Genomic DNA, 56,993 nt, shown 5'->3' with positions numbered 1-56,993 from the left:
TACCGGCGTTGACCAGCGAGGGCGTGTTAGGCATCGCACGGACGATCTTACGGTCGTGGCCCAGCGCTCGCGCCAGCTGATCGAGCGTCACACCGGCAGCAATAGAGATAATCAGCGAGTCTTTATTGAGGCTTGAGGCGACCTCGCTCAGTACTTTAACCATGATCCCCGGTTTTACTGCACCGAAGACAATATCCGCCACCTGGGCCACTTCCTGGGCACTCTGAGCAGCATTGATGCCGTACTGGTCGTGCAGGGCCGCCACTTTGTCCGGCGATGGGGTATAGACCCAAATTTGCCCCGGCTGTACCTGCCCGCTTGCGATCAAACCGCCCAGAATGGCTTTACCCATATTCCCGCAGCCGATAAAGCCAATTTTCTTCTCCATCACCATTCCTCTTTGCTTAGTTTATCGTTCGCCACTAGCTTATCACTCTGGCGCTTTTCTGGGAGACAAAAGCAGGTGACAATGATCACTCACTTTTTCATCGACAGGAGCCGACATGGCTATTTGGGTTGATGCGGACGCGTGTCCGAACGTCATTAAAGAAATATTGTTCCGCGCGGCGGAGCGTACACAAACCCCGATGACGCTGGTCGCTAACCAGGCGCTACGGGTGCCGCCATCACGGGTGATCCGCACGATGCGCGTGCCGCAGGGATTTGATGTGGCCGATAACGAAATCGTTCGGCTGTGTGAACCGGGTGATTTGGTGATTACTGCGGATATTCCACTGGCGGCGGAAGTGCTGGCCAAAGGGGGAGCCGCGCTGAATCCGCGTGGTGAGCGCTACAGTGAAGCGACAATTCGTGAACGCCTGACAATGCGTGATTTTATGGAAACGATGCGGGCCAGCGGCGTGCAAACCGGCGGCCCGGATAGTTTATCGCAGCGCGACCGGCAACAATTTGCCGCCGCGCTGGAAAAGTGGCTGCTAGAGACGAAACGCGATCAGGGTTAGACCCAGCTGTCGTCATCGCCGCTGAAATCGTTGTCGTTGCCGAAACCCGCGTCGAAATCGTCGTCGTAGGTGTTGTTATCCGCGAGGAACTGATTATCCTCCTGGCGGAATGGATCGGCCGCGTCCTGGGTCTGGCTGAGATCGGGCTGCGGATTCTCTTCGATAATATTGACGATCTCCTGCGGATGGGAGCCGCTGAACATATTGGTCAGCATATTACCCAGCACTACGCCGCCTGCCACACCCGCTGCCGTTTGTAGCGCGCCGGCCATAAAGCCGCCGCCGCTACGTGCCGCCTGCGCCGCGACGTTTTGCTGTGGCATCTGTGGGGCATATTGCGCCTGCGGGCGGCCATATTGTTCCGCGCCGGGAATCGGGTCCGCGCCGCGGCTCTGGCTGCCGCCAAACAGGCCGGCGAGGAAGCCGCCGCTGCTCGGTTTAGCCGCCTGCAGCTGGCTGACCTGGCTTTCCAGCGCCTGGATACGGTCGTTGAGCTGCTTAATCGCGGCTTCCTGAATCAGGATGGTTTGCGCCATGTAATAGGGGGCAGCAGGCTGCTCTTTCAGATGTTGCGCAATCCGCTCCTCGGCACTGGCATCGCGCGCTGCGCTCTGCGTTCCGGCCTCTTTGAGGCGGGAAAACAGTCCATCGATAAGGCGTTGCTCTTCAGATTGCATGGTACTTTCCTCTGTCATACTGGTCGTTTAGCGTCAGAGTGCGTCCGATTGACCCATGCTGTAAATATGTTGTTGCGTAAAGCTGTGCATAAATGTGTTACCGTTTACGCCAGCTCGTGGTGGAAAAATAATCCGCAACAGCAAGTAAATATGGAATAACACATAATGCAATGATAGGTTTACACATCAAATCCTTTAGCCATAAGAGCTGAGGGGAGTGTGTTATTTTAACGTAACGTTTATTTTACGGTTATGGTTGGGCGATTTTGCAGGTATCATGGCTGACTTTTCGCATTCATTTTCCCGCCAAAACGCGGAACCAGGGGGTCTTCGGTAATGACACTGCCAATCTTTCTCATCGGGCCACGCGGCTGCGGTAAAACGACGGTCGGCCATGCGCTGGCGCGGGCGTGTAATTACCCATTTACCGATACCGATCATGCGCTGCAGGAGCGTGAGCAGCGCACGGTCGCGGCTATCGTTGAACAAGAAGGTTGGGCGCGTTTTCGTGAGCTGGAGTCCGAGGCACTGAAAGCGGTCACCCGGCCACAAACGGTGGTGGCGACCGGTGGCGGTATTGTGCTGGCTGAAGGCAACCGGCAGTTTATGCGGGAAAACGGCGTGGTGATTTATCTCCAGGCCTCGGTGTCGGCGCTGATCGACAGGCTGGAAGCATACCCCAAAGCGGAACAGCGGCCTACGCTGACCGGTAAGCCGGTGCGTGATGAAGTCGGTGAAGTGCTGGCGCAACGAGAAGCGCTGTACCGCGCAACCGCGCATCATATTATCGATGCCACCGCGACGCCGGATGAGGTCGTCAGGCAAATTCTGGCAACTCTGCACCCACTCTCTGCTCTCCCACAGACCCCGTGCGTCGAGGCGGCACGCGAGCAATAAGCCATTCGAGCCGCAGGCGCTCGCTGTGGCGACTCCGCTTCCCTCTGCTTTGTTATCTCCAGACCCGGGATCCTTTCTGACAACAAGAATACCGGGCATCTGTCACATTTTTCATTCATCAGTAGGGTTAATGAATACCTAAGACGCGGATTTTTCAGCAACGCGCTGAAGGCGTCTCAATCTTTACACTCCGCATGGGGAGTAAGCTGCTACGCTTCTGAACGGTTGTTTTTTAGCCAACAAGGGGGCGAATGTGGTTTGCGGTAAGCCTGTGCTGAAGCAGTGGTGGTGAAAAGGTATGTGATATGAGTACAACGATGGCAATTTTAAGCGTTGGCGTGGTTCCGGTAGGGGAAGTCCTGCCGCTATTAACCGAACATATCAGGGAAGATCAGATCACACATATTAGTCTGTTAGGCAAAATGACGCGTGAAGATGTGATGGAAGATTACGCCGTGGATTCCGGCGATGAGTGTCTGCTGACGCTGTTGAATGATAACCAACTGGCGGAGGTTTCCCGCCAGAAGGTCGAGCGGGATTTACAGCATGTGATCGCCATGCTCGACCGGCAAGAATATGACGTTATTTTGTTTTTGAGTTCAGAAATGCTCAGCGGCCTGACGGCGAGCAACGCCATTTTACTGGAGCCGCAGCGGATTATTCCGCCGCTGGTGGCATCGATCGTTGAGGGCCATCAGGTGGGGGTGATTGTGCCCGTCGAGGAGGTGTTGCCCATGCAGCAGCAAAAATGGCTGGCGTTGGAGAACGCGCCATACTACGCCTTAGCCAACCCGATCGACGGCAGCGATAGCGATTTGCTGATGGCCGGGCGGGAATTGCTGGAGCAGGGGGCTGATGTGCTGGTGCTGGATTGCCTGGGCTACCATCAGCATCATCGGGACGTATTGCAAAAAGCGCTGAATGTCCCGGTTTTGCTGTCAAATGTGCTGGTTTCGCGGCTGGCGGCAGAACTATTAATTTAACATGCTGCACGCACGTAATTTTGCGTGACAGGGGCAAGGAGCGCCCCCTATATTGAGACTTCAACAAAAGATCATAAGGGCTTGTTTATGCTTCAAAGTAATGAATACTTCGACGGAAAAGTGAAATCTATTGGCTTCACCAGCAGCAGCACCGGTCGCGCAAGCGTCGGGGTGATGGCGGAAGGGGAATATACCTTCGGAACCGCACAGCCGGAAGAGATGACGGTCGTGAGCGGTGCGCTGAATGTGCTGCTGCCAGGGGAAACCGAGTGGAAAGTCTATTCTGCGGGTGAAGTATTCAACGTTCCGGGCAGCAGCGAGTTCCATCTGCAGGTGGCTGAAGCAACCTCTTATCTGTGCCGCTATCTGTGATGACTCACCTTCCTGCCATCGCAGGAAGGTGTTTTAGCCGATCTTTCGGGTTTGCTCAGGGCTAATTAGCGCTGCGCTTCGCCGCCCAGACCTTCCACCAGATTTTGAATCAAGGCCGCCAGTTCGCCGGTCATCAGAATAAAGTCAGCATCGAAGCGCTGGGCAAAATCTTCCCGGTCGATGTCTTCATTTTGATCGCGCAGTTCATCGCAGAACTTCAGGCGCTTGATCGACGCATCGTCACACATCAGGAACTGGATCCGCTGCTGCCAGTCGAGCGCCAGTTTGGTCACGACCTTCCCGGCTTCAATATGCACCGCGATCTCGTCGCTGACCAGATCCTGCTTCTTGGCGCGGATCACGCCGCCATCTTCGAGCATCGCTTTCAGTTCGGCTTCGTCCAGCAGCTGGAAACCTTGCGCGACGGTACCGGAACGGACCCATTCGGTCAGCGTCAGCTCGATCGGGTTTTCCAGCGTCAGCGGAACCACCGGCAGCGAGCCTAACGTTTTACGCAGCAGCGCCAGCGTATCTTCCGCTTTCTTCGCGCTGGCACAATCCACCATGATCAGCCCGTTGACGGTATCGATCCACATCATGGTCTGGCTGAAGCGGCTAAAAGCACGGGGCAGCAGAGAATGCAGCACTTCGTCTTTCAGCGAATCTTTTTCCGTTTTTTTCAGCTTACGGCCCTGATCGGCTTCCAGCTTGAGGATCTTGGCTTCCAGCGCCTGTTTGATTACCGGCGATGGCAGGATCTTCTCTTCCTTGCGCGCGCAGATCAGGATCTGTCCGTTGTTCGTATGCGTCAGCGCGTCGCTGTGCGATCCCATCGGCGATACCCAGCCGGTTTTCGCCATATCCTGGCTACCACAAGGGGTAAATGTCAGCTCGGCCAGCTGTTTTTCCATCTCTTCGGCCTGCAATGAAATGTCGCGGCTGAGACGGTAAACCATTAAATTTTTGAACCACAGCATGATAATTTCCACGGCGTTGTCGTTAAATCCAGCGGGCATGATAGCGAATTGTCGCTATGCTTGCATTGTTAATCGGGGAGAGGAGCCTACTGTGCGTATTGGTATTGATCTGGGTGGAACAAAAACAGAAGTCATTGCCCTGAGTGACCGGGGAGAACAGCTATTTCGCCACCGCCTGCCCACGCCGCGGGAGGATTATCGTCAGACCATTGAGAATATCGCCACGCTGGTTGAGATGGCGGAGCAGGCTACCGGGGAACGCGGCAGCGTCGGGGTCGGGATCCCCGGGTCGATTTCGCCCTATACCGGGGTGGTGAAAAACGCCAACTCGACGTGGCTCAACGGTCAGCCGTTTGACCGCGATCTGAGTCAGCGGCTGAACCGCGAAGTGCGGTTGGCCAATGATGCCAACTGCCTGGCGGTCTCGGAAGCGGTGGACGGCGCCGCTGCCGGGGCGCAGACCGTGTTTGCGGTGATTATCGGGACCGGCTGCGGCGCGGGCGTGGCGATCAATGGACGCGCCCACATCGGCGGCAACGGTACTGCAGGGGAGTGGGGGCATAACCCGCTGCCGTGGATGGATGAAGATGAACTGCGTTATCGCGCCGAGGTGCCGTGCTACTGCGGTAAACAAGGGTGCATTGAAACCTTTATTTCCGGCACTGGTTTTGCCACCGATTATCAGCGTCTGAGCGGTCAGGGGCTTCCGGGCAGTGCGATTATGCAGCGGGTGGACGAGCAGGATCCGCTGGCGGAGCTGGCGCTCACGCGCTACGAGATGCGGCTGGCGAAGTCGCTGGCCCATATCGTCAATATTCTTGACCCGGATGTGATCGTACTGGGCGGCGGAATGAGCAACGTCGAGCGCCTCTATCAGACGGTGCCTGAGCGCGTGAAACCGTGGGTATTTGGCGGCGAATGCGAAACGCCAATCCGTAAAGCGCTGCATGGTGATTCCAGCGGTGTGCGCGGCGCGGCGTGGCTGTGGCCGCTGTAGCCCGCGAGTGACGGGCGTCTCCCCCGGCGCTGTTATTAGCAGGGGGAGACGCCAGACCGTTACTCTACGGCAAAGGCCTTTTCCAGCCGGCTGTAGCCCAGCCCATTAATTTTCTTCACCTTGATCTGTACCGGGATCCGCTCCTTCATGGCTTCGACGTGGCTTATCACGCCAATGACTTTTCCGCTGGCGTTAAGGGCATCCAGCGCATCCAGCGCGGTATCGAGGGTTTCGCTGTCGAGGGTGCCGAACCCTTCGTCGAGGAACAACGAGTCAATCCGCGTTTTGTGGCTGACGAGGTCGGAGAGCGCCAACGCCAGCGCGAGGCTGACCAGGAAGCTTTCACCGCCGGACAGGGTGCGGGTGTCGCGAACGGCGTCCGCCTGCCAGGTGTCCACGACCTCCAGCTCCAGCGCTTCGCTGGCCTTACGCTGCAGCTGATAGCGCCCGTGCAGACGATTAAGCTGGTGGTTCGCCAGCCACACCAGGTTATCCAGCGTTAAGCCCTGGGCGAATTTACGGAATTTATCCCCCTCTTTTGAACCGATCAGCGCATTCAGCCATCCCCAGTCTTCCAGCTGCTGGGTCGCGAGCGCGATCTCCTGCTGCAGTGCCTGCTGGCGCTGTTGATTCTCGGTGTTCTGCTTCAGCTGCTGGCGAATTTCCCCCTGACGCGCGCTATTCTCCCGCAGCAGCGGCGCCAGCTGTTGCAGGCGAGTCTGTACCGGTTCCAGCGGCTGGGTGGTGTCGACCTCTGCCGGCGGCTGCTGTTGATGCTGGTTCAGCGCGTCGCGGGCGCGCAGGGAGAGAGCACTGGCCTGCTGTAAGGCGCTTTCCAGCTCCTGCTTACGCTGCTCCAGATGCTGGCGAGTGTCGGCGTCGAGCAGGGCGTCAAGGAACGCCTGACGATCGGCAAACGGGCTGCTGGCTAATGCGGCGGCGAGCTGGTTCTGCGTCTCCAGCAGCGCCTGCTGCTGCTGGCTCTCCTGTTGGCACAGGGTTTGCCACTGGCTTTGCAGGGCCAGGCAATCGTCATGGACCTGGCGCCAGCCCGTGAGCGGCGCAGGTTCGGCGGCCTCGCTGGACTCCGGCAGGGTTTCCAGCAGCGGGGTCAGTTGCTGAAGCTGCTCCTGAAGGGCGACGGATTGGTTCTGTTTTTCCTGCCACTCACGGGTCTCTTGTTCCCGCTGCGCCAGCCAGCCCGTCGCTTGATCGGCCTGTGGAAGAGTGAGGGCGAAAGGCGCCAGTTCCGCTGTCAACTGCACCCGGCGCTGTTCCTGACTCTGCAGGCTCTGCTGCAGCTGCTGCTGGAACGCCTGCTGTTGTGCCTGGCAGGCCAGCCGCTGCTGGTGCTGGTACAGCTGCTGTTCACGCTCTTCCTGCGCCGCCAGCCAGCCGGGAATATCGTCCTGCGGCTGCAGTTCACAGTGCAACGCGCTGACGGTGCTCTGCCATTGTGATGTAAGTGCTTGCTCCTGCTGGAGAAGGGATTCCAGCTCCTCTTTCTCTTTAAGCTGTTGTTTTAGCAACGCCTCCAGCTGACCACGCAGCTGGGCGCCTTCTTCAGCCAGCTGTTTTACCTCGCGTTCGAGGCTATCCCGGCGGGCCTGGTTAACTCCCGGCTCCAGCGCCCGATATTCCGCGACGGCAGGATGTTCGCTGGATCCGCAGAGCGGGCACGGTGTGCCGGGCTGCAGGCGCGCGCGTTCTTCTTCCAGCCCGGCAATACGGGCTTCCAGCTCGCAAATGGCTTTCACATCGCTGAACTGCTGGTTTTTCTCTTTATAAGCCAGACGGCGCTGGGCCAGCGTCGTTTCGAGCTTCTCCTGCTCCTGCTGACGAGCCTGGCCGGCGGTTTGCAACTGCTGCTGGCGCTGGCGCAGCGGCAGCAGGCGGCTATGCAGCGTAGAGAGCTGCTGGCGTAGCGGGCGGGCGGCGGCGTGCTGTGCCAGGCTGGCGCTGACCTCGCCGGCATCCAGCGTCAGGGTTGTCGGGGGCAGGCCGGCCAGGGTGCGTTCGGTGTCGACCAGCCGTTGCTGCAGTTGCGCGTGCTGCTGTTCTTCGCGAGCCTGCTGTGCGAATGCCTCTCGCCAGCCTGCCAGGGCGTTTCCCCACTGGCGGTAACGGTCGTGCTCCTGCAGCCACGCCGTGAGGGTGTGCTGGGCGGCCTGCAGCTGGGTCAACTGCTGGCTCGCGGCAAGGCGAATCCCCGCCCGTAGCCGCAGTTGGCCATGTAAGCGAGTGTTTACTTCTTCCACCTGACGGCGGGTGTGCGCCAGCGCGTTGGTCTGGTCTTGCTCGCGGTTCCACAGCGGGCGCATCTGCTCTGCCGGCTGGGCTTTGAGTAAGGTAGAAAGCTGCGGCTGAGCCTGCTCCAGCGCCTGCTGCGCTTCCTGTAGCTGACGCTGGGCCTGGGTGGCTTCCGCACTCAGCTCTTGCTGGCGCAGCAGCCACTGCAGGGTGGTTTGCAGGCGAGTTTGTTCACTCACGAGTTGATGTTCATCATCAGTAAGTGCTTGCAAACTTTGTTGCAGCGCCTGCTGCTGTTCGGCGCTCAGAAGCAGCACGCCAGAGGCCTGCGCCTGGCGTTTATCCAGCTCGCTGCGGGCAAGTTTATGCTTTTCAAACACCTGAGCTGAGATTTGACCGTAGATTTCGGTACCGGTCAGCTCCTCCAGCAGTTCCGCACGCTCTTTGGGTTTGGCGTTAAGGAAGGCGGCAAACTGGCCCTGAGAAAGCAGCATTGAGCGGGTAAAACGGCCGTAATCCAACCCGGTAAGTGAGGCGGTAAGCTCCAGCTTATCTTTGACTTTGTCGGCGAGGATCTGGCCATCGTCGCAGCGGGCCAGCTCAACGCGCGGGGCCTGCAGGTTGCCTTCCGGCTGGTTACGGGCGCGATTCTGGCTCCAGAAAGCGCGATAGGCCGTCCCTTTGACCTCGAATTCCACCTCCGCCAGGCACTCGGCGGTGTCGCGGGTCATCAGATCGTTTTGCGATTGTGAGACGCTGCTCAGCCGCGGGGTTTCGTGATACAGCGCGAGGCAGATGGCGTCCAGTAGCGTGGTTTTCCCCGCACCGGTTGGCCCGGTGATGGCGAACAGTCCGTTGCTGGCGAACGGTTCAGCGGTGAAGTCGATTTTCCATTCGCCTTTCAGCGAGTTGATATTCTTCAGGCGCAAACTCAGAATTTTCACAGGTGCTCCTCACCGTGCAGGCTATGCAACGTTTCGTTAAACAGCTGCTTCAGGCGCTGCTGCTGCGTCTCTTCCAGCGTTTCCTGTGCCAGACGGCGTTCAAACACCTCTTCTACCCGTAATTCGCTGAGCGTTTCGCGGCGCTCTCCGGCCAGGATCCGTTCGCGCTGGGCGCGGCTGCGGCGGACCAGCAGCACTTCTACCGGGAGGTCATCGGCCTGGGCCTGAATTTTACGCTGGATATCATGCAAATATTCGTCGCTGGTGATTTCAATATCCAACCACGTGACGGGGTCTGCCGGGGCGTCACGCCACTGGCCTAACTGCTCGCTGATGCTGGCGAAATCGCCTTTCAGGACCGCTAACGGCTGGGTAACCGGCACCGTCAGCGGGCTAACGTCTGTCAGATGGCCGTCAGCAAACATCACCAGATTGACGCTTTTACTTTTTCCGGTCTCGTCAAAGCTGAGAGAAATCGGTGAGCCGCTATAGCGAATATGTTCGTTGCCGCCGACCAACTGCGCCCGGTGAATATGACCGAGTGCAATATAGTCAACCGGCGGGAAATGGCTGGCGGGGAACGCTTCCAGGGTGCCGATATAGATATCGCGTACGGCATCACTTTTGCTGGCGCCGACGGTGGTCAGGTGGCCGCTGGCAATGATCGGCAGCGGCCGGTCGCCGCGCAGGGCACAGGCCTGCTGATACTGCTGTTGATAATAGTCGCTGATAGCGATTAACAGCTGCTGTTGCTTCTCGCCGCTGGAATGGCCGGCCTGGCTGGTGACCAGCTCGCGTGGGCGCAGGAAAGGCACCGGACAAAAAACAGCGCCGGGAGTGCCGTCACGCAGGGGCAGGATAAAGGGGGCATGGCCCGCGTTGGCCACCACCGTGGTTTTCAAAAAGGCCAGGATGTCGCGGGATTCATTCAGGGTCGCGACCGAATCATGGTTGCCGGCCAGCACCACCAGCTGGCAGCCGGTCTGCTGAAGCTGCACCACAAAGTGGTTATACAGTTCGCGGGCGTAGCTGGGTGGCGATCCGGTATCAAAAATATCGCCGGCGACAATAATGGCATCGACCTCGTGCTGCTGGGCAATGGACAGCAGCCAGTCGAGAAAGGCCGAATGTTCGGCGGCACGGCTTTTACTGTAAAAATTCTGACCCAGGTGCCAGTCAGAGGTATGAATGATGCGCATAATGATTTTTTCCTGACGAAAAAGCATGAGCGCATTATACCCTTCATCCTTCAAGTTGCTTGGGTGTTAGCTGCACCCGTTCACCCCGGTCACTTACCTGAGTAAGCTCCTGGGGATTATGAGCCTCATTGATGATGAGGCTCACCCTTCGGGCCAGCGCAAGCGCTGTTCAAATCGGTTAATACCGATTTGTCACGGCCTTGCTGCCTACAAGCAACTCGAATAATTTTGGGTATATATTCTTCATCCTTCAGGTTGCCTCCCCGAGCCGCGATCGGATTGTCGGTTACTCCTTGTCATCATTCGAAATCTACGATCATCAGACGGTCATTTTTTTCATAAATCTGTCACAAAACTGACGCATAATGACGCCGCACTCTATACTGATGGCTAAAAAACACAGGGTAAATAATGGCGAGAAGAATTCTGGTCGTTGAAGATGAAGCTCCGATCCGCGAAATGGTCTGCTTTGTTCTGGAGCAAAACGGCTTTCAGCCCGTCGAGGCGGAAGATTATGACAGTGCGGTGAATCAACTCAATGAACCCTGGCCTGATTTGATTCTCCTTGACTGGATGTTGCCGGGCGGGTCGGGTCTGCAGTTTATTAAACAGCTGAAGCGCGAAGCGATGACCCGGGATATTCCGGTGGTGATGCTGACCGCGCGCGGCGAAGAAGAAGACCGCGTTCGTGGCCTGGAAACCGGGGCCGACGATTACATCACCAAGCCTTTCTCACCGAAAGAGCTGGTGGCGCGCATCAAAGCGGTGATGCGTCGAATTTCGCCGATGGCGGTAGAAGAAGTGATTGAAATGCAAGGGCTTAGTCTCGACCCTTCTTCGCATCGCGTGATGACCGGTGAAAGTCCGCTGGACATGGGGCCAACGGAATTTAAATTATTGCATTTCTTTATGACTCACCCGGAACGTGTGTACAGCCGAGAACAGTTGCTGAACCATGTCTGGGGGACAAACGTGTATGTAGAAGACCGAACGGTGGATGTGCACATTCGTCGTCTACGTAAAGCGCTGGAACTTAGCGGCCATGACCGGATGGTACAAACGGTTCGCGGCACGGGGTATCGTTTCTCCGCTCGTTTCTGAATATCGACAGGAGTGTGAACCGTGCTGGAACGGCTGTCATGGAAAAGGCTGGCGCTTGAGCTTTTCTTATGTTGTATACCGGCCCTGATCCTTGGGGCGATTTTTGGTCACCTGCCGTGGTTTTTGTTAGCGGCGGTGACGGGCCTGCTGATATGGCATTTCTGGAACCTTATGCGCCTGTCGTGGTGGCTGTGGGTTGACCGCAGCATGACGCCGCCGCCGGGGAGCGGCAGTTGGGAACCGTTGCTGTATGGCCTCCACCAGATGCAGATGCGTAATAAAAAGCGCCGACGCGAGCTGGGCAGCCTGATCAAACGCTTTCGTAGCGGGGCCGAGTCGTTGCCTGATGCGGTGGTGCTGACGACGGAGGAGGGTGCCATCTTCTGGTGTAATGGCCTGGCGCAGCAGATCCTGAATCTGCGCTGGCCGGACGACAGCGGACAAAACATTCTCAACCTTCTGCGTTACCCTGAATTTGCCAACTACCTCAAAAACAGAGACTTCTCCAAACCTCTCAATCTGGTGCTGAACACGGCTCGCCATCTGGAGATCCGCGTGATGCCCTACAGCGACAAACAGTGGCTGATGGTGGCACGCGACGTCACGCAGATGCACCAGCTTGAAGGGGCGCGACGCAACTTTTTTGCCAACGTTAGCCATGAGCTGCGCACGCCGTTGACGGTGCTGCAGGGCTATCTGGAGATGATGCAGGAGCAGGTGCTGGAAGGGATGACGCGCGAGAAAGCCCTGCATACCATGCGCGAGCAAACTCAGCGCATGGAAGGGCTGGTCAAACAGCTGTTAACTCTGTCGCGTATTGAAGCCGCACCAACTCTGGCGATGAATGACAAAATTGACGTGCCGATGATGCTGCGGGTGGTGGAGCGCGAAGCTCAGACCCTTAGCCAGCAGAAGCACAGCCTGCATTTCGCGGTGGATGACGGCCTGCAGGTGCTCGGCAACGAAGAGCAGCTGCGTAGCGCGATATCCAACCTGGTGTATAACGCCATTAACCATACGCCCGCCGGAACGGAGATTACCGTTAGCTGGCAGCGGGCGCCGCACGGCGCGCTGTTTAGCGTCGAGGATAATGGCCCCGGTATTGCGCCGGAGCATATTCCGCGTCTGACCGAGCGGTTTTATCGCGTCGATAAAGCCCGTTCGCGCCAGACCGGCGGCAGCGGCCTGGGGCTGGCTATCGTCAAACATGCGGTCAATCATCACGACAGTCGACTGGAAATTGAGAGTACCCCGGGCAAAGGGACGCGGTTTAGCTTCTTGCTCCCGGAACGTTTAATTGCCAAAAAAAGCGCCTGATCGCCTGCCTGTCAGCATTACTTGCCAATGACCAGCTTCGGCTGGTCATTTTCGTTTGCAGTCACTTTTTCCCCGCGTAATTAATGAACGCCTGCTGCTTTTTTGTTCGCATGATTAGCCATGGGTTTTCTATCAATATGGTGAATAGTTTTGGGTGACAATGTAGAGTCAGCATAATCATCTGCTTTCACGATCCCGCCTTGCATTAAAACGTTATAAGCGTTTAAATTGCCCCCCATGCAGTCGCAGACAGACTGTTTTTGCGTGGTAATTCAAAAAACAATTCTTTCCCACGCCGCTTCGGGAGCATATCTCGCTGAGTTTTCCGGCAATCGCCGCTGTATCATCCCAAGGGGAAAGCACGGTATTTCCGTTTGTTAATAACACCACATCCACAGGCAGTAATGAATTTATGACCCATCAGTTAAAATCGCGCGACATCATTGCGTTGGGCTTTATGACCTTCGCGTTGTTTGTTGGCGCCGGCAACATTATCTTCCCTCCGATGGTCGGTTTACAGGCTGGTGAACACGTCTGGACTGCGGCAATTGGCTTCCTGATTACGGCGGTGGGTCTCCCTGTCCTTACGGTCGTGGCGCTGGCGAAAGTCGGTGGTGGTGTTGAAAGCCTGAGCACGCCGATCGGTAAAGTCGCCGGTGTTCTGCTGGCGGTCGTGTGCTATCTGGCCGTCGGGCCGCTGTTCGCGACGCCGCGTACTGCCACGGTTTCCTTTGAAGTCGGCATTGCGCCGCTGACCGGCGACGGCGCGCTGCCGCTGCTGATTTATAGCGTGATCTATTTTGCGCTGGTGATTCTGGTTTCGCTGTATCCGGGCAAACTGCTCGATACGGTGGGCAACTTCCTGGCGCCTCTGAAAATCGTTGCCCTGATTATTCTTTCCGTGGCGGCGATTGTCTGGCCGGCCGGCCCGATCAGCAACGCGATGGAGGCGTATCGTACCGCCTCATTCTCCAACGGTTTCGTTAACGGTTACCTGACGATGGATACCCTCGGCGCGATGGTCTTCGGTATCGTGATTGTTAACGCCGCGCGTTCTCGTGGCGTAAGCGAAGCGCGCCTGCTGACCCGCTACACCGTTTGGGCCGGATTAATGGCCGGTGTTGGCCTGACGCTGCTGTATCTGGCGCTGTTCCGCCTCGGTTCCGATAGCGCGAGCCTGGTGGATCAATCCGCTAACGGCGCGGCGATCCTCCACGCTTACGTGCAGCACACCTTTGGCGGGGCGGGCAGCTTCATGCTGGCGGCGCTGATTTTCATCGCCTGTCTGGTCACCGCGGTTGGCCTGACCTGCGCCTGTGCTGAGTTCTTCGCGCAATACCTGCCGTTATCCTATCGCACGCTGGTGTTTATCCTCGGCCTGTTCTCGATGGCGATCTCCAACCTCGGTCTGAGCCATCTGATTCAGATTTCGATTCCGGTGCTCACGGCCATCTATCCGCCGTGTATCGCACTGGTAGTATTAAGCTTTACCCGCAACTGGTGGCATAATTCGACCCGCGTTATTGCGCCGGCCATGTTTATCAGCCTGATGTTTGGTATCATTGACGGCATTAAATCGTCGGCGATTGCGGATATGCTGCCGGCCTGGACCGCACGTCTGCCGATGGCGGAACAAGGCCTGGCCTGGTTAATGCCGACCGCGGTGATGGTGGTTCTGGCGATTATCTGGGACCGTGCTGTTGGGCGTCAGGTGACTTCCAGCGCACACTAACCGGCGTTTTTAAGCAGTGTTAAGCCACGGGACTTCGGGTCCCGTGGTTTTTTGTTTTTTAAGTCATCCCCTTTTGGTTTTTGCCCCCGCGAAGGCCCAAAGAGAAAAACGGCATGGAATACGATGGAAAGTAACAACAAACTTAAGCGCGGGCTAAGTACCCGGCATATTCGCTTTATGGCACTGGGATCGGCAATTGGTACCGGCCTGTTCTACGGTTCGGCGGACGCCATTAAAATGGCCGGACCGAGCGTGCTGCTGGCCTATATTATCGGCGGCGTGGCGGCGTACATCATCATGCGCGCCCTCGGTGAGATGTCGGTACATAACCCCGCCGCCAGCTCATTTTCACGCTATGCGCAGGACTATCTTGGTCCGCTGGCGGGCTATATCACCGGTTGGACCTATTGTTTTGAAATCCTGATCGTGGCGATTGCCGACGTGACGGCTTTCGGCATCTATATGGGGGTGTGGTTCCCGACGGTGCCGCACTGGATTTGGGTGCTGAGCGTGGTGCTGATCATCTGCGCCGTTAACCTGATGAGCGTCAAGGTGTTCGGCGAGCTGGAGTTCTGGTTCTCGTTCTTTAAAGTTGCCACCATCATCATCATGATTATTGCCGGCTTCGGCATCATTATCTGGGGTATTGGTAATGGGGGACAGCCCACCGGCATCCATAATCTCTGGAGCAACGGCGGCTTCTTCAGCAACGGCTGGCTGGGAATGGTGATGTCGCTGCAGATGGTGATGTTCGCCTACGGCGGGATTGAGATCATCGGTATTACTGCTGGCGAAGCCAAAGACCCGGAGAAATCCATCCCGCGGGCGATTAACTCCGTACCGATGCGTATTCTGGTGTTCTATGTGGGCACGCTGTTTGTGATCATGTCGATTTACCCGTGGAATCAGGTAGGAACCAACGGCAGTCCGTTCGTGTTGACCTTCCAGCATATGGGCATTGCCTTTGCTGCCAGCATCCTCAACTTTGTGGTCCTGACCGCCTCGCTGTCGGCGATTAACAGTGATGTGTTCGGCGTTGGCCGGATGCTGCACGGGATGGCAGAGCAGGGCAGTGCGCCGAAGTTTTTCGCGAAAACCTCGCGCCGCGGTATCCCGTGGGTGACGGTGCTGGTGATGACCGTGGCACTGCTGTTTGCGGTCTATCTGAACTACATCATGCCGGAAAACGTCTTCCTGGTGATTGCTTCACTGGCGACCTTCGCAACCGTCTGGGTGTGGATTATGATCCTGCTGTCGCAGATTGCCTTCCGCCGTCGTCTGCCGCCTGAAGAGGCGAAAGCGCTGAAGTTTAAAGTCCCTGGCGGTATCGCCACCACGGCCGTAGGGCTGGTGTTCCTGGTGTTTATTATTGCGCTGATTGGCTATCACCCGGAAACCCGCATCTCGCTGTACGTCGGCTTTGCGTGGATTGCGCTGCTGTTGGTGGGCTGGACGTTCAAAACCCGCCGCGACCGCCGCCTGGCACAGGCACAGTAAGCTTGTCCCTGGCCTGCCGGATAGCCAGACGCTTTCCGGCAGGCACATTCTCCGCCCCCATTATCCTCCCCTAATAATTCCTGCGATGATGAGTCATACGCCTGTGCGCTATGGCAAGGTGTGCCTATTCTGAACAAAGAGGAACGACGATGTTGAAGGCATGGCACCTGCCTGTAGCTCCCTTTATCAAAGAGCAACAGGAACGACTCTTTATCACGTTATGGTTGAGCGGCGATGACCTGCCGCAGCGGGTCACGCTGCGTGCAGAAGAAGATAATGAAGAGCTGTCGCTGACCATGCACCGGCTGCGGCAGGAACCGCATCCGGGCGTCGTCGCGTGGCGCGGCGAGATCAATCTTGCCAGCGGGCAGCCGCGTCGGCGCTATAGTTTTAAACTGCTGTGGGCGGACCGTCAGCGCTGGTTCACCCCGCAGGGATTACAGTCTTTCCCACCGGCGCGTCTGGAGCAGTTTGCCGTCGACCTGCCGGACAGCGGCCCGCAGTGGGTCGCCGATCAGGTCTTTTATCAAATCTTCCCGGACCGTTTTGCCCGCAGCGAGCCGCGGGAAGCAGGGCAGGATCAGGTCTATCATCACCACGCTGCCGGGCACGATATCGTGCAGAAGGCGTGGGATGAACCGCTCACCGGTGAAGCGGGTGGTTCGACGTTTTATGGCGGCGATCTTGATGGCATCAGCGAGAAGCTGCCGTACCTCAAGCAGCTTGGCGTCACCGCGCTGTATCTGAACCCGGTGTTTGTCGCACCGAGCGTGCATAAATACGATACTGAAGATTATCGTCGCGTCGACCCGCAGTTTGGCGGCGATGCCGCGCTGCAGCGTTTGCGCCACAATACGCAACGGGAAGGGATGCGCCTGATCCTTGACGGCGTGTTTAACCATTCCGGGGATTCCCACGCCTGGTTCGACCGCCATCAGCGCGGGAGCGGCGGCGCCTGTCATCATGCGGATTCGCCGTGGCGTGACTGGTTTACGATCTCTGAGGAAGGTGAAGCGCATAACTGGCTGGGCTATGCCAGCCTGCCTAAGCTGGACTATCGCTCCGAGAGCCTGGTGAATGAAATCTATGCCGGGGAAGACAGTATTGTGCGCCACTGGCTGAAAGCGCCGTGGAGCATGGACGGCTGGCGGCTGGACGTGGTGCATATGCTGGGGGAAGGCGGCGGCGCGCGGAATAACCTGCAGCATATCGCCGGCATTACCCGGGCGGCGAAAGAAGAGCAGCCAGAGGCTTTTGTTTTTGGTGAACATTTTGGTGATGCTCGCCAGTGGTTGCAGGCCGATGCCGAAGATGCGGCGATGAACTATCGCGGGTTTACCTTCCCGCTGTGGGGCTTCCTCGCTAATACCGATATCTCGTACGATCCGCAAAAAATCGATGCGCAAACCTGCGTTGCCTGGATGGAGAACTATCGCGCCGGACTGTCTCATCAGCAGCAGTTGCGGATGTTCAACCAGCTGGATAGCCACGATACTGCACGATTTAAGTCGCTGCTGGGGAAAGATGTGGCTCGCCTGCCGCTGGCGGTCGTGTGGCTGTTTTGCTGGCCGGGTGTTCCGTGCATTTACTACGGCGATGAAGTGGGCGTCGACGGGAATAACGATCCGTTCTGCCGCAAACCCTTCCCGTGGGACCCGGCGCTGCAGGATACTGCGCTGCTGGGGCTGTATAAGCGGATAGCGAAGCTGCGTAAAGCCAGCCAGGCATTGCGCTACGGTGGCTGCCAGGTGATTTATGCCGAGGAGAATGTGGTGGTCTTTGCCCGCGTCTACAAGCAACAACGGGTACTGATTGCCATCAACCGGGGCGAAGCCTGCGAGGTGGTGGTCGAGGATTCACCGCTTCTGAATGTCGAGGAATGGTTGCTGAAAGAGGGTGCTGGCGTGCTGCACGACGGGGTGCTGGCATTGCCCGCGATCTCTGCCAGCGTGTGGTTCAGCCGTCAGGCGTAAAGCTGACTGAGGAACGATTCATGGAGAAGGGCCTCGCGCCACCAGCGCTGGGCCAGTCCGTCGTTATCGCTGCGCCAGGCAATATAGGCCAGATCTTTTTCGCGGCAGGAGATGACGGACTTCTCAAGCAACTCGCCGCTCTCCAGCCACGGCTGAGCGATATGGCGGGGCAGAAAACCGCAGCCCACGCCAGCCCGCAGCAGCGCCACCTTACTGGCAAAATCGTCGACGCGAATCTGAAGCTGCTCGGTGAGCAGGTTGCTGTTCAGCGGCTGACAATAGCGGGCGCTGTCGCTAATCACCACCGCACGGTGCAGGCTGAGCTGTTTGTTGCTGAGCGGCTGCGTGGTGGCGGCCAGCGGATGGTTGGCCGCCACGACAAAGACGTTATCCAGCGTACCGGCCATTTTCCATGACCACTCGGCTGATGTCGGCGGTTCGTTAATGGCACCGAGGATCATATCGGCGCCGTTGCGGGTCAACTCTTCCCAGGATCCGGCCAGCGTATGGTGGGTAAAGTTGAGCCGGGTCTGCGGATTTTGCGCGTAAAAGGCATCGATCAACGGCAGCAGGCGATCAAAAGGGAAAGAGGCGTCGAGGGCGATCGCCAGATCCCGTTCCCAACCGGCGCTCAGCTGTTTGGCCTGTTTTTCCAGATCTTTAGCGGCATTGATTAACAGCCGCCCCTTCTCCAGCACCATTCTGCCGGTATCGGTAAATTTCGCCCGGTGACCGCTGCGATCCAGCAGGGTGATGTCCAGATCGCTCTCCAGCTTCTGGATCATATAGCTCAGGGCCGCTGGCGTTTTGTAGAGTGATTCTGCGGCGGTGGCAAATGAGCCATGGGTTTCTAAAGCATCCAGAATAAGCAGCACATCAAGGTTTAAGCGCATCAATGAGTTACCGGAAAAAATAGGGTGACTCAGTTTTACCGAACCCGACATTCAATGCCAGTGAATAATTTAGAACCCTTTCGCGTAATTTTTTGATAAATATCGCGATCGCTGTTCATTAACACTTTGGTTTCATACTTTCTTATTTTCGAAATAGCACAGTGAATTTCTTTAATAACTCGTTAGAAATTACTGACTATACTCAGCATGCTTTATCCGTCACGATCCGACCCACAACAGTGTTTGTTATATCTCTTTAACTTATTGATTAAGAAGGTATTCATGTCTATTCGGGAACTGATCGACCCAACCAACTCCGCCCTTATCTTTATTGACCATCAACCGCAAATGTCCTTTGGCGTAGCCAATATTGACCGTCAGACACTTAAAAATAATACCGTTGCCCTGGCGAAAGCCGGCAAGATTTTTAATGTCCCGGTGATTTATACCTCCGTGGAAACCAAAAGCTTCAGCGGCTACATCTGGCCGGAATTACTGGCCGTCCATCCGCAGGTTAAACCGATTGAACGTACATCGATGAACTCCTGGGAAGATGCCGCTTTTGTTAAAGCAGTGAAAGCGACGGGTCGCAAAAAATTGATTATCTCCGCGCTGTGGACCGAAGTGTGCCTGACCTTCCCGGCGCTGATGGCGCTGGAAGAGGGATTCGAAGTCTACGTGGTCACCGACACCTCCGGCGGGACCTCCGTGGATGCCCATGAGCGTTCTATCGATCGCATGGTGCAGGCTGGCGCAGTACCGGTGACCTGGCAGCAGGTTCTGCTCGAGTACCAGCGCGACTGGTCCCGTAAAGAGACCTACGATGCGGTGATGGATCTGGTTCGCGAACACAGCGGTGCTTACGGCATGGGCGTGGATTATGCCTATACCATGGTGCACGGCGCGCCGGAACGTAAAGCCTAAATACACTTCCCCCTTCATGCTGCGTCTTTGTTGGTTTCGTTTGCCACCCTCGACGCAGCATGAATGATTTTGTGTATTGTCATTCATGGCGAATGGTGGGGCCACCCGCGATTCGCCTGCAGCAAGGAGCCCGGTAATGACGCAGCAGAAATCGGTGACCCTGGTGATAAGCCATATGCTCGACCCCGAGCACGGGGAACGCTATGAACAGTGGCTCGGTAAAATTATGCCCATCGCGGCGGAGTTTCCCGGCCATCTTGGCGCTAACGTAATTCGCCCGACTCCCGGGCAGAATCTCTGGAGCGTCATTATTCGTTTTGACACCATTGAACACCTCTACGCCTGGACGCAGTCATCAACGCGTCACGAGCTGGTGGCAGAAATCGCGCCGCTGCTCAATGAAGGCGATCGCACGGAAATTCGTACCGAACCGGCGTTCTGGTTTACCCCACCCGTCACCAACGTGCGCCAGCCGCTGCGCTGGAAGCAGTTTCTGATCACGCTACTGGTGATTTTCCCCAGTACTAATCTGGTGCCCTGGCTGACCGGGATGTTCCTTCCCTCGATGCGGGGGAGCTTGTTGCTGCATTTGATAAATGATGCCTGTGTGGTCGCGCTGGTGGTCTGGTTCTGGATGCCCATCGTGACCCGTCTGTTTGCTGGCTGGTTAAAGAAAAACTGAGCCAGACGCCTGGAGGAGAGCGTTATGTCGCAAACTGCCACACTGATCCTGACGAATGGTCGCATTCATACTCTCGATCAAAACAATCCGTTGACCGAGGCGATCGCCATCGCCGACGGTAAGATCCTCGCCACCGGCAGCCGCGATCGGGTCATGAGTTTTGCTGCTGAAGGGACGCAGATCGTCGATCTGCAGGGCCATACGGTGATCCCGGGGCTGAACGATTCCCACCTGCACCTGATCCGCGGCGGGCTGAACTATAACCTTGAGCTGCGTTGGGAAGGGGTTCCGTCACTGGCGGATGCGCTGAGGATGCTCAAAGATCAGGCCGATCGCACGCCGTCGCCGCAGTGGGTTCGCGTGGTCGGCGGCTGGAGCGAGTTCCAGTTCGCCGAACGGCGGATGCCGACCCTCGAAGAGCTAAACGAGGCAGCACCGGATACCCCAGTCTTTGTGCTGCACCTCTACGATCGCGCGCTGCTGAACCGCGCTGCGCTGAAGGCGGTGGGCTACACCAAAGAGACGCCGGACCCGGCCGGGGGCGAAATCGTGCGCGATAGCCGCGGTAACCCCACCGGGATGCTGATCGCCAAACCGAACGCCATGATCCTGTACGCTACGCTGGCAAAAGGGCCGAAGCTGCCGCTGGAGATGCAGGTTAACTCGACGCGCCAGTTTATGCGTGAGCTGAACCGGCTTGGCCTGACCAGCGCCATTGATGCCGGGGGCGGTTTCCAGAACTACCCGGAAGATTATCAAATTATTGAACAACTGCATGCGCAAGAGCAGATGACCGTGCGCATTGCCTATAACCTGTTTACCCAGCGTCCTAAACAAGAGCTGGACGATTTCGAGCGCTGGACCGATATGCTGAAACCGGGGCAGGGGACCGACTTCTTCCGCGCCAACGGCGCTGGCGAAATGCTGGTGTTCTCGGCGGCAGACTTTGAAGATTTCCTGCAGCCGCGTCCGGATCTGCCAGAAGGGATGGAAGACGAGCTGGAACGAGTGGTTCGTCATCTGGTGGAGCATCGTTGGCCGTTCCGCCTGCATGCCACCTACGATGAGTCGATCAGCCGAATGCTCAACGTCTTCGAGAAGGTGAACCGCGATATTCCGTTTAACGGTCTGCACTGGTTCTTCGACCATGCCGAAACCATCACCGAGCGGAATATTGAGCGCGTGAAGGCGCTGGGCGGTGGGATCGCGGTACAGCACAGGATGGCCTTCCAGGGGGAATACTTTGTCGACCGCTATGGTAAAGATGCGGTGAAACATACCCCGCCGGTGGCGAAAATGCTGGAACTGGACGTGCCGGTTGGGCTAGGGACCGATGCGACGCGGGTCGCGAGTTACAACCCGTGGACCGCACTCTACTGGCTGGTCTCCGGGCGTACCGTGGGCGGCATGGCGATGTATGACGAGAGTAACCGTCTGCCGCGCGACGTGGCGCTGGAATTGTGGACGGCGGGCAGCGCCTGGTTCTCCAGTGAGCAGGGTAAAAAAGGGCGGATCGAGAACGGCCAGCTGGCGGACCTGGTGGTGCTGTCAAAAGACTATTTCAGCGTGCCGGAAGAGGAAATCAAAGGTATCGAATCGGTGCTGACGGTGGTTGACGGCAAAGTGGTGTATGCCGCCGGACACTTCTCGCCGCTCGCACCGCCGCCGATTCCGGTGGTGCCGGACTGGTCGCCGGTGGTCAAGGTGCCGGGCCACTATCGTTCCGCACCGCCTGCGGCGGCGAAAATCGGGGCAATTGTGCAGATGCATCAGTGCTGCGGCAGCTGTGGCGTCCATGGTCATCAGCATGATATCGCGCGTAAGTCGTCGATCCCGGTCTCCGACGATCGGGCTTTCTGGGGCGCGCTGGGCTGCTCCTGCTTCGCGTTTTGATTAGCGGATAACCAGCGGCGGGTGTGCAGGCCGCGGGATCAAAAAAGGCTCGCAGATGCGAGCCTTTTTTTAAACGCGAGCCGATTACAGGCTGGAGACGTTCTCGGTCAGGTATTTTGCAACGCCTTCCGGAGACGCAGCCATACCTTCTTTTCCTTTTTCCCACTGTGCCGGGCAAACTTCACCGTGCTCTTCGTGGAACTGCAGCGCGTCAACCATGCGCAGCATCTCGTCGATGTTACGGCCCAGCGGCAGGTCGTTAACCACCTGGTGACGAACAACGCCGTTTGCGTCGATCAGGAAGGAACCACGCAGTGCAACGCCTTCGTCCGGATGCTCGATACCGTAAGCTTTCTGGATTTCACGTTTGATGTCAGCCACCATCGCGTATTTAACCGGGCCGATACCGCCCTGGTCAACCGGGGTGTTACGCCATGCGTTGTGAACGAATTCGGAGTCGAAGGAGACGCCAACGACTTCTACGCCGCGTTTCTGGAACTCTTCATAACGCTTGTCAAAAGCGATCAGCTCTGACGGGCACACGAAGGTGAAGTCCATCGGCCAGAAGAACAGTACGGTCGCTTTACCGTTGGTGTGCTGTTTGAAGTTGAATTTCTCAACGATTTCGCCGTTACCTAAAACTGCTGCAGCGGTAAAATCCGGAGCCTGACGAGTGACCAGAACCATATGATTCTCCTGTTAATAGTAAGGTTAATTGGTACGCAACGGTGGCAAGTATAGGGACAGGCTTGTGCGAACTCAACGTGACGCTGACAATCAATGAGATAGGTTTAGCCTATCAATATGTATTAGAAAACGAGGTTCAGAATAGCCTTTCTGTGAGAAAGCGCAATCTTTTAAAGTTCGCGGCTGGTCGCCTGGGCCATCATGCGCGGATAAAACTGCCAGAACTGTTGCTCCAGCTTGTCGTAGTGGGTATCCAGGTCTTGCCAGGAGTCGCGCAGGGCATCAAGACGTGGCCGACGGCTGGCCATACCGTTGAGGACGCGCTGAATAAAGTCCATGTCTTTATAGCGTTCCAGCCAGCGCTCCGACCATAAATAGTCATTGAGATTGACGAAGCGCGGCGGCGAATCGGGCAACACCGGCGTCACCTGCTCCTCGGCATAGCGCACAAATTCACTGAGCGGCAGGTCGGGCGAAATTTGCGCCCAGTGGTGTGACAGGAAATGATCCCACATGACGTCCAGCGTAATCGGCGCGACACGGCGCGTTTCGGGACGGAACCACTCTCGTGCCGTTTTGACCTCTGCCAGATTGTCGGTCATGACATCAATGCGGCGATGCATAAAGATGCCGTCGACGATATCCGCCGGGTAGTCCGCCTGCGGGTTGCCGCGAACGAAATCGGCCAGAAGGTTGCCGGGAAGAGAGCTATTGGCGAGATGAGCTAAATGCAGGTGTGCGAGAAAATTCATAATACTCGTTATTCTTCAGGTTGCAGGTGCGTTGGCTTCAACGTGACTCGTCTCATCAATGACGTAGAGTATTACATCTCTCCTGAGGGGTAAAGGTTGCAGGGAACACGCCCCGGCACTAGACTACCCGCCTCTTTATTTAGGCCGAGCCACCGTCATGCGCGTTACAGATTTTTCCTTTGAACTACCCGAATCCCTGATCGCCCACTACCCACAGCCGGAGCGCAGTAGCTGTCGCCTGCTGTCGTTAGACGGACCGACGGGGGCGCTGACGCATGGTATTTTCACCGATCTTCTCGACAAGCTGAACCCTGGCGATCTGCTGGTATTCAACAATACCCGGGTGATCCCGGCGCGCCTGTTTGGCCGTAAAGTCAGCGGCGGCAAGATTGAAGTCCTGGTTGAGCGGATGCTCGACGACAAACGTATTCTGGCCCATATTCGCGCTTCCAAAGCGCCGAAGCCGGGAGCGGAGCTGCTGCTGGGCGACGATGAAAGCATTCGTGCCACTATGGTGGCGCGTCACGATGCGCTGTTTGAAGTCGAGTTTAACGACGAGCGCCCGGTGTTGGATATCCTGAACAGCATCGGCCATATGCCGCTGCCGCCGTATATCGACCGCCCGGACGAAGACGCCGACCGCGAGCTGTATCAAACCGTCTATAGCACCAAACCAGGGGCAGTGGCCGCACCGACCGCCGGCCTGCACTTTGACGATGCGATGCTGGATAAGCTGCGTGCCAAAGGTATCGAAATGGCGTTCGTGACGTTGCACGTCGGCGCCGGAACCTTCCAGCCGGTGCGCGTGGATACCATCGAAGACCACATCATGCACTCTGAGTATGCCGAAGTGCCGCAAGAGGTGGTCGACGCGGTGCTGGCGGCGAAAGCGCGTGGTAATCGCGTTATCGCGGTGGGTACCACCTCCGTGCGCTCGCTGGAAAGCGCGGCGCAGGCGGCGAAAAACGACCTGATTGAACCTTTCTTTGGTGATACGCAGATCTTTATCTATCAGGGGTATCAATATAAGGCGGTCGATGCGCTGGTGACCAACTTCCATCTGCCTGAATCGACTCTGATTATGCTGGTTTCGGCCTTTGCCGGTTACCAGCACACCATGAATGCCTACAAGGCTGCGGTAGAACAAAAATATCGCTTTTTTAGCTACGGTGACGCGATGTTTATCACGTACAATCCGCAGGCTATTTTTGAGCGTGTCGGGGAATAACCTCCGCGGCATGAGTGTTTAACGTCAGACTGTTTTTCTGACGCAGGAGTGAAAATGAAATTTGAACTGGATACGACCGACGGACGCGCTCGCCGCGGCCGCCTGGTATTTGATCGTGGCGTAGTTGAAACGCCAGCCTTTATGCCCGTTGGGACTTACGGCACCGTCAAAGGGATGACGCCGGAAGAAGTTGAAGCCACCGGCGCACAAATTATCCTCGGCAACACGTTCCACCTGTGGCTGCGTCCGGGCCAGGAAATCATGAAGCTGCACGGCGATCTGCATGATTTCATGCAGTGGAAAGGGCCAATCCTGACCGACTCCGGCGGTTTCCAGGTCTTCAGCCTCGGCGATATCCGTAAGATCACCGAGCAGGGCGTCCACTTCCGCAACCCGATTAACGGCGATCCGATTTTCCTCGACCCGGAAAAATCGATGGAGATTCAATACGATCTCGGCTCCGATATCGTGATGATCTTCGACGAATGTACGCCGTACCCGGCGGACTGGGACTATGCTAAACGTTCGATGGAAATGTCCCTGCGCTGGGCGCAGCGTAGCCGTGACCGTTTCGACAGCCTGGGCAACAAAAATGCGCTGTTCGGCATTATTCAGGGAAGCGTTTACGAAGATTTACGCGATATATCCGTTAAAGGTCTGGTAGACATCGGTTTTGATGGCTACGCTGTCGGCGGTCTGGCTGTCGGCGAGCCGAAAGCAGACATGCACCGTATCCTGGAGCACGTTTGCCCGCAGATTCCGACCGACAAACCACGCTACCTGATGGGCGTCGGGAAGCCCGAAGATCTGGTTGAAGGGGTACGCCGCGGTATCGATATGTTCGACTGCGTGATGCCGACGCGTAACGCGCGTAACGGCCATCTGTTTGTTACCGACGGCGTGGTGAAGATTCGTAATGCGAAGCACAAAAGCGACACCGCGCCGCTGGATGCTGAATGTGATTGCTATACATGTCGCAATTATTCACGCGCTTACTTGCATCATCTCGATCGTTGCAACGAAATATTGGGCGCGCGCCTCAATACCATTCATAACCTTCGCTACTATCAGCGCTTAATGGCTGGTTTACGTAAGGCTATTGAAGAGGGTAAATTAGAGAGCTTCGTGACCGATTTTTACCAACGTCAGGGACGACCTGTTCCTCCTGTGAACGTTGATTAATTTTAATAATGAGGGAATTTGAATGAGCTTTTTTATTTCTGATGCGGTAGCAGCAACCGGTGGCGCGGCGCAGGGTAGCCCGATGTCTCTGATCCTGATGCTGGTGGTGTTTGGTCTGATTTTCTACTTCATGATCCTGCGTCCACAGCAGAAGCGTACCAAGGAACATAAAAACCTGATGAGCTCCATCGCGAAAGGCGATGAAGTGCTGACGAATGGTGGTCTGGTCGGTCGCGTCACTAAAGTTGCGGAAAGCGGATACATTGCTATCGCGCTGAACGATACCACCGAAGTGGTTATCAAACGTGACTTCGTAGCTGCCGTTCTGCCGAAAGGCACTATGAAAGCGCTGTAATCCACTTTTCCCTAAGGGAACTGCCGTGTTAAACCGTTATCCTTTGTGGAAGTACATCATGCTGGTCGTCGTTATTATCGTCGGCCTGATGTATGCACTCCCCAACCTGTATGGTGAGGATCCGGCCGTTCAAATCACTGGCGTGCGCGGTGTCGCCGCCAGTGAGCAAACGCTGATCCAGGTCCAGAAAACGTTACAAGAAGAAAAAATTACCGCTAAGTCTGTGGCGCTGGAAGAGGGCACCATTCTTGCGCGCTTCGACACCACCGACGTCCAGTTACGTGCACGTGAAGTGCTGATGGGCGTATTGGGTGATAAATACGTCGTGGCACTGAACCTTGCACCGGCAACGCCTCGCTGGCTGGCGGCCATTCATGCCGAGCCGATGAAGCTGGGTCTTGACCTGCGTGGCGGCGTACACTTCCTGATGGAAGTGGATATGGACACCGCGCTGGGTAAACTGCAGGAACAAAATATCGACAGCCTGCGCAGCGAACTGCGTGAAAAAGGCATCCCTTACTCCACCGTGCGTAAGGAAGACAATTTTGGTCTGAGCATTGCGTTTCGTGATAGCGCAGCACGCGATCAGGCTATCTCCTGGCTGAGCCCGCGTCACCGCGATCTGGTTATCTCCACTCAAGGCACGACCGGCCTGAAAGCCGTGATGACCGATGAGCGCCTGAAAGAAGCCCGCGAATATGCCGTGCAGCAGAACATCAACATTCTGCGTAACCGTGTTAACCAACTGGGTGTTGCCGAGCCGCTGGTACAGCGTCAGGGCGCCGACCGTATCGTGGTTGAACTGCCGGGTATTCAGGATACTGCGCGTGCGAAAGAAATTCTTGGCGCCACCGCGACGCTGGAATTCCGTCTGGTGAACAGCAACGTCGACAGTGCTGCTGCCGCTTCAGGCCGCGTCCCTGGCGATTCCGAAGTGAAAGACACTCGTGAAGGCCGGCCAGTTGTGCTGTACAAGCGTGTGATTCTGACCGGTGACCATATCACCGACTCCACTTCCAGCATGGATGAGTACAATCAGCCGCAGGTTAACATCTCGCTGGATAGCGCAGGTGGCAACATCATGTCTAACTTCACCAAGGACAACATCGGTAAGCCGATGGCGACCTTGTTCGTGGAGTACAAAGACAGCGGTAAGAAAGATGCTAACGGTCGTGCGGTTCTGGTGAAACAGGAAGAGGTGATTAACATCGCCAACATCCAGTCTCGCCTGGGCAACAGCTTCCGTATTACCGGTATCAGCAACCCGAACGAAGCGCGTCAGCTGTCTCTGCTGCTGCGTGCTGGTGCGCTGATTGCGCCGATTCAGATCGTTGAAGAACGTACCATCGGCCCAACCCTGGGTATGCAGAACATCAAACAGGGTCTGGAAGCATGTCTGGCCGGTCTGGTGGTTTCTATCCTGTTTATGATTTTCTTCTACAAGAAATTCGGTCTGATCGCGACTTCCGCGCTGGTGGCTAACCTGGTGCTGATCGTCGGCATCATGTCCCTGCTCCCAGGGGCAACGCTGAGTATGCCGGGGATTGCGGGTATCGTGCTAACCCTTGCGGTGGCGGTCGATGCTAACGTACTGATCAACGAACGTATTAAAGAAGAGTTGAGCAACGGACGTTCTGTTCAGCAGGCGATTGACGAAGGTTATAAGGGCGCATTCAGCTCTATCTTCGATGCGAACATTACGACCTTGATCAAAGTTATCATCCTGTACGCGGTCGGTACCGGTGCAATTAAAGGGTTTGCGATTACCACCGGTATCGGTGTTGCAACCTCGATGTTTACCGCTATCGTCGGCACCCGTGCCATCGTGAACCTGCTGTACGGCGGCAAGCGCGTTAAAAAGCTGTCTATCTGAGGAGTGCGTTGTGGCACAGGAATATACTGTTGAACAATTGAACCACGGCCGTAAAGTCTATGACTTTATGCGCTGGGACTACTGGGCTTTCGGCATCTCCGGTTTTCTGCTGATTGCCGCCATTGTCGTGATGGGCGTGCGTGGGTTTAACTGGGGTCTGGATTTCACCGGTGGTACGGTGATTGAAATTACCCTCGAAAAACCTGCGGACATGGACCAGATGCGTCTGGCGCTGCAGAAGGCGGGCTTTGAAGAGCCGCAGCTGCAGAACTTCGGTAGCAGCCGTGACATCATGGTACGTATGCCGCCGGTACATGATACCAACGGCAGCCAGGAGCTGGGCAGCAAGGTCGTTAATGTGATTAACGAATCGACCAGCCAGAACGCAACCGTCAAACGAATTGAATTCGTGGGACCGAGCGTCGGGGCAGACCTGGCACAAAGCGGCGCCATGGCGCTGCTGGCCGCCTTGATCTGTATCCTGGTCTATGTTGGTTTCCGCTTTGAGTGGCGTCTTGCTGCCGGGGTCGTTATCGCCCTGGCGCACGATGTGGTTATCACGATGGGTATACTGTCGCTGTTCCATATCGAGATCGATCTGACCATCGTCGCGTCACTGATGTCGGTCATCGGCTACTCGCTGAACGACAGCATCGTGGTATCAGACCGTATCCGTGAAAACTTCCGTAAGATCCGCCGCGGTACGCCGTATGAGATCTTTAACGTGTCGTTGACCCAGACGCTGCATCGTACCTTGATCACCTCAGGGACCACCTTGATGGTTATCCTGATGCTGTTCCTCTTTGGCGGCCCGGTGCTGGAAGGCTTCTCGCTGACCATGCTGATCGGTGTCTCTATCGGTACAGCTTCTTCTATCTACGTGGCGTCGGCACTGGCGCTGAAGCTGGGCATGAAGCGCGAGCATATGCTGCAGCAGAAAGTCGAGAAAGAAGGTGCGGATCAGCCGTCCATTCTGCCGTAAGTCAGAACGGTACTGAGAACGCAATCCCGGTCGCAAGGCCGGGATTTTTTTATTACAGGGCCCCCGAATTTCGCTACTCTCCTTGCATTGTTTTTAATGAGATGGAGATACGCCCATGGCCACGATAGCCCTTTCCACCGTCGCCCCGCCGACCGTCTGGCACGACCTGCCTTCCGTCACACTCAGCGATGAGACCTTACGTCAGCGTAAAGCCAACGTGCTCGCCCGGATGGCCTGCGACGGGTACGACACGCTGGTCATCTATGCCGATAAAGAGCACGGCGGCAACTTTGAGTATCTCACCGGGTTTATTCCGCGGTTTGAAGAGGCGCTGCTGGTGCTGCATCGTGAGGGGGAGGCGGTACTGGTTCTGGGCAATGAAAACCTCAAGCTGGCGGCCTTTGCCCGGCTGGAAAACCGGGTGATCCACGCCCCGTGGTTCTCATTACCGAACCAGCCGATGAGCACGGAGAAAAGCCTGCCGCAGCTGTTGCAGGATGCGGGGATCGTGGCGGGGAAAACCCTGGGGCTGGCGGGCTGGAAGCTGTTTACCGGCGATGCTGATGACCGGGCTCAGATGTTCGACCTGCCCGCGTTTATCGTCGACGCCATTCGCCAGGCCGCGGGGCCTCAGGCGGTCCTGCGCAATGCTACGGGGGTATTTATCGCCCCGGACTGCGGGGTAAGAACGGCCAATAATGCCAATGAACTGGCCCATTATGAATATGGCGCGAATCTGGCATCGACAGCGGTTCTGACCGCGCTCGACGCCATTGCTCCCGGCAAAACCGAAAAGCAGATCGGCGCGTTACTGGCGGCGCAAGGGCAGCCTAATACCGTGGTGATGATTGCCGCTACCGGGGATCGCTTCGCCCATGCCAACTTGTATCCTGGCGATAAGACCATTCAGCGTGGCGATAAATTCTCGCTGACCACCAGTTACAAAGGCGGCCTGAGCAGCCGCGCCGCCTACGTGGTGAGCGACGACACTGAGCTGACGCCGGAAGTAGCGGACTATCTTGAGGTGGTGGCGAAGCCCTATTTCAATGCGGTGGTTAGCTGGCTGGAGAATTTACGCATCGGGATGCGTGGCGGCGAGATGTACGCGCTAATCGAGAGTGTACTGCCGAAGGCGGAATATCACTGGCATCTGAACCCTGGCCATCTGGTGGCGGACGAAGAGTGGCTGTGTTCACCCATCGGGCCTGATTCTAACGCCTGCATCCGCAGCGGTATGCTGCTGCAAATCGATATTATTCCCTCACGGACGGGGTATGCTGGCGCCAGCATCGAAGACACCGTGGCGGTGGCCGATAAGGCGCTGCGCGACGCACTGGCGCAGGATTGGCCGCAGCTGTGGCAGCGAATTGTCACCCGTCGCGCCTGGATCCGCCAGCAGTTAGGGATAGCGCTGCCGGAAGAAGTCCTGCCGTTTTCCAATACCGTCGGCTATCTGCGCCCGTGGCTGCTGGATCGCACCCGCGCGTTGGTGTGTACCAGCTCGAGGGGTAAAAGTAGTTAAACACTCCTGACAGTATGCTGTCAGGAGGCCTGTCATACACTCCTCCTGAACCCACACAATGGACAGGAGGATGTATGAACAACGTAATTAACTGGTTTGAAATTCCGGTCGCCGACATGGATCGTGCCGTGGCGTTTTACGAACCGGTGATGCAGGTGACGCTGAAACGGGAAAATATGGACTGCGCTCAACTGGCGATATTTCCTTATCAGGATCCGGCTCCCGGCGGGGCGCTGGCAAAGTTTGACGGTGTTAAACCCGCCGATCAGGGCTGCATTATCTATCTGCATACTGACAATCTGACGGCGACGCTTGACCGGGTGAGCTCTGCGGGAGGGCGCTGTGTTTTTGGCCCGCTGCAGCTGGCGAAGGATATCGGGACGATTGCCCTGTTTATCGATAGCGAGGGGAATCGAATTGGCCTGCATCAACCAGCATAAATGAGATTACGCTTATGAGCCGACGCGCCGACCGTCTTTTTCAAATCGTCCAGATCCTGCGGGGGAGAAGATTAACCACCGCCGGGCTGCTGGCCGAGCGGCTCGGCGTGTCGGAACGCACGATTTACCGCGATATTCGCGACCTGTCGCTCTCCGGCGTCCCGGTTGAGGGAGAGGCCGGCAGCGGCTATCGACTGCTGGCAGGCTACGATCTGCCGCCGCTGATGCTGACGACCCAGGAGTCGGAGGCGCTGGTCGCGGCGATTCGGCTGCTGCAAACCTGGGGCGGCGTTTCGATGTCCCAGGCGCTGGAATCGGCACAGGAAAAAGTGCTGGCCATACTGCCGGCGGAGAGCCGACGCCAGGCAGAGCAGTCGCGCCTGTTCGCCCCGGACTTTGGTTCGCAGGGCTACACCAAAGAGCAGTTTGATCTGGTGCATCGGGCAGTCTCCGGCCAGCAGGTATTGGATCTGCACTATCGGGATGAAGGCGGAAAGGTATCACAGCGTGAAGTGCTGCCGCTGGGGCTTTTTTTCTGGGGAGAGCGCTGGCTGCTTGTGAGCTGGTGCGAATTGCGCGTTGATTATCGCTGTTTTCGCCTCGACCGATGCCTGAATATTGTGGCGACCGGGCGCCATTTTAGCGAACGGGCTGACCGTTCATTGAGTGATTTCTTGCGTAAGGTAAAGTGTGAGGAGCGCTAAGGCCTGGCAATCCCCGGCGTTGCCGCCGGGGAAAATCAGCAGTGATTAGAAGTTGTAGCCGACAACAAAGTAACCACCCCAACCGGTGGAACGGACATTGAAGTCGCCGTCGCCGAAGTTCAGCTTCGCGTCATCCGCCCACTGACCACCGTTGTGCCAGTAACGAGCAACCACCGAGTAGTGCCAGTGCGCATAGTTCAGCGCCAGGATGTGGCTGGACGCGATGGAGTTGCTGGTGCGCGCGTGCTTGCCGTTCATATCGTAGAAGTTGTCATCGCCCAGATCGGAACCCCAGTCAAAGTTGGTGAAGCCGATGTAGCTCAGAGAACCGCCCCACAGGTCGGTCAGCGGAACAAAGTATTTCACTTTGAAACGGTAGCCATCCCACTCGTTTTCGTTGGAAGCACCGTAGTTCTGCCACTGATATTTCGCATAGACGTTCAGGGACAGGCTCATCGGCAGGCCGGTATCGATATCGGTACCCAGACCCATATACCAGGTGCTCTGCTCCTGAGAATCGTTACGACCCATATCGTAGATATAGTTGTTCGCGAAATACCACTCTTTGAACGGGCCGAAGCTGAGGTCGGTGTTGGTCAGCTTGTCGATAGAGAAACGCGGTTCGATTTCCATAAACAGCGGGGAACCGTTGTTCCAGATACCTTTCGCGGTGCTGTTACCGCCAAAGAATACCGGTGCATCGATATAACCGTAGAAATCAAACCAGTCTTTTTTGGCGAACGCTTCGTATTCCAGGTAGGTATCGTTACGGATCTGCGGTCCAAAACGGGTGTGGTAGCTGCCCACCACGTTCACACTCTGGTGCCACCAATCAGACAGGTACTGAGGTTTGTCGTTTTCTGCCGCGCCAGCAGTGAAAGATGCGGAGAGTGCCAGGACCGCGCTTGCTGCCAGTAATGTTTTTTTCATAATGATGCCACTGTTTAAATTAAGCCAAAAGGCGTTAAGAACGTTGCCGAAGCGTTTCTAAATATTTCGTATTTCTGTGGCGTCTATTATAGAAATCATTGCTCACAAAAATATGTGTTGTTTCACATAAAGTAAACACACGTAATCGATTGCGTTCACGATTCTATGCATTTCCTGACAAAATGCCACTGAAATTCATCAATGGCGTCAATTTTCACTGAACTGTTCGCAAAAATTGTAAATGGATTTTTGGCGGTGAAAACGGGTGTCAAAGACACCCGATGGGAGAGGTTATTGCGGGGTGGCGGGCTGGATGTCGTGAATACGCAGGAAACCAAGCTGTTCCGGAGAGATACCTTTCAGGCGCAGCGGAATATCCACATCGCTGGGGGCCAGAATGCTGGCAGGGGCGCTGATCAGCTGTTCCTGCACGTTCACTTCCTGATAGCTCTGGGTGGTGCCGGTGATCTGCCCGGAAGCGACGGTGGCGCTAAATGCCGGAAGCGGATCGTTGGATTCACCCTGAATACGCAAGGTCAGACGGGTGCCGTCGCCATCGGCGGCAATATCCCGCAGCGACATGCGTAACGTACCGATCTGGCTCTCGAGCCGTGCCGGCGTTTTGGCGCCAGGCAGAAGATAGACGCCGCTGCTGGATTTCGCATTCAGGGAATTTTGCTGGGTAATTTTCACCGTTTGCTGATTCAACTGGGTCATCTCTTTGCTCAGCGTGCTCACGCTTTGATTCATCTGTCGGACTTCACTTTGCTGCGCGCAGGCGCTGAGCGTGAACAATGTCGTCAGTATCGCCAGCTTCAAATAACGTCTTGTCATAGTAAGGGATTCCGTCAAAAGGGGATAACTCATGGTAGATCGTCTGTGATAACCAACCATAGATCCTTTGTCTCAAAAGCTCTTTCTTTGTAGTCGGGTCACTTCGCGGTAAACTGTCCTTCAGTTTAACTTCATATCAGGACGCGCCATGCATTGCCCATTCTGTTTCGCCGTAGATACCAAAGTGATCGACTCCCGTCTGGTGGGAGAGGGCTCCTCTGTGCGTCGTCGTCGGCAGTGCCTGGTTTGTAACGAACGTTTTACGACGTTTGAAGTGGCGGAGCTGGTGATGCCGCGGGTGGTCAAAAGCAACGATGTGCGGGAACCTTTCAACGAGGATAAGCTGCGCAGCGGAATGCTGAAAGCGCTGGAAAAACGCCCGGTTAGCGCCGACGACGTAGAAATGGCGCTTAACCATATCAAAACGCATCTGCGCGGCACCGGTGAACGCGAAGTACCCAGCAAGATGATCGGTAACCTGGTCATGGAACAGCTGAAAAAGCTCGATAAAGTCGCCTATATCCGCTTTGCCTCGGTCTATCGTAGCTTTGAAGACATCAAAGAATTTGGCGAAGAGATCGCCCGCTTACAGGATTAAGTCATGCATGACGAAATGTACATGGCGCGCGCACTGAAGCTGGCGCAGCGCGGGCGTTTTACCACCCATCCCAATCCTAACGTCGGTTGTGTGATCGTCAAAAACGGTGAAATCGTCGGCGAAGGTTTTCACTATCGTGCCGGTGAGCCGCATGCGGAAGTACATGCGCTGCGGATGGCCGGTGAACAAGCCCGAGGGGCTACCGCCTACGTGACGCTTGAGCCGTGCAGCCATCATGGCCGCACGCCGCCGTGCTGTGACGCGCTGATCGCCGCTGGCGTGACCCGCGTCGTGGCCGCCATGCAGGATCCTAACCCGCAGGTGGCGGGACGAGGCCTGTACCGTTTGCAGCAGGAAGGTATCGACGTCAGCCATGGCCTGATGATGAACGAGGCCGAAGCGCTGAATAAAGGCTTTCTGAAGCGGATGCGCACCGGTTTCCCGTATGTACAGCTCAAAATGGGCGCTTCGCTGGATGGCCGTACCGCCATGGCCAGCGGAGAAAGCCAGTGGATCACCTCCCCACAGGCGCGCCGCGACGTGCAGCGTCTGCGCGCGCAGAGCCACGCCATTCTGACCAGCAGCGCCACCGTGCTGGCTGACGACCCGGCAATGACCGTGCGTTGGCAATCGCTGGACCCTGATACTCAGGCGCTGTATCCGCAGGACAACCTGCGTCAGCCGCTGCGTATCGTTATCGACAGCCATAACCGCGTGACCCCGCAGCACCGTATCGTGCAGCAGCCGGGCGAAACGCTGTTTGCCCGTACCCAGGCTGACGATCGCGCGTGGCCGGAAAACGTGCGCACGCTGCAGGTACCGGAACACAACGGCCATCTCGACCTGGTGCTGTTGATGATGCAGCTCGGCAAGCAGCAGGTGAACAGTATCTGGGTGGAAGCCGGCCCGACGCTCGCTGGGGCGCTATTGCAGGCAGGTGTGGTGGACGAGCTTATCGTCTATATTGCGCCTAAACTGTTAGGCAATACGGCGCGTGGATTATGTGCGCTGCCGGGGCTTGAGAAACTACAGGATGCCCCCCATTTCAAATTCAATGAGATACGCCATGTTGGCCCGGATGTGTGCCTGCATTTAGTGAACGCCTGATCTCCCGATTCAACAGGGAAGGCTTTTTTACGACGCAACATCATTCCACTGCCAGCGACAGCGAGGCAGTTTGAAGGATGAAGTGTATAAATTATTATGATAGAATCCGCCCCCCTTGCGGGGCTATATGAACCCGAAGGAACAGTATGAACATTATTGAAGCTAACGTTGCTACCCCGGACGCTCGCGTCGCCATCACCATTGCGCGTTTCAACAACTTTATCAATGACAGCCTGCTGGAAGGTGCAATTGACGCCCTGAAGCGCATCGGTCAGGTAAAAGATGAAAACATTACCGTTGTTTGGGTTCCAGGCGCGTATGAGCTGCCACTGGCGGCTGGCGCACTGGCAAAAACCGGTAAATATGACGCAGTGATTGCTCTGGGTACGGTGATTCGTGGCGGTACCGCGCACTTTGAATATGTGGCTGGCGGTGCAAGCAACGGCCTCGCGCATGTCGCGCAGGAGAGCGAAATCCCGGTAGCCTTTGGTGTTCTGACCACTGAAAGTATTGAACAAGCCATCGAGCGCGCTGGTACCAAAGCCGGTAACAAAGGCGCAGAAGCTGCGCTGACCGCGCTGGAAATGATTAACGTATTGCAAGCCATCAAGGCCTGATTTTTTTGTAAGGGGAATTCCGTGAAACCTGCTGCTCGTCGCCGCGCCCGTGAGTGTGCTGTCCAGGCGCTTTACTCCTGGCAGTTGTCCCAGAACGACATCGCTGATGTTGAATACCAGTTCCTGGCGGAACAGGATGTCAAAGATGTCGACGTTCTGTATTTCCGTGAACTGCTGTCCGGAGTGGCGACTAACAGCGCATACCTCGACGGCCTGATGAAGCCGTACCTGTCCCGTTTGCTTGAAGAGCTGGGCCAGGTGGAAAAAGCGGTACTGCGTATCGCCCTGTTCGAGCTGTCAAAACGTGACGATGTCCCGTACAAAGTGGCGATTAACGAAGCTATCGAACTGGCGAAAACTTTCGGCGCTGAAGACAGCCATAAGTTTGTTAACGGCGTGCTGGACAAAGCAGCCCCGGCAATTCGTCCCAACAAAAAGTAAACCCCAGGCCGGTGGTATCGGGGATTCTCCCCGAGAAACCGTCCACAGAACCTGCTTCAGCCGGCAACTAAACTCGCCAGCTGAGACAGGTTCTTATTCTTTTCTTTTGCTGAGGCATAACGTATGGCATGCGGCGAATTCTCCCTGATTGCCCGTTATTTTGATCGCGTAAAAAGCAGGCGTCTCGATGTGGAGACCGGCATCGGCGATGACTGCGCTCTCCTGAATATCCCCGAGAAAAAAACGCTGGCAATCAGCACCGACACGCTGGTGGCGGGAAACCATTTCTTACCTGATATCGACCCTGCCGACCTGGCCTATAAGGCGCTGGCGGTCAACCTGAGCGACCTCGCGGCCATGGGTGCTGAACCCGCGTGGCTGACGCTGGCGCTGACCTTACCCGACGTGGATGAAGCGTGGCTGGAATCGTTCAGCGACAGCCTGTTCATGCAGCTCAACTATTACGATATGCAGTTGATTGGCGGGGACACTACCCGTGGTCCGCTGTCGATGACCCTGGGGATTCACGGCTTTGTCCCGCCGGGACGCGCCCTGAAACGCTCCGGGGCGAAGCCCGGAGACTGGATTTACGTCACCGGGACTCCCGGGGACAGCGCTGCCGGGTTGGCAATATTGCAGGAGCGACTGAACGTCGAGTCTGCGGCCGATGCCGACTATCTGCTGGCGCGTCATTTGCGTCCGATGCCGCGGATACTGCAAGGACAGGCGCTGCGCGACCTCGCCAGTTCGGCAATCGATCTTTCCGACGGGCTGATCTCCGATCTTGGCCATATCCTGAAAGCCAGCGGCTGTGGGGCTCGGCTCGATCTCGACGCGATGCCGTTGTCCGATGCGATGCTGCGTCAGGTGGCGCCGGAGCAAGCCTTGCGTTGGGCGCTGGCTGGCGGGGAAGATTATGAGCTGTGCTTTACCGTACCGGAGCTGAACCGCGGCGCGCTGGATGTCGCCATCGGCCAGCTGGGGGCGCGTTTTACCTGTATTGGCCAGATTTGTGCGGAAGCGGACGGCCTGCAGCTGCTGCAAGCCGGCAAACCGGTGACGCTGGATTTAAAGGGGTACGATCACTTTGGCGCGTAGTAAAGATGTCGCAAAAAGCCGCCTCAATATGCGCAATCCCTGGCATTTGCTGGCCACCGGTTTTGGCAGTGGTTTAAGCCCCGTGGTGCCGGGCACCATGGGCTCGCTGGCGGCAATCCCGTTCTGGTATTTGATGACCTTCCTCCCCTGGCAACTCTATTCGCTGGTGGTGATGATGAGTATCTGTATCGGGGTCTATATCTGTCATCGCACGGCGAAAGACATGGGAACCCACGATCACGGCAGCATCGTCTGGGACGAGTTTGTCGGAATGTGGATCACCCTGATGGCGCTACCGACGCTCGACTGGCAATGGGTGGCCGCCGGGTTCGTTATCTTCCGTATTTTCGATATGTGGAAACCGTGGCCGATCCGCTGGTTCGATCGCAATATCCACGGTGGTATGGGGATCATGGTCGATGATATCGTCGCCGGCGTGATCTCCGCCGGGGTGCTGTACCTGGTGGGACACCACTGGCCGATTGGTCTTCTGTAAGGCTATCTCCCCGGCGGCGTGCTGCGCGCCGGGGGCACAGGCTTATTTAAAGCCGACAATCGGGTGCGGTTGGTAGGGGGCTTCCAGCTTGTCGACCTGCTCGGGCGTAAGCGTGATATCCACTGCGTTGAGCAGTTCATCGAGCTGCTCTTGCCGCGATGCCCCAACGATCGGTGCCGCCACGCCAGGCTTGCTCAATAGCCACGCCAGCGCGACCTGCGCGCGATTGACACCAAGCTCCTCTGCTACCTCAGCAAGATTCTGCGCAATCAGTGCATCGTTGTCATCCGCGGCGCTGTAGAGCGATTTGCCCACCTCATCAGAAACCAGACGCGCGGTGGTTTCCCCCCACGGGCGCGTCAGGCGACCGCGCGCCAGCGGACTCCAGGGAATCACCGACACGCCAGCCCGCTGACACAGCGGCAGCATTTCGTTCTCTTCTTCGCGATAGATCAGGTTGTAGTGGTCCTGCATGGTGACGAAGCGCGCCCAGCCGTTTTGCTCCTGTAACTGCAGCGCCTGGGCAAACTGGCGGGCGTGCATCGACGAGGCGCCGATGTAACGGGCTTTCCCTGCTTTCACCACTTCATCGAGCGCCTCCAGCGTCTCTTCAATCGGCGTGGTGTAGTCCCAGCGGTGGATTTGCAGCAGGTCGACATACTCCATCCCCAGGCGTTTCAGGCTGTCGTCAATGGAGCGCAAGATCTGTCCGCGCGAGAGTCCTTCCGGCAGATCGCCCACCGGGTAATAGACCTTCGTGGCGACCACGACCTCATCGCGACGAGCAAAATCACGCAGCGCGCGGCCGACAATCTCTTCGCTGCTGCCGTCAGAGTAGCTATTGGCGGTATCGAAAAAGTTAATACCGTTTTCCAGCGCATGCTGAATCAGCGGGCGGCTGCTCTCTTCAGGTAAGGTCCAGGCGTGATTGCCGCGATCCGGTTCACCAAAGGTCATACAGCCGAGGCACAGTCGGGATACCTTGAGTTGGGTTGCTACTGGCGTGATGTAATGCATGAACGGCTCCTGCTATCAGCAAAAAGATATCCTTTAAGCATAGCAGGCGCCGTTAGTGCGGGAGGGATCAGGCCAGCCAGTCCGTGATTTTCGCGGTGATACCGGCAGCATCAAGACCGAGGTCGGCACGCACTTCTTCCTGTGTCCCCTGCGGGATGAAGAAGTCTGGCAGGCCAATATTCAACACCGGAACCGCGCGACGATGCGCCATCAGCAGCTCATTCACACCGCTGCCTGCGCCGCCCATAATGGCGTTCTCTTCGAGGGTCACCAGCACGTCGTGCTCCGTGGCCAGCTGCAAAATCAGGGCATCATCAAGCGGCTTCACAAAGCGCATATCGACCAGCGTCGCGTTGAGCGTCTCCGCTGCCTGAGCGGCTTCCGGCAGCAGGGTGCCGAAGTTGAGGATCGCGATTTTTTCACCGCGGCGTTTCTCCACGCCTTTGCCGATTGGCAGCGAGGCCAGCGGTTCCAGCGTCGCGCCGGTACCGGTGCCGCGTGGATAGCGGACTGCGCTCGGGCCATCGTTGTAGTGATAGCCGGTGTAAAGCATCTGGCGGCACTCGTTCTCGTCGCTTGGCGTCATGATCACCATTTCCGGGATACAGCGCAGGAAGGAGAGATCGAACGCGCCCTGGTGCGTTTGTCCATCGGCACCGACGATACCCGCGCGGTCGATGGCAAACAGCACCGGCAGTTTCTGGATGGCGACGTCGTGAATCAGCTGATCGTAAGCCCGCTGCAGGAAGGTGGAGTAGATGGCCACCACCGGCTTATAGTCACCGATCGCCAGACCCGCGGCGAAGGTAACCGCGTGCTGTTCGGCGATCGCTACATCGAAATACTGGTCAGGGAATTTTTTGGAAAACTCGACCATCCCCGAGCCTTCACGCATCGCTGGGGTGACGGCCATCAGCTTGCCGTCTTTCGCCGCCGTTTCGCACAGCCAGTCGCCGAAAATCTTCGAATAAGAGGGCAGGCCGCCGCTGCTTTTCGGCAGGACGCCGCTGGTGTGGTCGAATTTAGGCACCGCGTGGAAGGTAATCGGGTCTTTTTCTGCCGGCTCATAGCCGCGACCTTTTTTGGTCATAATATGCAGGAACTGCGGCCCTTTCAGGTCGCGCATATTTTTCAGCGTGGTGACCAGCCCCAGCACGTCGTGACCGTCCACCGGGCCAATATAGTTAAAGCCCAGCTCTTCAAACAGCGTGCCGGGAACCACCATCCCTTTGAGATGTTCTTCAGTGCGCTTGAGCAGTTCTTTAATCGGTGGCACACCTGAGAAGACCTTTTTCCCGCCTTCGCGCAGCGATGAGTACAGTTTCCCCGACAGCAGCTGCGCCAGGTGATTATTCAGCGCGCCGACATTCTCGGAGATCGACATTTCGTTATCGTTGAGCACCACTAGCAGATCGGGTTTGATATCGCCCGCGTGATTCATGGCCTCAAACGCCATGCCCGCGGTAATGGCGCCGTCGCCGATAACGCAGACCGCGCGTCGCTGTTTGTCTTCTTTCGCGGCGGCAATCGCCACCCCGATGCCGGCAGAAATAGAGGTTGATGAGTGACCGACGCTCAGCACGTCATATTCGCTTTCGCCACGCCACGGGAACGGATGCAGACCCCCTTTCTGACGGATGGTGCCGATTTTATCGCGGCGGCCGGTCAGGATTTTATGCGGGTAGGCCTGGTGACCAACGTCCCAGATCAGGCGGTCAAACGGCGTGTTATAGACGTAGTGAAGCGCCACGGTCAGTTCGACCGTGCCGAGGCCGGAGGCAAAATGCCCGCTGGAACGGCTGACGCTGTCCAGGAGGTAACGCCGCAGTTCGTCGCACAGTTTCGGCAGGCTATCTTTCGGCAACAAACGCAACTCCTGGGTGGAATCTACCAGCGCCAGGGTCGGGTATTTGGCAATATCAAAACTCATCAGAGACTCTTATTGTTTATTTATCACGCTGAATTATGTAATTCGCGAGCGCTTCCAGTGCCGTCGTATCCAGAGATTGTGCGGCCAGTTCATTGAGCGACTGACGAGCATCTTCAATCAGGTCATGCGCTTTGGTGCGAGCTTGCTCAAGCCCCAGAAGCGCGGGATAAGTACTTTTACCTAACTGCTGGTCGGCACCCTGGCGTTTGCCAAGCGTCGCAGTATCCCCTACCACGTCAAGAATGTCATCCTGGACCTGGAAGGCGAGACCGATATTTTGCGCAAAGCGTTCAAGGGCCGGCAGGGCCGCACGACCACGTTCGCCAGCGCTCAGCGCGCCCATTCGCACCGCGGCGCAAATAAGGGCTCCGGTTTTGTGGCGGTGAATACGCTCCAGCGCCTGCAGATCAACCTGATGACCTTCCGCTTCGAGATCCAGCGCCTGTCCGCCGCACATACCCGCAACGCCGCTGGCGTGGGCCAGCGTTGACACCATCGCCAGACGATCGCGGTCCGGCACTTCGGGCATGGGCGCATCACTCAGTATAGAAAATGCCAGCGTTTGTAGCGCATCACCGGCAAGAATTGCGTTCGCTTCGCCAAATTTAACGTGACAGGTTGGCAAACCACGGCGCAGATCGTCATCGTCCATCGCCGGGAGATCGTCATGCATCAGAGAATAAGCGTGGATGCATTCAACGGCCGCGGCCGGGGCATCCAGCGTTGTACGACTGACGCCGAACATGTCACCGGTGGCATAGACGAGGAACGGGCGCAGGCGTTTGCCGCCTAATAATGCGCCATACTGCATGGCTTCAACCAGTGGAGTGTTCTGAAAAGGCAGTGGCGCAAGAAAACGGCGTAGTGCATCGTTGGCCTGCTCAACGCAGGCCTGGAGCTGTTGCGAGAAATCCATTTATTCAGCGTCCGGCGTAAAAGGCGTGAGTGGGCTCTCTTCGCTGTCGGCCAGCAGAATCTGTACACGTTGCTCGGCCTGTTGCAGTCGGGCCTGGCCCTGGCGCGCCAGCTGTACGCCACGCTCGAACTCGCTGAGCGCTTCTTCTAACGGGAGCGCGCCGCTTTCCAGACGATTAACAATCTGCTCCAGCTCGCCCAGGGCGGTTTCAAAGCTGGCCGGGGCCTCATTTTTCTTTGGCATAGTGAATGTAGACTCTTGTTATGTCGCGACACCAATATGGTAACGAAGTCACGTGGTTAAGCAAATACAGACGTCGTCCTTTCGCGGATTTGTTCGCGAAAGCGTGCGCAACCGCTGCCAACAGGCTCGTCGCGTGCCTGTAGCGATAGCCTGTCCCGAATGATTTTATGTAAAACCCGCAATGGTGATATACTGCGCTCCCTGGATGCAGGCACTACGGTGCGCTGCAGTACATCTTTTGCTTAAAGCCCGTCGGGCTTGCCAACGAACTATTGTCGCTATGAAGTTTATCATTAAATTGTTCCCGGAAATCACCATCAAAAGCCAATCCGTGAGATTGCGCTTCATTAAAATCTTAACCGGGAACATTCGTAACGTTCTCAAAAACTATGATGAGACGCTGGCCGTTGTCCGTCATTGGGATCATATCGAAGTTCGCGCGAAAGACGAAAATCAGCGTCCGATCATCCGCGATGCGTTGACCCGAATCCCCGGCATCCACCATATTCTGGAAGTCGAAGACGTGCCGTTCACCTCGTTGCACGATATTTTCGAGCAAACGCTGCCGCTGTGGCGCGAAGCGCTGGAAGGCAAAACCTTCTGCGTGCGCGTCAAACGTCGCGGTAAGCATGAGTTTACCTCTATTGAAGTGGAACGCTACGTCGGTGGTGGCCTGAATCAGCACATCGAAACCGCGCGCGTGAAGCTGACTAACCCGGATATCACGGTCAATCTGGAGATTGAAAACGATCGTCTGCTGCTGGTGAAAGGGCGCTATGAAGGTATCGGCGGTTTCCCGATCGGGACGCAGGAAGACGTGCTGTCGCTGATTTCTGGCGGTTTCGATTCCGGCGTTTCCAGCTATATGCTGATGCGTCGCGGCTGCCGCGTGCACTACTGCTTCTTTAATCTGGGCGGTGCCGCCCATGAAATCGGCGTTCGCCAGGTGGCTCACTATCTGTGGAACCGCTTCGGTAGTTCTCACCGCGTCCGTTTCGTGGCGATTAACTTTGAACCGGTGGTCGGTGAGATCCTCGAAAAAGTCGACGATGGTCAGATGGGCGTGGTGCTCAAGCGCATGATGGTTCGCGCGGCGTCGAAAGTGGCTGAACGTTACGGCGTACAGGCACTGGTGACCGGTGAAGCCCTGGGCCAGGTTTCCAGCCAGACCCTGACCAACCTGCGGTTGATCGACAACGTCTCCGATACGCTGATTCTGCGTCCGCTGATCTCACACGATAAAGAACACATCATCAACCTGGCGCGGGAAATCGGTACTGAAGATTTTGCCCGTACCATGCCGGAATACTGCGGCGTGATCTCGAAGAGCCCGACCGTGAAAGCGGTGAAGGCGAAGATTGAAGCGGAAGAAGAACACTTCGACTTCAGCATCCTCGATAAAGTGGTTGAAGAAGCGAATAACGTCGATATTCGCGATATCGCCCAGCAGACCCAACAGGACGTGGTAGAAGTCGAAACCGTAACCGGCTTTGGCCCGAACGACGCGATTCTGGATATCCGCTCTATTGACGAGCAGGATGACAAACCGCTGAAGCTCGACGGCGTAGAAGTGGTGTCGTTACCGTTCTATAAGCTGAGCACCAAATTCGGCGATCTGGATCAGAGCAAAACTTACCTGCTGTGGTGCGAGCGTGGCGTGATGAGCCGTCTGCAGGCGCTGTATCTGCGCGAGCAGGGCTTTGAGAATGTGAAGGTGTATCGCCCGTAACCACGACGAGCCACGGTCATCCCGGATTTCGGCATTGCTATGCCTTATCCGGGTATCCGGGCGACTAAAGCCATGCTGGTAGTACTCGCCCCGCTAAGCGCAACGCCTGCGGGGTAATCTCGGTCACAGCCCCAGGCCTGTCAGGCTTCGTAGAAGTTATAAATCCCCGCCGCCATCACCAGCTGTGAGGCGACCTCATAGGCGGTTTCACGCCCGACCAGCAGATCGATCATTTTGAGCGCAAAATCAATCGAGGTTCCCGGCCCCTGGCTGGTGAGCAGGTTGACCCGCGGATCCCAGACGACACGCTTATCCTGCCACTGATCCGGCGGAATGCGATCCTTTAACGCCGGAAAGCCCGTCATATTGCCGATCGGGAAAAGGTTATGTGGCACCAGCACGGTGGCGGCAGCGGCGCAGATGGCGGCAACAATGCGCCCGGAGAGATGAAACTGCCTGACCGTCTCCACCAGCAGCGGGCTGTCGCGGAAATATTCCGCGCCTTTAATGCCGCCTGGCAGGACGATAATGTCGTAATCGCCATCCGCCACTTCCACTAGCGGGGCATCGGCCAGCAGCTTCACGCCGCGCGAACAGACCACGGTCAGGCTTCCATCGCTGGCGACGCTGGCGGTGGTCACCTGCACGCCGCCACGGACCAGCAAATCGATGGTAGTGACCGCTTCGGTCTCTTCGCTACCAGGGGCGAGGCAAATCAGTGCCGACGCGCTCATATTCATTCTCCTTACGCTTTACCAGTTCAAACAAGCGGGCATTTTCCGGTACGGCAAGCCCGTGGGCGCGAGCGCGCTTTAGCAAAAAACCGGTGATATAGTCGATTTCCGTATGACGCTGCGCGCGAATATCCTGCAGCATCGAAGAGATGTTTTCTGCCGTACTTTCAATGACCTGATGAACATAAAATAACAGGTTTTCCGGTGAAGTATGAATACCTTCACGTTCCATGACCGCTGCCACCTCGCGGCAAATCACCTCGACTTCCTGCGGATAGTGGCGTAAATCGCCATTCCGGCACTCTTTTAACGCAGTCAGCGGGTTGATGACACAGTTGACCGCCAGCTTGCTCCACGTTGCCGGCAGAATATTATTGTGCCAGGCGACGTCTGGCAGAACGTTTTGCAGGACGTCGGCAAGATAGCTGTAGTCCTCCGGATAGGGCTTTGCCGGGCCAATATGGGTGGTGCCGTTGGCGACGTGAACAATCACGTTACCATCGCGGCGCGCGGCCTGGGTGGTAGAGGCCAGCAGCAGCGGCTGCTGCACGCCTTTTAGCTCATCGACGGTGCCCATACCGTTATGGATAAGCAGGATTGGCGACGAAGCGGGCAGGGTAGACGCCAGGTTTTTTACCGCAGTAGAGACCTGCCAGGCCTTTAAGGTGACCACCAGCAGGTCGCTGCTGGCGAGAAAGTCGGGATCGTTAGCAGTGAGCGATTCATTAAAGATAGTGCCGTCAGTCTCTACCAGGTTGACGCTACAGAAGGGTTGCGGGACGCGTAACCAGCCCTGGACTTCGTCTGCGTGTTTGTACAACGCGGTAAGCCACAGTTGCCCCAGTGCACCGCATCCAAGTACGGTTACTTTCATTATTCCTCCTCACCTGCGACGTCCTCAGGCATTCATAGCTAAAGTATATACTCGTTGCCTTTCCGGCTGCAGCCTGGCACGGGTTTAGTATGACATCATCGGCTATGCTTGCGGGATAAGCAGTTGAGTTATGCCGCGTTGCGGGTATTATGCAACGCAAAAGCAACAGAAGGAGAGGAAAAGATGCCATCTTTCGATATTGTCTCTGAAGTCGATCTTCAGGAAGTTCGAAACGCCGTAGAGAATGCGACCCGTGAAGTTGAGTCGCGTTTTGATTTTCGTAACGTTGAAGCGAGCTTTGAGCTGAACGAAAAAAACGAGACCATCAAGGTCCTCAGTGAATCTGATTTCCAGATTAACCAGCTGTTGGATATTCTGCGCGCGAAGCTGTTAAAACGCGGTATTGAAGGCAGCTCTATCGAAGTGCCTGACGAGTTCGTGCACAGCGGTAAAACCTGGTTTGTTGATGCCAAACTGAAGCAGGGTATTGAGAGCGCGATGCAGAAAAAAATCGTTAAGCTCATCAAAGACAGCAAGCTGAAGGTGCAGGCGCAGATTCAGGGTGAAGAGATTCGCGTGACCGGTAAGGCGCGTGACGACCTGCAGGCCGTGATGGCGCTGGTGCGCGGTGGCGATCTGGGGCAGCCGTTCCAGTTCAAAAACTTCCGCGACTAAGTCGGGATTTTTGCCACGCTGGCGCGAGTGCTTTTCGCCGAACGCCAGCCAGTAAAAAGCGGGGAATTCCCCGCTTTTTTTACGCCCCTTTGATGGCCTGCTCGATCTCGAAGCGGTTGGTCACCTTGCTGTCGATCTTGATATACACCGAGCGTTCGTCGGCGATAACCAGCGCCTGCTTGACGCCATCTTTCGCCAGCAGCCGCTCCTGTAGCGTTGCATCGGCCACCACATCCTCAGGGATTTCGACCCGCAGGCTGCTGACATACGGTGGTTCACTCATCGTTCCGGCCACCAGCAGCCACAGCATCGCCAGCAGCGCGCCGAGCAGGAACACGGTTTGCGAATCAAAATAGCCGTCGACCCAGCCGCCCAACGAACCGCCAATCGCTACCCCGAGGAACTGGCTGGTTGAATAGATCCCCATGGCGGTCCCTTTGTAGCCCGCCGGCGACTCTTTACTGATAAGCGATGGCAGCAGGGCCTCCAGCAGGTTAAAGGCCAGGAAGAACAGCTGAACACCGGCCACCAGCTCCCAGAAGTAACCCCCGGCGCCCCACAGTACGATTTCAGCTACCAGCAGAATCGCGACGCAGAACACGAAGACATGCTTCATCTTGCGCTTCACTTCGGCGTAGATGATAAAAGGCACTACTGAGACAAACGACACCAGCATGGTGACCAGGTAAATTTTCCAGTGCTCGGCGGCCGGGAAACCGGCGGCCTCGAGCTGTCCCGGCAGGGCGACAAACGTCGACATCAGCATGATGTGCAGACACATGATGCCGAAGTTAAGCTTCAGGAGTTTGGGTTCGGCAAGCACTTTACTGAAGCAGCCTTTCACCATCCCGGATTCACGGTTCAGGACATGATTATGGCTGTTGGGCACGACCCACAGCGTCAGCAGGATACCGATGCTGGCGAGAATAGCGATCATCCAGAACAGAGCGTGCAGGCCCAGTTGGTGGGTGATAATCGGCCCCAGCACCATGGCAAGCGCAAAGGTAACGCCAAAGCTGACGCCGATAAAGGCCATCGCCTTGGTGCGGTTCTGTTCGCGGGTTAAATCGGAAAGGAGCGCCATCACCGCGGCGGCAATCGCGCCGGACCCTTGTAACGCGCGCCCGAGGATAATGCCCCAGATGGAGTCGCTGAGGGCCGCGATAATACTGCCGATCACGAAGATAAGCAGCCCACCGATAATCAGTGGTTTACGGCCAATACGGTCGGAAAGCAGGCCGAACGGGATTTGAAACACCGCCTGCGCCAGACCATAGATGCCAATGGCCAGGCCAATGAGCGCCTCGCTGGCGCCTTGTAAAGCCATACCGTAGGTGGTCAGAACCGGCAGAACCATAAACATGCCGAGCATACGCAGCGAGAATACGGTTCCCAGACCCCAGGTTGCGCGCAGTTCACCTGGCGTCATTTTGTTATCGTTCATTACCACCTCAATCTAAAAACTGCGACTAGTGTAGTGGTGGCGGCCAGAAGCGTAAATAAATGTTTGTTTAACAGATATTACGGCTCTGTTGCAGGGTGAGGTAAGCATGGGGAAAATAACGAAACCAGTGGGGAAGCCCCACTGGCCGGTAGCACTTATTGTAAATTAAAGTCAACCCACTGGCTGCCCGCGTCGGCGGATTTGACGCACTGTTCAACCCAGTACACCCCGTGCAGGCCCGCCTCAACGTCCGGATACCAGAAGTTTTCCAGGAAGGCGCGATCGTTGCGGTCCATGGCATCTATGGCCAGCGCATAGCGACGATAGAGGTTCGCCCAGGCCTCAAACAGCCCCTCGGGATGGCCGCCGCCAATGCGGTCCTCTGCCAGCGCTGCGGGACTGAGATAATTCATGCCGCGCTCGAGGACCCGCGCCGGTTCACCCTGCACCTCATAGCTCAGCTGATTGGGGCGTTCGTCCCACCATTCGATACTGGCTTTTTCACCGACAACCCGCACCTTTTGCGAGTGCATCGCCCCGCTGTTAACCGCGCTGGTCCACATGGAGCCGACGGCGCCGTTGTCATATTCCATCAGCACAAAGGCGTTATCTTCCAGCGGCGCCCGGGATTTCACGAAGCTCTGGCGGGAACACATCAGACGGCGAATGTTGAGATGGGGCACCATGGTTTCGGCGACAAACAGCGGGTGGGTGGCGAGGTCGCCCAGCACATAGCTTGGACCGGCATACTTCGGGGTCACGCGCCAGCGGGTCGACTCCGCCTGCAGTTCAACGGCTTCATTATGGAATCCGTGGGCGAACTGCATTGTGATAATACGGATCTGCCCGAGCAGGCCGTCCGCAATCATCTGGCGCGCCTGCTGAATCATCTGATAACCGGCATAGCCGTAGGTGACGCCGACGATTTTGTTGTGTTTTTTACTTAAGGCCAGCAGTTCCTGAGCTTCGGCGGCGGTAAAGCACAGTGGTTTTTCGCACACCACATGCAGCCCTGCTTCCAGCGCCGCTTTGGTGATAGCGAAATGGGTGTTGTTCGGCGTGGTCACCGAGACGACTTCAATCCCGTCAGGACGCTGCGCTTCTTCGCGAAACAGCGTCTGGTAATCGGCGTAGCAGCGTTCCGGCATCACCCCAAGCTGTTCGCCAAACTGGCGCCCGCGTTCAGCATCAATATCAAATGCGCCGGCCAGCAGGGTGAAGACATTGTCGCGCAGCGCGGCAGAGCGGTGGCTGTAGCCAATCTGGCTGGTGGAACCGCCGCCGACCATGCCCCAACGCAGGGAGCGAGACAGGGGTTTGGTGCCGTTTAACATGGTGATCTCCTGTATAGAAACTAGATATAGAAACGCAAACAGCCGATAGCAGAGCAATCGCGACCCACGTACCGGTTGTGGTCGTGAGTCGCGCGATGAGTGGCGCTTACTGCCGGGTTACATCTCGCCGCGTGCCTCGCGCCGTTTTAACTCGTCCATGATCTGTGGATACTGGCGGTCCAGACGGTAAAACAGCAGGGTAATAATGACGATGATCCACAGGAAGAATGAACCGTAGACGTAAACGTGGTTGATCATATCGATTGCCGTTTGCGGCTGAATGCCGGCACCGCTGCTGGAGCTGACGTAGCCAGCCATGCTGAGCAGGCCGGAGATCACCGCCGCCGCGATCCCGGCGCCAAGCTTGGTCCCGACCGAGCCGGCGGAGAAAATCATTCCCTCTTGTCTGACCCGGGTCTTCCACTGGCCGAATTCGACGGCATCCCCACAAAAGCCAAAGAGTACGGCGTTCAGCGGCGCGAAACCGATGCCGCGAATAATGGCGTTTGCCAGGGTGGCGTGGTAGTCGCCGGAGCTAAACATAAACATCACCTGACCCAGCGTCGCCAGCACAATGCCGCACAGGGCCACGTTGCGTTTACCGTATTTACGGATCGGGATAGAGCTGAGAAAGGTGAAAATAATGATACAGGCGGTTTCAGCCACGAAAATGGAACTGTAGAAGGTGTCGTCGCCGAGCACATAGCGGCAGTAGTAGGGCATGGCGATCCCCACCACGGTGTAGTAGACGCTCTGGGCGGTCCACAGAATGGCACTGGCCCAGAAATACTGGTTACGGAACAGAGCGCTGAGCTGGGTTTTAACCGGTACTTTCCCCTGTTTTTCCCGTGCTTTGATCACCACTTTCTCTTCACACTGATAGAAACAGAACAGCAGCAGCAACAGCGCCAGAAATGCCCAAATCGCCATGGTTTTGATCCATGCGGCCTGGTCATCGCCGAAATATTTCACCAGTGGCAACGTACAGGCAACGGCGAGGATGCGCCCGAAGGGGGACATCGACATACGGGTGATACTGAGTAAATCTCTCTCCCATGACGTACGGGTCATCATGGCCGAGAGGCTGCCGTAAGGGAGATTGATCGCGGTGTAACAAATGGTGGTGCAGAAGTTATAGGCCACCAGCAAATAGATGAACTGCAGCGTGGCGGTGGTCTGTGGCACGGTGAACAGCAGGATCGCCGACAGGGCGTAGGGAACGCTCATCCACAGCAGCCAGGGGCGAGATTTGCCCCATTTTGAATTGGTGCGCTCAACGACCAGGCCCATGATCACATCCGAGACGCCATCAAACAGGCGCGATATCAGCATCACCAGGCCGACCGTGGCGATGCTGATACCGACATAATCGGTATAGAACAGCGTTAACACCGTGCCGATCATGCCAAACACGACGTTGCAGGCGGTATCGCCACCGCCATAGGCGATTCGGGTGGTCCAGGTCAGTTTATCGCCACGCGTTGCTGTGGGAGAGAGAAGGAGCTGTTGTTCACTCATAGTCTATTCCTTAGTCGGGGAACACGTAAGGACCTCTGTGCCGGCGCCACCGACACAACCTCATCCTGAAGAATGGTTAGCAATAAATAAAAATGTTTATTTCATTTTATTATTATATGAAATTAAATTTTTATTTATGAGATGAGGATCTAAAAATGATAAAGATCATAAACAACGTTTAACAGTTTAATAAAAACGGTTAAACATCGCTAATAGCGCAGAAAAACAGCGTATTATCCATGGGGTTATTAATGAGGCTGGCTAGAGTACAACAGGATGCTGGGGAAAATGTGAGGTGAATCGATAAGGCATGATATTTTCATTTTAAAACATATTGAAATTTATTTTCTTTTTTACTGTGGTCAGCGGATGAAAAAACAGGTACAGCGGGCGGCTGTACCTGCCTGGGATCAGGCGGCTTCGCCTGCCGCCTGTTGAATGGCGGCAATCACCTCCAGCGACCGGAGCGCGTCGGCGGCGTCGATCAGCGGTTGTTCATCACCGGCGATCACCCGAATAAAGTGGCGCAGCTGCAGCTCGAACGGATCGATAGCCTCGACGCTGAGCCGGTCGCTCTGCAGCGGATGAAGCCAGCCGCGCTCTTCGCCGTAGCGCCACCACTGCATCTGCGGGATCGCCAGCGCGCCGAGGGTGCCGGAAATCAGATAGCAGTTTTCCGGAGTGTGGGCGTAGATGGCATTTTCCCCGGAGTTCATCTCCCAGCTCCACGGGCCGACGCCGCTGTCGGTAAGCACCGCGCTACCTAACGCCCCGCTGCTGAAACGCAGGTTAACCACCGCGCTGTCTTCATTGGCGAACTGCCGCACGGCGTGAGACGTAAAGGCCTGTACCTGCTCGATTTCACCGAACAGATAGCGCATCAGATCAATATCATGTACCAGGTTGACCAGCAGCGGCCCGGCGCCGGGCTCGCGTCGCCAGGCGACATCAAAATAGTCGTCCGGCTTTTGCAAAATCCAGTGCGCGGAGACGCTGACGATGCGGCCCAACTGGCCGCCGTCAATCAGCGCCTTAGCGGCGGCGATAAGCGCGTTATGCCGCCGGTGATGGCCCACCAGTACCGGTACCTGATGGCGCGCGGCGGCATCGACCAGTGCTCTGGCACCTTCCGGAGAGTCGGCGACCGGCTTTTCAACCAGCACCGGGATCCCACGTTCAATACAGGCGAGGGCGCAGGGGACATGCAGTTTGTTGGGCGTGGCATTAATGACGCCCTGAGGCCGCGCGGTTTCCAGCATGGCCTCCACGTTGTCATACCACGGTACGTCCAGAGACTGTGCTAGCGCCTGTGCCTGCGGCGAAGGATCGGCGAGGGCCACAAGCTCCACCTGCGGATTGTTGCGGATCACCGCAATATGTTTGCGCCCGATGGCACCCGCGCCGATAACGGCAAGACCTATTTTGCTCACGACAAGCTCCTCAGTGAGGGAGAAGAAGGGGAGGCGGGTTGCGCATCGGCATCCGTGGCAAACAGCCCTTTGATGAGTAGCCCAATCACGGTTAACGCCGCCGGGATCCCGAGAATTAAGAACACATGTTCGAAGCTGAGATTCAGCGCCATCATTTCTGCACCGGCAAAGGCGCTGAGGATCGCGCCGATCCGGCCAACGCCGTGCATCCAGCTGGAGCCGGTGGCGCGTGCCTGGGTCGGATAGTAGCGAGCGGAAAGCGCGTTCATGCCGGTATTGGCGCCGTTAAGGCAGGCCCCGCTGACAAAAGCCAGCAAGCACAGCAGCGTAAAGCTGGCTGCGGCATAGCCCATCGCCATGGTAAACAGGCCACCGATGGCATAAATCAACCCCAGCGCCCGATGTGGGTTAATGCGGTCCATCAGCCATCCGGCAAACAGGGAACCGACGGTACCGCCGGCCTGATAAATGGCGGTCATGATGGCCGCCTGGCTGACGGTCAGTCCAACCTCTTTTACCAGCGTCGGCAGCCAGCTGCCGAGGATATAGACCAGAAACAGCCCCATAAAATAGACCAGCCACAGCATCATGGAACCGAGGCGATACTGGCGAGAGAGGACAAGGCGCATAGCGCTGCGATGAACGGGCTGGGTCGGGAGGGTGAATTCGGCATCATCGGCGATCTGCCCCGGATAGAGCTGCTGCAGGATCTTGCGGATACGCGCCGCGGGTGCGCCTTTGACCACCAGAAAACGCACCGACTCCGGCAGCAGCCAGATCAGCAGCGGCGCGAACAGCAGCGGCAGGATCCCGCCGAGCGCCATCAGCGAATGCCAGCCAAACTGCGGGATCAGCCACGAGGCGGAAAACCCGCCCGCGGCAGCGCCGAAGGTAAACCCGCAAAAAATCACCGTAATCAGAAAAGAACGCTGGCGTTCAGGGGCATATTCCGACACCAGAGTGCCGATATTGGGCATGGCCGCGCCCAGTCCCAGCCCGGTCATAAACCGGAAGAAAATCATCTGTTCGATGTTGTGGGAAAAAGCAGTGGCAATGGTCCAGAAGCCGAAGAAAAAGACGCTGTTGATGATGATTTTTTTGCGCCCCAGCCAGTCGGCGAGTGGCCCGGACAACATCGCCCCCAGCGCCAGGCCAATCAGCGCGGCGCTAATGACAAAACCGAGCTCATAGTTGCTGACGCCCCATTCATGTTTCAGCGTCGGGGCGATAAACCCCATGATCGCAATATCAAAACCATCGAGGGCAATCACGCAGAAGCCTAAGAAAACCACCAGTTTCTGAAAGCGGCTGAGCGGGTTGCGGTTGATTAACTCTCTGACATCCAGGCGTTGGGTCTGTGTCATCGGCTTTTCCTTATGCGCAGGGACGCAGGTATGCCTGCGCGGCGTTGAACAGTAACTGTGCGCGGGTGAGGGCAGGCAATGCGCCCTGGTCACCACTTAACGGCACTTCCAGCGATACCGGCAAGGTGGTCGGCAGCGCGGACATCAGACCGTGCAGATCCAGTCCGCCTTCGCCTGGGACGTTGCGTGCGGACCGCGCCTGGCGGATTAACTCTTGTTCGTTATCGGGGATCTGCGCTGGGGCATCGCACAGCTGCATATAGTTGAGGCATGACGGCGGCAGGGTGGCGAGGCTGGAGAGCGACTCTCCGGCGCGCCAGAAATGGATCGCGTCAACCAGAATACCGACGTCCGAACGCCCGCTGGCGGCAATCAGCCGTTGGGCATCGGCGAGGGTGCGTAATTGGGTCCACGGCATTGGCTCCAGATTCATGGTTAACCCGTAGGGCTGGCCCGCTTCTGCGAGCGCGGCAAGGTTCTGCCCACTGCGCGTCAGGTTGTCGTCGTTGCCGGCCACCAGCACCTGGCGGGCCCCAAGCCGCGCGGCGGTTTCGAGAAAACAGTTCAGCCGTGCGTCGAGCGCAAAGTCGTGAGTCAGTCGCAGGATTTCAACGTCCGACACCTGGATACCGGTCTCCATTAACGCCGCCAGCGTGCTGCGCACGGTGGCGGTATCGCCGAGCATATCGTAGTCAGGATCGGTCGGCGTGGCGGGAAGCAGGCGCAGGCCGACGTGGGTAAAACCGGTTTTTGCCGCGATCCGCACCTGTTCCGGGGGCGGAACGTCGAGCACGGTGAGGGCGGCGAGTGACAGGGTACGCATGTTCATAGAAGACTCCGGTACAGTTACAGGTGATTGTTGTTATGTGTACTGCCGTCCCTGGTAAGGTGCTGTTTATTAAGTTGTTTTTATTGTTTTTGCTGCCAGTTTTTACCGACCAGATAGCCAAAGGTCATCGCCGGGCCGAGGGTGATACCGCCGCTGGGGTAGTAACCCTGCATCACGCTCGACATATCGTTACCAATGGCATACAGGCCTGAAATGGGTTGCTGCTGCGCATCGAGAACCCGTGCCTGTTCATCGGTTTTCAGCCCGCTAAACGAGCCCAGTGAACCGGGCAGAATACGCACGGCATAAAACGGGGCCTGGGTCAGCGGCCCGAGCGTCGGATGATGCGGATGGCTGGCATCGCCCTGCGCCCGGTTGTAGGCCGAGGCACCGCGTTGAAACTCCGGGTCTTCGCCTTGGGTGGCAAAAGTATTAAAGCGGGCCACCGTGGCGGTCAGTTGCCCGGCATCAATGGCGCATTGCTCCGCCAGCCCGGCCAGCGTATCCGCCGTGCGGAGATAGCCCGTGCGCAGCCAAGCCTTCGGTGAAAAGGGATATGGCCGCGCATGGCCCAGCCCGTAACGGCGCAGGGCCCGACTGTCGGCGATAAGCCACGCGTGTGGCTGTTCACCTACGGGGGTGGCGGCCAGCAGCGCGGCGATAAAGTCATGATAAGAGTCGGCTTCATTGGTGAAGCGCGTGCCGTCGGGCAGGACGGCGATAAACCCCGGTTTCGCCCGTTCGACCAGATGCGGGAAGACCAGCTGCAGCCCGCTGGCGAGGGTCACCCGGGAGACCGGCGCCCAGGCCATAGCATGATGCAGCGTAGTGTCGAACTGACCGCCGACCGACTCCCCGAGGCGAATCCCCTCGCCCTGATTGCCCGGCGGGGCGGCGGAGAAGTGGCCATAACCATCCGCGGCGTGCGGAACATGCTGCGCCAGACGCTGGCGATCGTGAGGGAACCCGCCGCAGGCAAGGATCACCTTGCTGGCGTGAACCGTCATCTCACCGTCATCAGTACGCAGCACCGCACCGTTGACGCCGTCAGCGGTGGTCAGCAGTCGCACCACCGGTGCATTCAACATCATGGTGACGCCGGCATCGAGCGCTGAGCGCAGCAGACGCGCCATCAGTGCGTTGCCGTTAACCAGATGCTGCCCGCGCCCGGCGCGCAACCGTTGCCAACCGTGGCGCAGCAGACGCCGGGTGGCATACAGCGCCGATCGTGGTGAACGAGTCGCGTTAAAAAAGTGCGCCATATCGGCGCCGCCGGCGATGCCCATGCCGGCAAGACTGATGGTTTCCAGCGGCGGGCGCAGGCGATGCAGCCAGTCGCCCAGCAGGCGTCCGTCGTAGGGTTGCGCCGTCACCGAGCGTCCGCCCTGAGCGTAGCCCGGCGAAGCGTGAAAGTCGGGCATTTTGCTACCGGAGAGGAACTGCACCGCGGTATGGCGGCGGAAGAAGTCAATCATCTCCGGGCCATACTGCAGGAAGTTGAGCAGGCGGGCATCGGCGGGCTGTCCGCCCATTTCATGCTGTAAATAGGTCAACGGTGCGTCGTCATCCTCGTGAATACCCTCTTCACGGGCCAGCGGATTATGCGGGATCCACAGCCAGCCGCCCGACCAGGCGCTGGTGCCGCCAATCACCGACTCCTTTTCCGCCAGCAGCACGCTGGCACCGTTGAGGGCAGCGGTTACCGCGGCAGCAAGTCCCGCGGCACCGGAGCCAACGACCAGCACATCCACCTTTTTATGCCCGCTCATCTCCGGCCCCTTATTGCAGTGGTGAAAAATCAACGGGGCGCAGCAGCACCGACTCCAGCCGCTCAACGGCTGCCAGTTCACGGTTTTTGCGCGAGAAGGTCAGCCAACGATCGTCCTGCGCCATGCGCCCGCGGCGAACCAGGCGATCGTCGAGGCTCTCGTAAGCCCAGATATGCACCACCTGATTGACCACGCCGATTTCGGTGAAGAAAAAGCCGATCAGGGTGCCCAGGTGCTCGGTCTGTACGGCGTAGGCATCGCTTTTGTACAGCGCCAGCCAGTCGGCCATTTTTAACGGGTTAATGGTGTAGGTGCGTTTTTCATAGATCATGATGTTCTCCTGTTGATGATGAGGTGTGGTGCGCCATATGGCGGGCTGAAAGGTAGCCGAAGGTCAGCGCCGGGCCGAGCGTGATCCCGGGGCCGGGATAGGTTCCCGCCATCATGGAATCCATATCGTTGCCGACGGCATAAAGGCCGGGGATCGGCTGGTTGTGCTGATTGACGACCTGGGCATTTTCGGTAGTGACCAGACCGCGTGAAGTGCCCAAATCGCCGGTGTACAGGGTGATGGCATAAAACGGAGCGTTGACCAGCGGTGCGTTACAGGCGTTGGGCTGGTGCCCCGGATCGCCCATCGCCCGGTTATAGCTGTTGCCGCCTTTGGCGAATTCCGGGTCCTGACCCTGGGCGGCGTCGCGGTTGTAACGGGCGACGGTATCGACCAGGGTTTGTGCGTCGATCCCTAACTGCTGCGCCAGCCCGGCAAGCGACTCCGCTTTATGCAGGTAACCGGCTTTTACCAGCGCGTCGTTGTTGACCGGGGCCGGGCGCGCCAGGCCCAGCCCGTAGCGTTTCATCGCCTGGGCATCGCCAATCAGGAAGCATGGGGCATTGTCGGGATGGCTTTGCATGGCGCTGGCAAAGTGGTGATACGAGTTCGATTCATTGACGAAGCGTTTCCCACGCTGGTTGACGGCGATGACGCCCGGCTTGGCCCGGTCGGTGACCAGGTGCGGGAAACGTTCTTCGCGACCGTCGGCGTGGCGCAGCACCGAGACCGGCGCCCAG

The 56,993-nt window shown here is 57.1% G+C and carries 54 protein-coding genes (2 of these 54 running past the window's edge); 29 read left to right on the top strand and 25 right to left on the bottom strand.

The genetic code is table 11. The features are described 5' to 3' along the window. Positions 1–388, bottom strand: partial view of a pyrroline-5-carboxylate reductase gene (gene proC / locus ACMYSP_RS07490; RefSeq protein WP_434586202.1) — the 5' portion only. It extends 422 nt beyond the left edge of the window; the window shows 388 of its 810 coding nt (coding positions 1–388); the start codon lies at positions 386–388; the stop codon falls past the left edge of the window. A gap of 115 nt (positions 389–503) precedes the next feature. On the opposite strand from proC, the gene ACMYSP_RS07485 reads away from it, so the two are divergent. Further along, positions 504–962, top strand: a complete 459-nt coding sequence (locus tag ACMYSP_RS07485) for a YaiI/YqxD family protein (protein ID WP_434586201.1) — start codon at positions 504–506, stop codon at positions 960–962. Here the strand turns inward: ACMYSP_RS07485 and ACMYSP_RS07480 are convergent. Further along, complete coding sequence (locus ACMYSP_RS07480; protein ID WP_434586200.1) at positions 959–1,639, bottom strand: DUF2076 domain-containing protein; 681 nt, start codon at positions 1,637–1,639, stop codon at positions 959–961. The genes ACMYSP_RS07485 and ACMYSP_RS07480 overlap by 4 nt on opposite strands. Before the next feature lie 336 nt (positions 1,640–1,975). On the opposite strand from ACMYSP_RS07480, the gene aroL reads away from it, so the two are divergent. The 3 genes from aroL to ppnP all read left to right on the top strand — a co-directional run bounded on the left by aroL (position 1,976) and on the right by ppnP (position 3,891). Beyond that, positions 1,976–2,536 (top strand): shikimate kinase AroL, encoded by a 561-nt coding sequence (gene aroL, locus ACMYSP_RS07475; protein ID WP_434586199.1) that lies wholly within the window; start codon positions 1,976–1,978, stop codon positions 2,534–2,536. Positions 2,537–2,841: 305 nt separating this feature from the next. After that, positions 2,842–3,519, top strand: a complete 678-nt coding sequence (locus ACMYSP_RS07470) for an AroM family protein (RefSeq protein ID WP_434586198.1) — start codon at positions 2,842–2,844, stop codon at positions 3,517–3,519. Between the two features lie 87 nt (positions 3,520–3,606). Then, positions 3,607–3,891, top strand: a complete 285-nt coding sequence (gene ppnP / locus ACMYSP_RS07465) for a pyrimidine/purine nucleoside phosphorylase (RefSeq protein WP_434586197.1) — start codon at positions 3,607–3,609, stop codon at positions 3,889–3,891. A 65-nt stretch (positions 3,892–3,956) separates the two neighbouring features. On the opposite strand, the gene rdgC is transcribed toward ppnP, so the two are convergent. After that, the gene (rdgC, locus tag ACMYSP_RS07460; protein WP_123756215.1) at positions 3,957–4,868 is read right to left on the bottom strand and encodes a recombination-associated protein RdgC; all 912 of its coding nucleotides are present in this window, start codon (positions 4,866–4,868) and stop codon (positions 3,957–3,959) included. A gap of 91 nt (positions 4,869–4,959) precedes the next feature. Between rdgC and mak the strand changes: the two genes are divergently transcribed. Next, the gene (gene mak / locus ACMYSP_RS07455; RefSeq protein WP_434586196.1) at positions 4,960–5,865 is read left to right on the top strand and encodes a fructokinase; all 906 of its coding nucleotides are present in this window, start codon (positions 4,960–4,962) and stop codon (positions 5,863–5,865) included. Between the two features lie 59 nt (positions 5,866–5,924). Here mak and sbcC read toward each other — a convergent pair whose 3' ends face one another. Both sbcC and sbcD read right to left on the bottom strand, forming a co-directional pair. Next, positions 5,925–9,059 carry an exonuclease subunit SbcC gene (gene sbcC, locus ACMYSP_RS07450; RefSeq protein ID WP_434586195.1) on the bottom strand — a complete coding sequence of 1,045 codons (3,135 nt, stop codon included), beginning with the start codon at positions 9,057–9,059 and terminating at the stop codon, positions 5,925–5,927. Next, positions 9,056–10,258 carry an exonuclease subunit SbcD gene (sbcD, locus tag ACMYSP_RS07445; protein ID WP_434586194.1) on the bottom strand — a complete coding sequence of 401 codons (1,203 nt, stop codon included), beginning with the start codon at positions 10,256–10,258 and terminating at the stop codon, positions 9,056–9,058. Before sbcD ends, sbcC begins: the two co-directional genes overlap by 4 nt. Positions 10,259–10,669: 411 nt before the next feature. Between sbcD and phoB the strand changes: the two genes are divergently transcribed. The 5 genes from phoB to malZ all read left to right on the top strand — a co-directional run bounded on the left by phoB (position 10,670) and on the right by malZ (position 17,878). Continuing rightward, positions 10,670–11,359, top strand: a complete 690-nt coding sequence (gene phoB / locus ACMYSP_RS07440) for a phosphate response regulator transcription factor PhoB (RefSeq protein ID WP_123755653.1) — start codon at positions 10,670–10,672, stop codon at positions 11,357–11,359. 21 nt (positions 11,360–11,380) lie between these two features. Next, a complete protein-coding gene (gene phoR / locus ACMYSP_RS07435) occupies positions 11,381–12,676 on the top strand; it encodes a phosphate regulon sensor histidine kinase PhoR (protein ID WP_434586193.1) in 1,296 nt (431 codons plus the stop codon). A 412-nt stretch (positions 12,677–13,088) separates the two neighbouring features. Continuing rightward, the gene (gene brnQ, locus ACMYSP_RS07430; RefSeq protein WP_434586192.1) at positions 13,089–14,408 is read left to right on the top strand and encodes a branched-chain amino acid transporter carrier protein BrnQ; all 1,320 of its coding nucleotides are present in this window, start codon (positions 13,089–13,091) and stop codon (positions 14,406–14,408) included. Between the two features lie 123 nt (positions 14,409–14,531). After that, positions 14,532–15,905, top strand: coding sequence for a proline-specific permease ProY (proY, locus tag ACMYSP_RS07425; RefSeq protein ID WP_434586191.1), 1,374 nt, complete (start codon positions 14,532–14,534; stop codon positions 15,903–15,905). Between the two features lie 149 nt (positions 15,906–16,054). Then, on the top strand, positions 16,055–17,878 hold the full coding sequence (gene malZ, locus ACMYSP_RS07420) for a maltodextrin glucosidase (protein ID WP_434586190.1): 1,824 nt from the start codon (positions 16,055–16,057) through the stop codon (positions 17,876–17,878). Here the strand turns inward: malZ and ACMYSP_RS07415 are convergent. Further along, on the bottom strand, positions 17,869–18,771 hold the full coding sequence (locus ACMYSP_RS07415; protein WP_434586189.1) for a LysR substrate-binding domain-containing protein: 903 nt from the start codon (positions 18,769–18,771) through the stop codon (positions 17,869–17,871). The two genes, malZ and ACMYSP_RS07415, sit on opposite strands and share 10 nt — an antisense overlap. A gap of 282 nt (positions 18,772–19,053) precedes the next feature. Here ACMYSP_RS07415 and ACMYSP_RS07410 point away from each other — a divergent pair, with 282 nt between their 5' ends. The 3 genes from ACMYSP_RS07410 (at position 19,054) to ACMYSP_RS07400 (ending at position 22,270) form a co-directional block, all read left to right on the top strand. Next, positions 19,054–19,695, top strand: coding sequence for a hydrolase (locus ACMYSP_RS07410; protein WP_032689277.1), 642 nt, complete (start codon positions 19,054–19,056; stop codon positions 19,693–19,695). Between the two features lie 136 nt (positions 19,696–19,831). After that, on the top strand, positions 19,832–20,377 hold the full coding sequence (locus ACMYSP_RS07405) for an antibiotic biosynthesis monooxygenase (RefSeq protein WP_434586188.1): 546 nt from the start codon (positions 19,832–19,834) through the stop codon (positions 20,375–20,377). 24 nt (positions 20,378–20,401) lie between these two features. Next, on the top strand, positions 20,402–22,270 hold the full coding sequence (locus ACMYSP_RS07400; protein WP_434586187.1) for an amidohydrolase: 1,869 nt from the start codon (positions 20,402–20,404) through the stop codon (positions 22,268–22,270). A gap of 84 nt (positions 22,271–22,354) precedes the next feature. Here the strand turns inward: ACMYSP_RS07400 and ACMYSP_RS07395 are convergent, their stop codons facing one another. After that, positions 22,355–22,957, bottom strand: a complete 603-nt coding sequence (locus ACMYSP_RS07395; RefSeq protein ID WP_004858569.1) for a peroxiredoxin — start codon at positions 22,955–22,957, stop codon at positions 22,355–22,357. A gap of 170 nt (positions 22,958–23,127) precedes the next feature. Continuing rightward, the gene (acpH, locus tag ACMYSP_RS07390) at positions 23,128–23,709 is read right to left on the bottom strand and encodes an ACP phosphodiesterase (protein ID WP_434586186.1); all 582 of its coding nucleotides are present in this window, start codon (positions 23,707–23,709) and stop codon (positions 23,128–23,130) included. Between the two features lie 157 nt (positions 23,710–23,866). On the opposite strand from acpH, the gene queA reads away from it, so the two are divergent. The 8 genes from queA (at position 23,867) to ACMYSP_RS07350 (ending at position 31,995) form a co-directional block, all read left to right on the top strand. Beyond that, positions 23,867–24,937: a tRNA preQ1(34) S-adenosylmethionine ribosyltransferase-isomerase QueA gene (gene queA, locus ACMYSP_RS07385; RefSeq protein WP_434586185.1), complete on the top strand. Its 1,071-nt coding sequence runs from the start codon at positions 23,867–23,869 to the stop codon at positions 24,935–24,937. Between the two features lie 54 nt (positions 24,938–24,991). Next, complete coding sequence (gene tgt, locus ACMYSP_RS07380) at positions 24,992–26,119, top strand: tRNA guanosine(34) transglycosylase Tgt (protein WP_434586184.1); 1,128 nt, start codon at positions 24,992–24,994, stop codon at positions 26,117–26,119. A 22-nt stretch (positions 26,120–26,141) separates the two neighbouring features. Next, entirely contained in the window at positions 26,142–26,474 is a 333-nt protein-coding gene (gene yajC, locus ACMYSP_RS07375; protein WP_004133958.1) for a preprotein translocase subunit YajC, read from the top strand. A 25-nt stretch (positions 26,475–26,499) separates the two neighbouring features. Next, positions 26,500–28,347 carry a protein translocase subunit SecD gene (secD, locus tag ACMYSP_RS07370; protein ID WP_434586183.1) on the top strand — a complete coding sequence of 616 codons (1,848 nt, stop codon included), beginning with the start codon at positions 26,500–26,502 and terminating at the stop codon, positions 28,345–28,347. 10 nt (positions 28,348–28,357) lie between these two features. Then, positions 28,358–29,329, top strand: a complete 972-nt coding sequence (secF, locus tag ACMYSP_RS07365) for a protein translocase subunit SecF (RefSeq protein ID WP_123755664.1) — start codon at positions 28,358–28,360, stop codon at positions 29,327–29,329. Between the two features lie 115 nt (positions 29,330–29,444). Then, a complete protein-coding gene (locus ACMYSP_RS07360; protein WP_434586182.1) occupies positions 29,445–30,851 on the top strand; it encodes a M24 family metallopeptidase in 1,407 nt (468 codons plus the stop codon). Between the two features lie 74 nt (positions 30,852–30,925). Further along, positions 30,926–31,291, top strand: a complete 366-nt coding sequence (locus ACMYSP_RS07355) for a VOC family protein (protein ID WP_434586181.1) — start codon at positions 30,926–30,928, stop codon at positions 31,289–31,291. Positions 31,292–31,305: 14 nt separating this feature from the next. Beyond that, on the top strand, positions 31,306–31,995 hold the full coding sequence (locus ACMYSP_RS07350; RefSeq protein ID WP_434586180.1) for a helix-turn-helix transcriptional regulator: 690 nt from the start codon (positions 31,306–31,308) through the stop codon (positions 31,993–31,995). 45 nt (positions 31,996–32,040) lie between these two features. Here the strand turns inward: ACMYSP_RS07350 and ACMYSP_RS07345 are convergent, their stop codons facing one another. Further along, entirely contained in the window at positions 32,041–32,925 is an 885-nt protein-coding gene (locus tag ACMYSP_RS07345; RefSeq protein ID WP_123755668.1) for a nucleoside-specific channel-forming protein Tsx, read from the bottom strand. A 291-nt stretch (positions 32,926–33,216) separates the two neighbouring features. Further along, positions 33,217–33,759: a DUF3251 domain-containing protein gene (locus ACMYSP_RS07340; protein WP_434586179.1), complete on the bottom strand. Its 543-nt coding sequence runs from the start codon at positions 33,757–33,759 to the stop codon at positions 33,217–33,219. Between the two features lie 148 nt (positions 33,760–33,907). Between ACMYSP_RS07340 and nrdR the strand changes: the two genes are divergently transcribed. The 6 genes from nrdR to pgpA all read left to right on the top strand — a co-directional run bounded on the left by nrdR (position 33,908) and on the right by pgpA (position 38,116). Continuing rightward, positions 33,908–34,357, top strand: coding sequence for a transcriptional regulator NrdR (nrdR, locus tag ACMYSP_RS07335; protein WP_004858609.1), 450 nt, complete (start codon positions 33,908–33,910; stop codon positions 34,355–34,357). 3 nt (positions 34,358–34,360) lie between these two features. Beyond that, the gene (gene ribD / locus ACMYSP_RS07330) at positions 34,361–35,464 is read left to right on the top strand and encodes a bifunctional diaminohydroxyphosphoribosylaminopyrimidine deaminase/5-amino-6-(5-phosphoribosylamino)uracil reductase RibD (RefSeq protein WP_434586178.1); all 1,104 of its coding nucleotides are present in this window, start codon (positions 34,361–34,363) and stop codon (positions 35,462–35,464) included. A 146-nt stretch (positions 35,465–35,610) separates the two neighbouring features. Beyond that, positions 35,611–36,081, top strand: a complete 471-nt coding sequence (gene ribH / locus ACMYSP_RS07325) for a 6,7-dimethyl-8-ribityllumazine synthase (RefSeq protein WP_434586177.1) — start codon at positions 35,611–35,613, stop codon at positions 36,079–36,081. A 21-nt stretch (positions 36,082–36,102) separates the two neighbouring features. Next, on the top strand, positions 36,103–36,522 hold the full coding sequence (gene nusB, locus ACMYSP_RS07320; protein ID WP_004858621.1) for a transcription antitermination factor NusB: 420 nt from the start codon (positions 36,103–36,105) through the stop codon (positions 36,520–36,522). Between the two features lie 123 nt (positions 36,523–36,645). Beyond that, the gene (gene thiL, locus ACMYSP_RS07315; RefSeq protein ID WP_434586176.1) at positions 36,646–37,620 is read left to right on the top strand and encodes a thiamine-phosphate kinase; all 975 of its coding nucleotides are present in this window, start codon (positions 36,646–36,648) and stop codon (positions 37,618–37,620) included. Positions 37,621–37,648: 28 nt separating this feature from the next. Further along, positions 37,649–38,116 carry a phosphatidylglycerophosphatase A gene (pgpA, locus tag ACMYSP_RS07310; protein WP_434587034.1) on the top strand — a complete coding sequence of 156 codons (468 nt, stop codon included), beginning with the start codon at positions 37,649–37,651 and terminating at the stop codon, positions 38,114–38,116. A 42-nt stretch (positions 38,117–38,158) separates the two neighbouring features. Here pgpA and ACMYSP_RS07305 read toward each other — a convergent pair whose 3' ends face one another. The 4 genes from ACMYSP_RS07305 to xseB form a co-directional block, all read right to left on the bottom strand. After that, complete coding sequence (locus ACMYSP_RS07305; protein ID WP_434586175.1) at positions 38,159–39,133, bottom strand: aldo/keto reductase; 975 nt, start codon at positions 39,131–39,133, stop codon at positions 38,159–38,161. A gap of 67 nt (positions 39,134–39,200) precedes the next feature. Beyond that, positions 39,201–41,063, bottom strand: coding sequence for a 1-deoxy-D-xylulose-5-phosphate synthase (gene dxs, locus ACMYSP_RS07300; RefSeq protein ID WP_434586174.1), 1,863 nt, complete (start codon positions 41,061–41,063; stop codon positions 39,201–39,203). Between the two features lie 16 nt (positions 41,064–41,079). Next, positions 41,080–41,979, bottom strand: a complete 900-nt coding sequence (gene ispA / locus ACMYSP_RS07295; RefSeq protein WP_434586173.1) for a (2E,6E)-farnesyl diphosphate synthase — start codon at positions 41,977–41,979, stop codon at positions 41,080–41,082. Beyond that, the gene (gene xseB, locus ACMYSP_RS07290) at positions 41,980–42,222 is read right to left on the bottom strand and encodes an exodeoxyribonuclease VII small subunit (RefSeq protein ID WP_123755677.1); all 243 of its coding nucleotides are present in this window, start codon (positions 42,220–42,222) and stop codon (positions 41,980–41,982) included. It abuts the gene before it with no gap. 280 nt (positions 42,223–42,502) lie between these two features. Here xseB and thiI point away from each other — a divergent pair, with 280 nt between their 5' ends. Continuing rightward, entirely contained in the window at positions 42,503–43,951 is a 1,449-nt protein-coding gene (thiI, locus tag ACMYSP_RS07285; RefSeq protein WP_434586172.1) for a tRNA uracil 4-sulfurtransferase ThiI, read from the top strand. Between the two features lie 140 nt (positions 43,952–44,091). On the opposite strand, the gene yajL is transcribed toward thiI, so the two are convergent. Both yajL and panE read right to left on the bottom strand, forming a co-directional pair. After that, positions 44,092–44,685 carry a protein deglycase YajL gene (gene yajL, locus ACMYSP_RS07280; RefSeq protein ID WP_123755679.1) on the bottom strand — a complete coding sequence of 198 codons (594 nt, stop codon included), beginning with the start codon at positions 44,683–44,685 and terminating at the stop codon, positions 44,092–44,094. Beyond that, the gene (gene panE, locus ACMYSP_RS07275; protein WP_434586171.1) at positions 44,648–45,559 is read right to left on the bottom strand and encodes a 2-dehydropantoate 2-reductase; all 912 of its coding nucleotides are present in this window, start codon (positions 45,557–45,559) and stop codon (positions 44,648–44,650) included. Before panE ends, yajL begins: the two co-directional genes overlap by 38 nt. A gap of 183 nt (positions 45,560–45,742) precedes the next feature. Here panE and ACMYSP_RS07270 point away from each other — a divergent pair, with 183 nt between their 5' ends. Beyond that, positions 45,743–46,234 (top strand): YajQ family cyclic di-GMP-binding protein, encoded by a 492-nt coding sequence (locus ACMYSP_RS07270; RefSeq protein WP_123755681.1) that lies wholly within the window; start codon positions 45,743–45,745, stop codon positions 46,232–46,234. A gap of 79 nt (positions 46,235–46,313) precedes the next feature. Here the strand turns inward: ACMYSP_RS07270 and ACMYSP_RS07265 are convergent, their stop codons facing one another. The 9 genes from ACMYSP_RS07265 to ACMYSP_RS07225 all read right to left on the bottom strand — a co-directional run. Continuing rightward, positions 46,314–47,678 (bottom strand): MFS transporter, encoded by a 1,365-nt coding sequence (locus ACMYSP_RS07265; RefSeq protein ID WP_434586170.1) that lies wholly within the window; start codon positions 47,676–47,678, stop codon positions 46,314–46,316. Between the two features lie 155 nt (positions 47,679–47,833). Further along, complete coding sequence (locus ACMYSP_RS07260; RefSeq protein WP_434586169.1) at positions 47,834–49,012, bottom strand: Gfo/Idh/MocA family protein; 1,179 nt, start codon at positions 49,010–49,012, stop codon at positions 47,834–47,836. Between the two features lie 117 nt (positions 49,013–49,129). Then, positions 49,130–50,530 (bottom strand): MFS transporter, encoded by a 1,401-nt coding sequence (locus ACMYSP_RS07255; protein ID WP_434586168.1) that lies wholly within the window; start codon positions 50,528–50,530, stop codon positions 49,130–49,132. A 410-nt stretch (positions 50,531–50,940) separates the two neighbouring features. Then, on the bottom strand, positions 50,941–51,960 hold the full coding sequence (locus ACMYSP_RS07250) for a Gfo/Idh/MocA family protein (protein ID WP_434586167.1): 1,020 nt from the start codon (positions 51,958–51,960) through the stop codon (positions 50,941–50,943). Beyond that, a complete protein-coding gene (locus ACMYSP_RS07245; protein ID WP_434586166.1) occupies positions 51,957–53,324 on the bottom strand; it encodes an MFS transporter in 1,368 nt (455 codons plus the stop codon). The genes ACMYSP_RS07250 and ACMYSP_RS07245 overlap by 4 nt, the downstream gene beginning before the upstream one ends. Before the next feature lie 10 nt (positions 53,325–53,334). Next, entirely contained in the window at positions 53,335–54,153 is an 819-nt protein-coding gene (locus tag ACMYSP_RS07240; RefSeq protein WP_434586165.1) for a sugar phosphate isomerase/epimerase family protein, read from the bottom strand. A gap of 80 nt (positions 54,154–54,233) precedes the next feature. After that, on the bottom strand, positions 54,234–55,922 hold the full coding sequence (locus ACMYSP_RS07235; protein ID WP_434586164.1) for an FAD-dependent oxidoreductase: 1,689 nt from the start codon (positions 55,920–55,922) through the stop codon (positions 54,234–54,236). Between the two features lie 10 nt (positions 55,923–55,932). Then, the gene (locus tag ACMYSP_RS07230; protein WP_434586163.1) at positions 55,933–56,253 is read right to left on the bottom strand and encodes an NIPSNAP family protein; all 321 of its coding nucleotides are present in this window, start codon (positions 56,251–56,253) and stop codon (positions 55,933–55,935) included. After that, positions 56,243–56,993: the end of an FAD-dependent oxidoreductase gene (locus tag ACMYSP_RS07225; protein ID WP_434586162.1), read on the bottom strand. Its footprint extends 950 nt past the window's final position; 751 of the gene's 1,701 nt are visible here — the last part of the coding sequence; the start codon falls outside the window, past its right edge; its stop codon occupies positions 56,243–56,245. The genes ACMYSP_RS07230 and ACMYSP_RS07225 overlap by 11 nt, the downstream gene beginning before the upstream one ends.

This window comes from Klebsiella sp. R390 (assembly GCF_051131745.1).
Lineage (GTDB): Bacteria > Pseudomonadota > Gammaproteobacteria > Enterobacterales > Enterobacteriaceae > Klebsiella.
Note: the sequence above shows the minus strand (reverse complement) of the source record. Positions and strands in the feature narration are given on the sequence as shown.

Excerpts from the sequence above, each read along its gene's own strand:
- ACMYSP_RS07485 (WP_434586201.1), top strand. The coding sequence starts at position 504 with ATGGCTATTTGGGTTGATGCGGACGCGTGTCCGAACGTCATTAAAGAA.
- rdgC (WP_123756215.1), bottom strand. The coding sequence starts at position 4,868 with ATGCTGTGGTTCAAAAATTTAATGGTTTACCGTCTCAGCCGCGACATT.
- sbcD (WP_434586194.1), bottom strand. The coding sequence starts at position 10,258 with ATGCGCATCATTCATACCTCTGACTGGCACCTGGGTCAGAATTTTTAC.
- xseB (WP_123755677.1), bottom strand. The coding sequence starts at position 42,222 with ATGCCAAAGAAAAATGAGGCCCCGGCCAGCTTTGAAACCGCCCTGGGC.
- acpH (WP_434586186.1), bottom strand. The coding sequence starts at position 23,709 with ATGAATTTTCTCGCACACCTGCATTTAGCTCATCTCGCCAATAGCTCT.
- thiI (WP_434586172.1), top strand. The coding sequence starts at position 42,503 with ATGAAGTTTATCATTAAATTGTTCCCGGAAATCACCATCAAAAGCCAA.
- ACMYSP_RS07360 (WP_434586182.1), top strand. The coding sequence starts at position 29,445 with ATGGCCACGATAGCCCTTTCCACCGTCGCCCCGCCGACCGTCTGGCAC.
- ACMYSP_RS07305 (WP_434586175.1), bottom strand. The coding sequence starts at position 39,133 with ATGCATTACATCACGCCAGTAGCAACCCAACTCAAGGTATCCCGACTG.
- panE (WP_434586171.1), bottom strand. The coding sequence starts at position 45,559 with ATGAAAGTAACCGTACTTGGATGCGGTGCACTGGGGCAACTGTGGCTT.
- queA (WP_434586185.1), top strand. The coding sequence starts at position 23,867 with ATGCGCGTTACAGATTTTTCCTTTGAACTACCCGAATCCCTGATCGCC.
- ACMYSP_RS07230 (WP_434586163.1), bottom strand. The coding sequence starts at position 56,253 with ATGATCTATGAAAAACGCACCTACACCATTAACCCGTTAAAAATGGCC.
- phoB (WP_123755653.1), top strand. The coding sequence starts at position 10,670 with ATGGCGAGAAGAATTCTGGTCGTTGAAGATGAAGCTCCGATCCGCGAA.
- aroL (WP_434586199.1), top strand. The coding sequence starts at position 1,976 with ATGACACTGCCAATCTTTCTCATCGGGCCACGCGGCTGCGGTAAAACG.
- ispA (WP_434586173.1), bottom strand. The coding sequence starts at position 41,979 with ATGGATTTCTCGCAACAGCTCCAGGCCTGCGTTGAGCAGGCCAACGAT.
- brnQ (WP_434586192.1), top strand. The coding sequence starts at position 13,089 with ATGACCCATCAGTTAAAATCGCGCGACATCATTGCGTTGGGCTTTATG.
- dxs (WP_434586174.1), bottom strand. The coding sequence starts at position 41,063 with ATGAGTTTTGATATTGCCAAATACCCGACCCTGGCGCTGGTAGATTCC.
- ACMYSP_RS07400 (WP_434586187.1), top strand. The coding sequence starts at position 20,402 with ATGTCGCAAACTGCCACACTGATCCTGACGAATGGTCGCATTCATACT.
- ppnP (WP_434586197.1), top strand. The coding sequence starts at position 3,607 with ATGCTTCAAAGTAATGAATACTTCGACGGAAAAGTGAAATCTATTGGC.
- malZ (WP_434586190.1), top strand. The coding sequence starts at position 16,055 with ATGTTGAAGGCATGGCACCTGCCTGTAGCTCCCTTTATCAAAGAGCAA.
- ACMYSP_RS07260 (WP_434586169.1), bottom strand. The coding sequence starts at position 49,012 with ATGTTAAACGGCACCAAACCCCTGTCTCGCTCCCTGCGTTGGGGCATG.
- yajC (WP_004133958.1), top strand. The coding sequence starts at position 26,142 with ATGAGCTTTTTTATTTCTGATGCGGTAGCAGCAACCGGTGGCGCGGCG.
- ACMYSP_RS07255 (WP_434586168.1), bottom strand. The coding sequence starts at position 50,530 with ATGAGTGAACAACAGCTCCTTCTCTCTCCCACAGCAACGCGTGGCGAT.
- ACMYSP_RS07470 (WP_434586198.1), top strand. The coding sequence starts at position 2,842 with ATGAGTACAACGATGGCAATTTTAAGCGTTGGCGTGGTTCCGGTAGGG.
- nrdR (WP_004858609.1), top strand. The coding sequence starts at position 33,908 with ATGCATTGCCCATTCTGTTTCGCCGTAGATACCAAAGTGATCGACTCC.
- ribD (WP_434586178.1), top strand. The coding sequence starts at position 34,361 with ATGCATGACGAAATGTACATGGCGCGCGCACTGAAGCTGGCGCAGCGC.
- yajL (WP_123755679.1), bottom strand. The coding sequence starts at position 44,685 with ATGAGCGCGTCGGCACTGATTTGCCTCGCCCCTGGTAGCGAAGAGACC.
- proY (WP_434586191.1), top strand. The coding sequence starts at position 14,532 with ATGGAAAGTAACAACAAACTTAAGCGCGGGCTAAGTACCCGGCATATT.
- ribH (WP_434586177.1), top strand. The coding sequence starts at position 35,611 with ATGAACATTATTGAAGCTAACGTTGCTACCCCGGACGCTCGCGTCGCC.
- ACMYSP_RS07340 (WP_434586179.1), bottom strand. The coding sequence starts at position 33,759 with ATGACAAGACGTTATTTGAAGCTGGCGATACTGACGACATTGTTCACG.
- ACMYSP_RS07480 (WP_434586200.1), bottom strand. The coding sequence starts at position 1,639 with ATGCAATCTGAAGAGCAACGCCTTATCGATGGACTGTTTTCCCGCCTC.
- ACMYSP_RS07240 (WP_434586165.1), bottom strand. The coding sequence starts at position 54,153 with ATGAACATGCGTACCCTGTCACTCGCCGCCCTCACCGTGCTCGACGTT.
- ACMYSP_RS07265 (WP_434586170.1), bottom strand. The coding sequence starts at position 47,678 with ATGAACGATAACAAAATGACGCCAGGTGAACTGCGCGCAACCTGGGGT.
- ACMYSP_RS07350 (WP_434586180.1), top strand. The coding sequence starts at position 31,306 with ATGAGCCGACGCGCCGACCGTCTTTTTCAAATCGTCCAGATCCTGCGG.
- ACMYSP_RS07395 (WP_004858569.1), bottom strand. The coding sequence starts at position 22,957 with ATGGTTCTGGTCACTCGTCAGGCTCCGGATTTTACCGCTGCAGCAGTT.
- ACMYSP_RS07270 (WP_123755681.1), top strand. The coding sequence starts at position 45,743 with ATGCCATCTTTCGATATTGTCTCTGAAGTCGATCTTCAGGAAGTTCGA.
- tgt (WP_434586184.1), top strand. The coding sequence starts at position 24,992 with ATGAAATTTGAACTGGATACGACCGACGGACGCGCTCGCCGCGGCCGC.
- ACMYSP_RS07355 (WP_434586181.1), top strand. The coding sequence starts at position 30,926 with ATGAACAACGTAATTAACTGGTTTGAAATTCCGGTCGCCGACATGGAT.
- ACMYSP_RS07345 (WP_123755668.1), bottom strand. The coding sequence starts at position 32,925 with ATGAAAAAAACATTACTGGCAGCAAGCGCGGTCCTGGCACTCTCCGCA.
- ACMYSP_RS07410 (WP_032689277.1), top strand. The coding sequence starts at position 19,054 with ATGTCTATTCGGGAACTGATCGACCCAACCAACTCCGCCCTTATCTTT.
- ACMYSP_RS07245 (WP_434586166.1), bottom strand. The coding sequence starts at position 53,324 with ATGACACAGACCCAACGCCTGGATGTCAGAGAGTTAATCAACCGCAAC.
- pgpA (WP_434587034.1), top strand. The coding sequence starts at position 37,649 with ATGCGCAATCCCTGGCATTTGCTGGCCACCGGTTTTGGCAGTGGTTTA.
- ACMYSP_RS07405 (WP_434586188.1), top strand. The coding sequence starts at position 19,832 with ATGACGCAGCAGAAATCGGTGACCCTGGTGATAAGCCATATGCTCGAC.
- ACMYSP_RS07235 (WP_434586164.1), bottom strand. The coding sequence starts at position 55,922 with ATGAGCGGGCATAAAAAGGTGGATGTGCTGGTCGTTGGCTCCGGTGCC.
- thiL (WP_434586176.1), top strand. The coding sequence starts at position 36,646 with ATGGCATGCGGCGAATTCTCCCTGATTGCCCGTTATTTTGATCGCGTA.
- ACMYSP_RS07415 (WP_434586189.1), bottom strand. The coding sequence starts at position 18,771 with ATGCGCTTAAACCTTGATGTGCTGCTTATTCTGGATGCTTTAGAAACC.